Below are 57,671 nucleotides of genomic sequence, written 5' to 3'. Positions count from 1 at the left end.
GCTGGATAATTCTTGGTACTACTATCAATAACAGCATCGGGTTTACTATTAATAATCAAAAATGCTACATAGATGTTACCACCTTCTAACGTACTTTTAGAAGTCGCTGCTTGACTATTACTTACACTCAAACCTAGATTGCTTAAATCCTTATTAACCGCAGCTTGAGTATAGCCAGCTTCTCCAGGAAGAATATCAGGAGTACCATCACCATTGATATCAATCCCACCATTTTGATCAGTTACTTTATAGAAGCCGATATAGTTATCAAAGGCTGCTTCTCGGTAGACTGTAAACTCAGTATTTACCAAACCAGTAACATTCCATAAATCAATATTTTTTCCTTTAGGAGAATCTTGCAATCCTGTACCTAGAGTTAAATGATTATCTGTAGCTAGAATATTAACAACTAAATCCTATAAGTCCGAATAATTAGTAGAAGTATCCTGCCAACCAAGAGAGAAATCATCATCGCCTAAGTTGCTAATTTGGAGAGTTGAGGACTTAGAAAAAATCATGTTGGAAATAGGAGTCCTAGCAGCTGTTACAGAATGAGTTGATCTATTTTCTACTAAGTAGAATATCAAGTTAGTATTGGCATTAAATTCTAATAGCCTGTTGAGGCTGCTAGTATCAAACTGGCTGGTAATTTTAGAAATTTTAGAGAAAATAATCTCGCTTTTTTCTAAAGCTGCTCCAGTATATCCAGCTTCACCAGGGGCGATACCATCAATTGTTCCAGAAGCATCATCAACAGCAAATGCTACTAATTCATGAACATCACTAAAACTATTTTCAGCTATTGTAACTTTAAGTCTAGCCCTGCTATTTTAGCTGATTTTTTTAAGAAAATCATCACTAAGTTTGAGGATTTTAGTTGTCGAAAGTCCTCCATCTTTAGGGGTTCAATTTTCGTCAATGTCATTAATATTAATAGTTAAGTCTTTAGTAAAACAGAGTCCATCAGCATCTGTTATCTTAACATTAATGTTGTAGGTCACCTTGGTTTCAAAATTAGGAGAGGCGTTGATCTTCAGATTTTCACCATCAATGGTGAAGACAGTATTATCTGGATAATCCTCATCAGCGACTAAGTTGTATGTGAAAGTATCACCTGTATTCTGGTCAGTAGTGAGAAATATACTAATTACTGTTTCTGAGTCAACATTCTCATCAATGGACGTGATAGTTAATGTTAAATCTGTCGGTGCTATATTTGTGCCTATTTCGTCAATGTCATTGATATTGATAGTCAACTCTTTTTCATAATACAGTCCACCTTGATCTGTCGTTTTGACCAGAAGTACATAACTCGATTTGGTTTCAAAATTAGGAGAGGCGTTAATTTTCCGACTTTCACCATCAATAGTGAAGAAACTATTATTACCAGCACCAGCAACTAGGATCTAAGTAAAGTTATGTACTGTTGCTTTGTAATCGGCTCATCTTTGCAGTTAATCTCCATGAGGAAATTTCTCTGTGCTATCAGTAGCCAGAGTTGATATGAATCGCTGTGGAGGATAGATCCCACATTCCGCGATTAATCTGCGTGAGGAAGTTTGTCCAGGCTGTAGAAGTGAAGCAGCCAGAGTTGCTATAAGTACCAATAGGGATATGAGTTAATCCCACTGTTAATCTGCGTTAAAATTGCTCTCTGTACGGTGGTTAAGAAGTCAGAGTTTAATATGTATTGCAATGGGTATGAGGAAAATCCGGGTTAAAATCTATGCAAAATAAAACCTAGATTCTGATTCAAGTACCCAACTCTGATTCAATTACCCAAACTGGGATATGGTAGAAGCAAAAGCTATTTGCTACTGCAAATCATGATCATCCATGTCTGATCAGACATGGTGTTTTTCCGATGAAACCCCAACTAACCTACCAAAACAAACTTACCAAGATCCTGAAGTTTATACTGGTTTCCTGGGGTTTAATTTTTGGTTGTATTAACTAATAAGCTTTTCATTAAATAGCCAACACAATTATATGCTATATCTTGTACTATTACTTGTCAAGTCTCTAGAAAGTTTAAACAAAGAGTACTGGAGATACTGAGTTTGGTTTTTATGATTAGGACTGAGGATTCCCACAAATAGGGTGAATTTGCCAAGATTTTACTGAAATAACGATGATAATTTCTGACAGTTGAAAGCGCCTAAGTAGGATATGTTAGTGGAAAAAGCAGCACAATATTACTAGTAACATACTTAACGTCTAGTCATGAGAGAGCTAAGATTTTTATGGGAGATCAAATCAGATGTATTTGAACTTTGTTATGAGTTAAATTGTGGGGATCATAGTAGTAGTATTAGTAGCTTTTGGTGTTTTACAATGGTTTCATATAGCTGCTGGTAACTTTCTCAATTGGGTAATTGGTGGTGCTAGTTTTTGGTGGCTATTGGTAATTGTGACAGTTCCGTGGAATGTCCATTTTCAGGCTAAAGAAGTTTTAGCAGAAGCTGCTGAATCAATTAAAAAAAATATTCCTGTAGATGAGAAACAAATTAAGTATGTGAGTATTTTAGCCAAGGGAGCTCTCTGGTGGGCTATTGGTTTACACTTAATGTCAATTATAGCTTTGTATATTCTAGCAGCCACGGAAATTAGTGCTGTTAGATATATCAGTTCTGGTGCAGCTTTGTTATTAACCTTATTGCTTCCAGCAATTAGCATCTATGAATATTCATATGCGAGGTTGAGAATGATTTGTCAAGCTTTTACCTATCCTCGTGAAGGTATTTTGGAACTGCGTAACCGTTTTTATTAAATAGAACAAAAAAGGCAATCTTTAGAAGGTAAACGGAATCTAGAACAACCATATTCTTTAGCAGCTAACAACTAAAGATTTAGCGAAGAAACACGACAAGAGTTAGCTCGTATTATTGCTGGTTTAGGAGAATTAAGAGCTACAAACCAAACAGAAGATGAGCGTTTATCGAGAGAAGCCAGAAATGCGATCACACAACTCTCCAGCGATGGACAATTTCTCGATCACGTCAGCGAGATTATTGGATTTTTTAAATCGGCTTAATGGAATCAGTTATCAGTTATCACCCTTCTAAACTCCTGACTCCCGACTCCTGACTTCCCTATTTCCTGGCTTGAATTACCTGTAAACTACCACCAGCATATAAACTTGGTGCATTTACCTCAAACCCATTTTTTCGCAACAAACCAGGTAAATCAGTTTTCAAAAACTCCCAAGCAGTTTCCGTTTCAAACAACCAGAAAAAAACTGATAAACCTGGCCGAAAAATAGGGTTTGTGGGAGGATGCAAATCTACCAAAGTGAATACTCCTCCTGGCTTTAATACCCGATAAACTTCTTGAATGATTTTTCGCAATTGTTCCGGCTCCATCTCATGTAAAGCGGCGCTAGTATGTACCACATCAAATAAACTATCTGTAAAAGGCATATCTTCTGCAAAAGCTTCCACATAAGTAGCATTCGGGACATTTTGACGCGCCCGTTGTAAAGATAATGGGGAAGCATCCAGTCCTGTAACATTTTGTGATAATTTCACCAAAAATTCTGTCCCTTGTCCGCTACCACAACATAAATCTAGGATTTGTATATCTGAGTGCAGGGTTAAGCCTTGTAGGGCTAGTTGGCGGAAATGCCCTTCACCCCCCACACTCAAGGCTGCTAAACGGGAGATACCATCATATAGCCACTGATAACGGTAACTCCAGTCTCTCAAAATTGTGGCCATTGCATATTTCCTGCTAATAAAGCTTTATCTCTAATAAAGATATATTGTTAACATTAGTAAAAAATCTGCAAGGTTGGGGGAAAGTAACTGCTATGGGTCGTGTAGGCGTATTATTACTCAATCTCGGAGGACCCGATAAATTAGAGGATGTCGGTCCGTTTTTATATAACCTGTTTTCTGATCCCGAAATTATTCGCCTACCATTTCGTTGGATGCAAAAGCCATTGGCTTGGTTTGTTGCTACGCGACGAGAAAAAACATCACAGGGAAATTATAAGCACATAGGTGGTGGTTCACCACTGCGGCGCATTACAGAAGAGCAGGGGGAAGCCTTAAAAGCACAACTGGATGCGATGGGTAAAGAAACCAAGATTTATGTGGGAATGCGTTATTGGCATCCTTATACAGAAGAAGCGATCGCTCAACTGGCACAAGATAACATCGAAAAACTGGTAATTCTGCCACTTTACCCACAATTTTCCATCAGCACCAGTGGTTCTAGCTTCCGGCTGTTGGAAAGACTTTGGCAAGAAAATCCCAAACTTCAGCCCCTTGAATACACCGTTATTCCTTCCTGGTACAAACAAACAGGCTACCTGCAAGCAATGGCGGAACTGATCATTGAACAACTTAATCAATTTCCTGAACCAGATCAGGTGCATATATTCTTTAGCGCCCACGGTGTGCCAAAAAGCTATGTTGTAGAAGCAGGAGATCCTTATCAGCAAGAGATTGAGGAATGTACTCACCTAATTATGGAAACCCTCAATCGCCCTAATCCCCACATACTAGCTTATCAAAGTCGCGTTGGCCCAGTAGAGTGGCTGCAACCTTATACTGAGGAGGCCCTGAAAGAACTAGGCGCAAAAGGTGTCCAAGATTTGATAGTTGTACCGATTAGTTTTGTTTCTGAACACATCGAGACTCTGCAAGAAATTGATATTGAATATCGAGAAATAGCTGAAGAAGCAGGAATTCAAAACTTCCGTCGCGCTGCTGCACCCAACACTCATCCGGTATTTATTAAAGCATTGGCAGACTTGGTAATAGAGTCCCTAGGAAAACCTAGCCTTAAACTGTCCCAAGTCACCCAAATGAAAAAAAGGGTAAAAATGTATCCCCAAGAACGTTGGGAATGGGGATTGACAACTAGCGCCGAAGTCTGGAATGGTCGCATAGCCATGCTAGGTTTTATCGCCTTAATTATCGAGATAGTTACTGGTAGGGGTTTACTTCATGTTATAGGGATTCTCTAACACCAAAAAGAGAACGCTTAAGGGGAAAGGGGAAAATTTTCTTGCCTCACACCCTATCCCCTACCTAATACTACTCAGAAAACACAATCTAAAAGTTATTAGTTGGTTTGGGAGAAGGTTAAAAAGATTTTATTTTCGCTTTTCCCTTCTTCTTTGTCCCCATACCCTACACCCTTCTACTGACGACGATTTTGCCAGTACCACTCATACCACTATTTAGCACTACGAATTGCGAACCAGAGCAGAATTAAAGCAATCAATCCTCCTGAACGGGGAGAATCGACGGCAATGTTTCATGTATAAATTTGTATGTATATAGTTTTAATCGTTGGGTAAATAGAAGGACTATTTTAAATTTTTAATTATGGGAATTATAAAAATAAATTAGAGTATTTGTCTTAACTTGAGTATTTTTGCGTGCATAATTTATTTTTTATTAGTACTTGATTGTTAAAAACAATAGCTTTTCATTAACTGTAGATGTAGTTAATTCATGCTACTTGTTGAAGTGCTGAATGTGGGTTAGAGGATGTTTTAAAAGTCCCTCATGATGTATCAACAACTTTGCTATCCCCTTAAAGTCCCCCTTTTTAAGGGGGACTTTAAGGAATTTAGTTTTATTAAGAATGAACAACGCAGGATCAAGGGTTGGGATGTTGGTGAGCGATCGCTAAATTTCTATTCTTCCCCTGCATCCCCTGCTTACCTTCACAGATCATTTTTGGGTTGACAGACTACTACTAGAGCACGGCGTAAATAAACCAACCATTCCAAATCTCCGAAAAGCTCACGCCGTATTGATTTTGAATTTTGTTGGGGCAGCCTGCTGGAACCAATATTCTCAATTTTGTTAGCGGAGCTCTTCTGAAAGAAGCATTTTGAATTCACGGTGGTACTAGTTTGACTTCTAACTCCTGAATTTTAAATTCCCAGTCGTTGATAAACCTGATCTAAATGTCTGAGATGATGCTGTGGATCAAAACAAGCATCTATTTCTGGCGGTGACAACTTTTGAGTAACACGGGGATCTTTGCTAATCAAATCGCGGAAATTACCTTCCGGTTTGTTCCAAGCAGTGTGGGCGCTTTGTTGGACTATGGCATAAGCTTCTTCGCGGTTAAGTCCTTTGTCTATTAAAGTCAATAGGACTCGTTGACTGAAAACTACGCCACCATAACAGTTGAGATTCCGTTCCATGTTCTGGGGATACACCAGCAGATTTGTTACCAAGTCGGTGATTTCATGCAGCATAAAGTGAGTTAAAATGCAAGCATCTGGCAAAACTACCCGTTCTACAGAACTGTGAGAAATATCTCGTTCGTGCCATAAAGCGACGTTTTCTAAAACTGCACCTGCATGACTTCGTAGCAATCGCGCCATCCCCGTCAGTCGTTCGGAACGGATGGGGTTGCGTTTGTGCGGCATGGCGCTAGAGCCTTTTTGACCTTTAGCGAAGAATTCTTCAACTTCCAAAACGTCAGTTTTTTGGAGATTACGAATTTCTACCGCAAAGCGTTCAATGGATGCAGCGACTAAGGCTAATTGCTGCACATAATCGGCATGAATATCGCGGGAAATAACTTGAGTTGAGGCTGTATCAGTTTTGAGTCCTAGCTTTTGACAAGCGAGCGCTTCTACACGAGGTTCAATATTTGCATAAGTCCCTACCGCACCGGAAATCTTACCTACAGCTATGGTTTTTTGGAGAATTTGCAAGCGTTCTTGATGCCGTAACACTTCCGCTAACCACCCAGCCAACTTAAAACCAAAGGTCATCGGTTCAGCGTGAATACCATGCGAGCGCCCAATCATCACAGTATAACGGTGTTCTCTGGCTTTATGGCGAATTGCCTGAATTAAATCTTCCAAGCATTGCAACAACAGATCCAAACTAGCGATCAATTGTAGTGCTAGAGCCGTATCCAGAACATCCGAACTGGTTAAACCCAGGTGAATATAACGTCCCGTATCACCTACGAATTCATTAACATTTGTCAAAAAAGCGATCATATCATGGCGGACTTCCGCCTCAATTTCCAGCACCCGCTTAGGGTCAAAGTTCGCCTTGGCTTTAATCTCTGCAACCGCCTCTGATGGAATGTAACCTAATTCTGCCTGGGCTTCACAAACAGCAATTTCTACTTGCAGCCAGGTTTTTAGTTTATAAGCTTCGCTCCACAGATTGCCCATTTCGGGCAAAGTATAACGCTCAATCACATTCAGGCATATAATACAACTGTCATATTTTACATTTTAATTAGGGTGTAACGGATAGGAATCCTATTTGATTTGTAAACTTGAAGAGTCTTCAGTCTTTGCTGTTGGGTCCCAGCTGTGGGGAATTCTATCCAACTTAATTTAAATCAGTACATATATTTAGTAAATAATTTAAAGTCATTTTGGCTGGTTTTAGTTTGAATCCTTAACTTCTATTTAAAGACCAGATGTTAATATTTGATAAACTTTCTCACTGTCAATAGGAATTTTGCCTAATCAAAAGATTTACCAGCCAAACAAGTTTGAAGTTGGGATTTGCAATTTTTAGATTTATCCCACTGGTTCTTAGATTGAGTTTGGAGATTTTAGATTGACTGAAAACAGGGTGTAGGGGTATGGGGTGTAGGGAAATATAGTTGGTTCCAGACCCTAAAAGGTGCAAACTCCTCAATTTATTGATGGAGAAGACAAATATCTTGAACATTAAGGATTATAAAAATGCTGGCTATGCATAGCATGAAAGGTGCTTATAAGTTGAATCTAAAACTAGAGTCGACTTTGGAGGAGTTACCAGTTTGGACTGTTCAAATCGAACTAAATCAGCCAGGAAATGAACTAGCTAAACTTTTTGATCAAGAGCCTTTATTACCAGGAATTATCTTGACTAAAAATCAGAAATGTGTAGGCATGATTTCCCGACCACTATTTTTTGAGCAAATGAGCCGTCCTTATGGGTTAGGGCTATTTGCTGGTCGGCCTATTGAATATCTTTACAATGTTCTGCTACCAGAGATATGTATCCTATCTGAGGATACTCCCATTGTGGATGCAACTCAGACAGCATTAGAACGATCCGCTAAACTTGTTTATGAACCGATTGTAATTACAGATCAATCTAGTCAGTATGGATTACTCGATTTCCATCACTTACTTTTAGCTTACTCTCAAATCCATGTTTTAACACTTAATCGACTCCAGAAAGAAAAAGAACTTACTAGCATAGCAAGAGCAGACTTCCGCAACCTTCAACACAACTATACTCGACTATTACAAAATGAAAAAATGATTGCCCTGGGACAACTTGTAGCGGGTATTGCCCACGAAATCAATAATCCCATGAACTTTATCTATGGTAATCTTAACTATGCCACTAAATATGTACAAGACCTCATATACCTAGTTGAATGTTATCAAGAAGAACCTTCTTACTCTGAAGTAGTATTGCGAGCCAAAAAAAGAGGTATTGAAATTGAATTTATCATGGAAGATTTGCCAAGATTGTTATCTTCTATGAAAGTTGGTGCAACCAGAATTAATGAAATTGTCTTATCTCTACGGAATTTTTCCAGACTAGATCAAGCAGAAATAAAATCAGTTGATATTCATGAAGGGATAGAAAATACATTAACAATTCTTCAGCATAACTTGAAAGCTAAACCTGATCGTCCAGAAATTAAAGTAATTAAAGATTATGGTAATCTGCCATTAGTAGAATGCTATGCTGGTCAACTTAATCAGGTATTTATGAATATAATATCTAATGCTATTGATGCCCTTTCCGAAAGTTATCAAATATGTATTTGCGGTCATCATTTAACTTCCCATAATCAAAAAGATATGACAATTACTATTCGTAGTGAAGTCAATAAGGACAATCAGGTAATGATTGGCATTGCTGATAATGGACCAGGAGTACCAGAGAATATCCAAAAACGTGTATTTGATCCATTTTTCACTACCAAGTCTGTAGGTAAAGGAACTGGATTAGGATTATCCATCAGCCACCAAATTGTGGTACAAAAACATGGTGGTCAAATTTACTGTTTATCGCAGCCAGGACAAGGCTCTGAATTTATTATTAAAATTCCCATTATTTCGGACAAAAATAATTTAAATAATAAGTAGGTTGGCGGAAAAATTTATAACTATATCATGCATGGCGAATACAGCAAAGGGGAATCAAGCAATCCCAACGGTTTCAATTAATTTATATTTTGTTACATAGTTATGTTTATTTGTGTCTACCTACTGAGTTTTGCACTCTATATCAAAAATAATGATACCAAATTCTAGTGAAATCAACCTCCTAATTCCATCAAGTAAATTACCTCTATACGCTAAAAAAGTATTAGTAACAGCCCCCAGAAATTATGCCTGTCGTTTGTTGGAAGAAATTATAAAAAAAGGTGGTCTTCCCATTCTCATGTCTACTATCGAAACCTGCTTTTTATCAGATTACACCGATTTAGATATTACTTTGCAGAAGTTAGATAAATTTAACTGGATTATCTTTACCAGTCGCAATGGAATAATTGCCTTTTTTCAGCGTCTACATGAACTGAATATTCCCCACTCTGCGTTACATAATTGTCAATTATGTGCTTTAGGTAAAGATACTGAAAGTTTATTATCTCTTTGTGGACGAGTTGATTTAATCCCCGAAGAACCGAGTCCAGCAGGAATTGTCGCAGAACTATCTAAAATTCCCAATATTCATTATCAAACAGTGCTAGTACCTACTCCTGAAGTTGTGGGTTTACCTGAACCGAATATCATACCTAACTTGATAAATGATTTACATAAATTAGGTATGCAAGTTACTCGTTTATCTACTTATATGACCCAATGTATAGACAAAAATATTTATGCAGTAGAATTAAATTTAATACGTCAAGGAATGATAGATATTATTGCTTTTAGTAGCACAGCAGAAGTAGAAAGTTTTATCAGAATGTTTGATTCAAGAAGTGATTATGAAAACTCTATAATTGCCTGTTTTGGACCATATACAGCTACAAATGTACAAGATTTAGGTTTAAATGTTTCTATTGTATCAAATGACTATAGTTCATTTGCAGGATTTACCGCGGCAATGGCGGATTTTTTACTGAGGGCTTGCTGATAGCGTAGCGTTAAGCCATATAAAGGAAAAACCAGTTTAAGAGTTATTTAAGGTTGATAAGATGTAGGAAATAAGCCTTGATACTATGAGAAATCAAACACCTTTTTAGATTCTATAGCAATGTGGAATCATTGGTTAGAAAATACTAAATTGATTAAAGATAACATAAATAGCAAATAAATTCGTGTTTTGTGACTTAAGTAGTATATTAAGTATAATCCATAGGTTTAAATTCTAGTTTAATAACTTACAAATACAGTAACAGTATTTACTCATAATTCAGTTAGGATTGCTATAGATTATTCTAAATCCTCCTCTTCTTCCTTCTGACTCCTAATCGTCACTAACAACTTTTTTAGCAAGTCCTACTTAGTTTGGATTAATTTTGCGGTTATGCACTGGAAGTCACAAAAACATAAGACTATCTACATATTTATGGCAATTTCTTGGGTCGCTAGAGATAATTAAGTAATCCTAATTCTGCACTTCCAGGAAAAATCTAAAATAGCTATGTTAATCAGTTGGCTGTACCTCATGATAGCAATTGTTTTTGAAATTGCTAGAATAACTTGTATGAAACTGTCTGAAGAACTCACTAAATTAGTTCCTTCAATATTAATTTTTGTATTATATGGACTTTGTTTAACTTTTTTGACACTTTCTCTTAGAAAACTTGAAGTTAGTATTGTTTATGCTTTTTGGTCTGGTTTGGGTACTATTGTAGTTACTAGTATTGGTATTGTCTGGTTTCGTGAATCTTTATACACCTATAAAAGTTATGTCCATCTTTTTAAGAATTATCGGGGTAATTAGTGTAAATCTAAGTTAATACTCGCAGGGATAAAAGAATTAATGTTTACTCATGAGGTTGCAGAATGCTAAATAACAAGGACCCTGACTTCTGAGAGAAATTAGAGGATGTCTGAAAACTTTTTTGTATGGTATCTAACACTTGCAAATCCCTGTCCGCTTTAAAAAGGGGACTTTGAGTAATTTATTCCCGCTTTATAAGAGCATGTTTGAAAAGTTTTAGGAGGTATAAATTGTCATTCTGAGCGCAATAAAATGTGCGTGAATGCGAAGCGTACCCGAGGCTCTAGAATCTACATTTTGAGCATGTACTGAGATGTTTCATTCCGCTCTGCTGCATTCAATATGACACAAAGACCGATTTTTCAAACAACCTCTAAGGGGGGATCTTGATTAATGCTGATAGTTCTCAGATATCCTCTTAAGGATCTGAATCGGAGCTCAGTATTAAATTTGTAATGATCAGAAGATTTCCGGCGGCTTTTGCTCATTCGATTTTGCGGCTTCCTTCACCAATATCCTTTCTTTCCCATTGGGAATATCCCTCACATTTCTACCTGGTTATTTACCAGAATTCTCAGGTAAATTGGGAATATATTTTGCATCTATCTGGAAAATTAGAGTTGGGAAAATAGCAATTTAGCAATATATTCTGCATTTCTTTTTTCCCTCCAAATCCAATGATTATACTGACCTTTTTTTTGAATATGAAGAATTGCTTCTTCGATCACTTTGTCTAAATCATCTAAACTAGAATATAATGAACCTATAGGTACTGGCCAGGTGATTTGATGTTTGATTATGGGATAATCCGGAGCAATAATATAACATCCACAAGACCCAGCATCACTTATCACTCCACTCGCTCGATAATAATAACGCTGTTGATCAAAATTGGTGACTAAAATATCTAATTGTTGTAATGCTTGTAGATAGTCTTCGTCTTCTGTGGTGTCAATAAATATAATATCTGAGCAATTTTCCAGATATTTGGGTTTTTGATTAATGGGTGTACCAATAACGCATTGTAGTTTTTGGGAATGTTGATAAACATAGGAGCGGATTTTTTCTAAGGTCTTATTAATGGGTTTATCTTGTCGAATAATACCTACAATACCAATTGTAATTTTATTGTCTTGTTTGAGCCTTTCTCCCGGTTGTAATTTCGGGGTAACTTCACTAATAACGGGGTGGGGAATAACGATTTTAGAATATGCGTTAAATTTAAACTTATCACTGATATAATCATCATCTAATTCTAAGAGAATAACTTTAAACTTAGGATTAAATTCTATGAAATTTTTCAAATAAACAAAACCTAAATATTTAATTTTGCTTTCTTGAGCCAATAATTGATTACCATGAATACCTAAAAATACTTGTTTCCCTGTTGATACCAACATTGGTAAAAGGGTTAAAAGATGTTGGTTATAAATTTCCATGACATAAATACTATCAACATCTTTGAGGGATAAAGCTTGTAATCCCATTGAAAAATGACGATATTCACGCCGTAATTGTAATCCAACTGTATAACTAGGAATTGCTTGGGTGAATTTTATAAACCATTTAGGTATTGGTCTTTCTATGGTGACAAAGCCGATTTTATGATTAGATAAGTGCTGATTAATTTGTAAAAGCTCTCTGAGTCCCTGATGGAATAGCTGCATTTTATATTAAATATTGAAAAACTTTGACTAGTTTTTGACAAATAGCTTTTTGATTAAAATTATCTTCAACGATTTGACGACCATTTTCTCCGAAATTATGACCGAGACTACGGTTTTTGTAAAAAAAGACCAACGCCTCATACCAATCTGCAGTGCTGTTTGCACCTAGTCTAACTTCTCCTAATACGAGGACTGCTGAATTCATGCCTAGAGGAGATACTATAACGGGTATACAACAGGCCATATAAAAGCTACACTTTCCCTTTTTCCATTCATTATTAGGGAGAGGGATTAATCCTATATCCATTTACTGAACCTCTGTGACTTCTGTTTGAGAAGAGCAAGGAATAAAACGAACTCTTTCAGCTGGTAACGAGGAAAAAGAGAGGGGTTGATCGGTAATTATCAACAGTTCTGAGTCGAGAAATTGATTCATAAATTGGGCTATAGCAGGTTCTATTGCTTGTAAATACCCGAGATTTCCTACCCTTCCTGTCCAACCAATGATGAATTTATCAGAATTATCGTCAGATGAGGCTAATCTAGGACGAAAGCGTTCTGTATCAATGGCTGTCGGGATTATCCGCACCTCTGCACCATAATTGACAAACCAATCAGCTAAGTAGTTATTTCCGACAATGATAATATCAGCACATTTAGCGATTGACTGAATCAAATTTAACACTCTTTCTGCATAAGATCGTTGATTAAAATAGTTTGAGGCAGAAGCTAACCAAATGGCATCATCGACATCAAAAACTAGGGGTTTTTTCAGCAATGGTTCTAGGGTACAGCGTCCTGGTACTAATTCTCGTTGTACCCAAGTAATTTGACTACTCCAACTGCCAGCAACACCAGGAATTCTGGATATTAGTTTTGCTCCTAACATCATCATTCTTAATGATTGTCGGTATTTTGTTCCTGTGGCAAAGTCAGGAATAAGTTTATTTTTATCAATGTTAGGGATATGTTATTTTACCTGAAGTCCCAATTTTTTGAGAGGTTCAATATGCTATCAGACTCGAAAGCGAGATGATGGAGTATTACTACCGCTTGTTAGTGCTGCAACTTTAATCATTGATTTTTTTCGCCCAAATTGTCATTCTTCCTGTTTGAGCTAAAATACTAAGGGGATATGCCAGAGGATATAAACAATATTGCTTCTTTCCAGACTTTTTAGGAAAATCAATTAGTGCTTGAGTCCATTGATTTTTATAACCTCGATCTTCCAGGGGATAACCCATAGTAGCAATCAAGTCATATAGAAATCTTTGGTGTAATACACAAGTCATTTTCCACCCCCTTAGTTCTAATATTGTTCCCAGGTTTTGCGGTGTATAGTGATAGAGATGATGCGGAAGATTTAAAGAATACTAAGCATTTTTAAACAAAGGAAAGTTCCAGGAACCCACATTAGGAACACATAACACTAACCATCCATCCGGAGCAACCCAATTATGGAGTTTTTTCAATCCTAAAATTGGATAATGTTAAGTGTTATAATACCATCCACGCTACAACTAGATCATATTTCTACTCAGATTCTGGAGCGGTTTCTAATGAACCTCTATGAACTTTATAGCCTAGAGAAATAGCTACTTCTGACGCAGTTTCTGGAAATTCAATGCCTTCAACTTCCCATCCTTGATTCATTTGCCATCTCATGCAGGAATTTTCCAGAAGTACATCCTACTTCTAACATTCGAGATGGAGCTAAACTTGGCAATTTATTATAATTATTAAATTCAAACTTTAAAAACTTTTCAAATAAGCGTTTCCAGAGAAGTTTAGAATCCTCAGATAAAGATCCATTAGGAATTTTACTCTATTTATATGGTCCGTAATAATCAGGATAATAAAACCCAATTGTTTCTGGTATTGGACGCGGATTAGTTCGCATCAAGCTACAACTCCGGCATCTCACTACGGTAAACTCACCAGGAAGATTATGTAAGTGACCGCGTCCATTTAAAATTATTTGGTCATACAATTTAACACAAATGGGACAAGGGTTACTTTCTAATTGGACTTGTGTAGGTAGCATTTTTATTGTTTCCTAATTAATGTGTTTTTCCATTGATAGAAAGGACTCATAGAAATCTTTAAAAGAAGCTCCATTTCCCCAGCAGGAACTATATCGCTTGTAATAACATTTCTGTACTTCATAAAATGAACCATAACTTTGAGTCAGTCATTGATAATGTAGGCAGGTAAAACGAAAGATTTTTGCCAAGGTTCATAGGTAATCATTCTCGTGTGGTATCGACTCAAACCTACTCCCTAAAAGAACCGAATTAAATAATTCCTCTCAAAACGAAATTTGGGGATTTTATGATCAATATTCATGTCTTTATTAAAGTAAAGTTCCCACCCACGATACAAAATGTATGATAACATTTCTATATTTTCAGATTTTTTTGATAAGGACTCACCTCATACTCCTGTAATCTTTTGACGTTCAGGAACACTTTTTAACCAAGCTTGTTTGCTAATAAATATTCCTGCTCCGGGAGGAAATATTTTTTTCGGGTATGCTTGTATTTTCCATTATAGCAATAAGTTTTATTCCCTTCGACTAAGTGCAAAAAAGCGAGCAATTCTTTCAAATTCTGGAGGTGGTTCGACTTCAAATTTGCCATGAATTTGTCCCCCATAATCACCAGGTTTTACATGGGTTTGGCCAAATTTATAAGCCTCTACTACCCAGTTAGGATAGGGTAAATTATCATCATCCAGAAATCCGATTAAATCACTTTTTGCTTCGCGGCTCGCACATCTGCGTGCAAAGGCCAGTCCCTGTTCATTTTCAAAGCAATATTTGAGTGGATAAACTTCACTCCAATTAGGTATTTGCTCTTTTACTACTACAGCAGTTTTATCAGTGCTATTATTGTGAATAATCAAAATTTCCCAGGAAATTTATTCTGTCCCAATTTGCGAGCGCAATTTTCCTAGGATATCTACTATGCGGTTTTCTCCGTTGTAGGTACAGATAGCCACTGTAAAATTAACCATAAGCACTTTTTACTATCAACGTTATGAGTCAATCTTGTCTGAATGCGATCGCAAATGCATTAATTAAGTTCATGATAAAACTTCAGTGCTACGCGTAATTATTCTTAGTTATATCCAGAAAAAGGTTATTTAGCAATCAATACAGAATAAATTTGATTCCCATTCTGGGCGGGAAGTTGTGAATCAGAGTAAATTATTACAGAGGCAGTATTGACATAGGAGATCACAAACTTAACCATAGATTCAGTTAGATTTCACCTAGAATCTGCTGTTTTTAATGATTTTAGCCAGTTCAATGACTTGACTTTTTCTCTGAAAACTCGTTTTCGCTAGTTTTAGAACATCCTCTCAAATAGTCAAGTTCAAGTTTACAGAAGTTAAAAATTTAAATCACCAATAGACCTCTTGCAGAATTAATTTTATGTTATAAGAGGGGGCTGTCTTTATTTTACCCAAAAGTTACACTTACACGGTTATATTTATATATATACTTCAATTAGCGAGGGCAAGCAAAGAACACCAAAAATACATAGAATCTAAAACTCTCTATCATACCACAGAAATAATTTTGCAAGAGGTATAATATGCTAAGAGTTAAAAACTTAAATAAATCTTACCCAAATAGAAAACTTCTTGAAAAATTAACGCTACATATTAATACAGGCGAGGTTTACGGTTTGTTAGATACAAATGGAGCAGTATTATTTGTAATCTATACTCAGTGGTGCTAGTGGTTATACTACCATCAATAATCAACCAATTTCTGAATCAACAAAGAAAACAATTAGGATTCCTCCTCAAGAAAACCTGTTATATAAAACCCTTTCTTGTGCAGAGAATTTGCAATTTTTTGCTGATATTTACGGTTTGGATCGAGAAACGAAAAGTAAACAAGTCGAAGTAACTCTCAAAGCTGTTAATTTATTAGATAGAGCTAAAAGTCCTGTAGAAACTCTGACTGTGGGAATCGAAAGACGGTTAAGTATTGCTGTTGCGTTGATACATCAGCCGCAGTTAGTAACTCTAGATGAACCGACTACAGGTTTATATATTGAAGCGAGATATGAAATTTGGGAATTAATTCGCCAACTAGAAAATCAAGGCATGACCATCTTATTGACAACACATTTACTCCCTTCCCACTAAACGAATAAGGTCATAGTAATAAGGTAGAGGGATAATGCTTTTGCCTAAGGTGGAATTCCACATCCCTAATTTTATACTGGGAACGGAGTTTTAGATGAACCTGAACGACTTTGTAACCGAATTGGCATTTTGAAAAGTGGTTTAATTTTAGCTGAGGGGAGTTTATATGACCTAAAAACTCTAATTCCGGGATAGGAAGTTTTAGTGTTACAAACTATATATATAAGAACAGAAAGTGATCTCACTAGCTCAAAAATATGGTTTCATACCCATGTGTTATGGTAATCACTTAGCTTTTTTACTACCAGAAGCGCTAGACTTAAAAGAAGTCATGACCAGATTTGAAGGCATACTCATTGATTCTATTTCTCGTCAACCTGTACGCTTAGAGCATATTTATTTAGAAATCACCCAAGATCAAGAAAGCAGGTGACAGGAGGAACTATTTTGTCTTTTGAATTCTTCTATTCACTATGTTTGAATTTTGAATTGCTTATCATGGATATTGTTGAAATTCTCAAAGCCGACTATCAAAGATTTCCCGTGAATCAAACCTACAGCATTTATGCACCAGAGGTTTATTTTCAAGATGCTGTTTTTAAATTTCGTGGTTTGGAACTTTATAAATGGATGATTAAATTTATCCAGACTTTCTTCTTAAATCTGAAAATGGATTTGCATAACATTGAACAACAAGAAGACACAATTAAAAGCGACTGGACACTTAGCTGGAACTCCCCCCTCCCCTGGAAACCACGTATATCTATTTCTGGTTGGAGTGAACTACGTCTCAACTCTGAAGGTTTAATTATTTCCCATATTGATTATTGGCATTCTTCCCGATTAAATTTGCTGAAGCAACACCTATTTTCCGCAAACAAAGGATAATGTAAATAAATGTAACCGAAATTTAGGCAGGACAAAATCATCCATGCGAGTAATTTTAATGACAGGTAAGGGTGGCGTAGGTAAAACCTCTGTTGCCGCAGCCACTGGACTTCGGTCTGCAGAACTCGGCTATCGGACATTGGTTTTAAGTACAGATCCTGCTCACTCCTTAGCAGATAGTTTTGATATAGAATTGGGACATGATGCCAAACAAGTGCGCCCAAATTTGTGGGGTGCAGAACTCGATGCACTGCAAGAATTAGAAGGTAACTGGGGTGCTGTAAAGCGTTATATTACCCAAGTCTTACAGGCACGGGGTTTAGACGGGATACAAGCGGAAGAATTGGCAATTTTACCAGGCATGGATGAGATTTTCGGCTTGGTCAGAATGAAACGTCACTATGATGAAGGGGAATTTGACGTTTTGATTATTGATTCTGCCCCAACTGGTACTGCACTGCGTTTGCTAAGTTTACCAGAAGTTGGTGGCTGGTATATGCGGCGTTTTTACAAACCTTTTCAAAATATCTCAGTGGCACTCAGACCTTTAGTAGAACCGCTGTTTAGACCCATTGCTGGTTTTTCTTTACCAGATAAAGAAGTAATGGATGCGCCTTATGAGTTTTATGAACAAATAGAAGCACTGGAAAAAGTATTGACTGACAATAATCAAACATCGGTTCGACTTGTCACGAACCCAGAAAAAATGGTGATTAAAGAATCTCTTCGGGCTCATGCTTATCTGAGCTTGTATAATGTAGCGACAGATTTAGTCGTAGCTAATCGCATTATTCCTAAAGAAGTTGAAGATCCCTTTTTCCAACGTTGGAAAGAAAATCAAGAGCAATATCGCCAAGAAATTCATGAAAACTTTCACCCCTTACCTGTGAAAGAAATTCCTCTTTATTCTGAGGAAATGTGTGGTTTAGCAGCATTAGATAGACTGAAAGAAACTCTCTACTCAGATGAAGACCCAACTCAGATTTATTACAAAGAAACTACTATGAGAATTGTGACGGAAAATAACCAATACAGCTTGGAACTTTATTTACCTAATATTCCTAAAAGCCAGATTCAACTCAGTAAAACTGGTGACGAATTAAACATTACTATTGGTAATCATCGCCGTAACTTGATTTTACCCCAAGCTTTAGCCGCACTGCAACCATCAGGGGCAAAAATGGATGATGATTATCTAAAAATTCGTTTTGCTGACAATGTAAGAGTCTAGCAAGTAGGTGATAGGAGGCAGGACAATTTTAAATTGTACTACCTCCTATCACCTGTTCCCTGATGATAATTATGCGGAAATTTATGATCTATCTAATTTAATCACGATTAAGTCTATCACTTCTCCGTATACGCAGTGTTGCTTTTGTCCACAGTAAAATATTTTAATATTATTAATCTGAATAATCGACTTGTAGTAAGATAATAATTATTGTATAAAAATAATGCTTGCCATCCCACCAATAGACCTACAGACAGGTATAGCCCAAGAAACTCTACCTCGTCGGATTACAAATCGGATTCGGCATTCCTTAGAGTTAGAAGACATTATTACAGCAACTACAGCTGAGGTTCGTTCCTTACTAAGAACTTACCGAGTGATGATTTATAAATTCCATCCTGATGGTAGTGGTTAATTTATTGCTGAATCTATTTATGAAAATAGTTTACCCTCGTTGTTAGGGTTGAGTTTTCCTGCTGATGATATACCTCCCCATGCGCGAGAATTGTTTATTAAATCGCGGGTGCGTTCTGTAGTTAATGTTGATTCTGGTGAAATTGGCCAAAGTCCTGTACATGACCTCAACACAGGAGAAATTACATCTGATGAGATTCTTTACCGTCCTCTAGAACCATGTCATATAAAATATTTGACAGGTATGGGCGTAAAATCTTCAGTGGTCGCACCGATTATTTATGAAGATAAACTGTGGGGATTATTAGCATCACATCATTCTTAAGCCCGTGACGTGGTAGAATATGAACTGGAAGCAATGCAGCTGGTAGTAGAACAGTTATCTGTGGCGATAGCACACAACAATCTCCTCATCCAAGCCCGTGCCAAAGCGGAACGAGAAATTATTATTAACCGTGTTGCCACCCTGCTTTATTCACTGCCGACTATTGTCTTACAACCAGCTTTAGGAGCGATAGTTGCCGCTTTTAATGGCGTTGGAGGCATATTATGCATCAGATATAATGCCTTTAATTTTCGACATAGTAGCTTTTAAGCTCTCACAGAATATTTAATTCCTGGTAGCAACTTTTTCCAGCTTTATTTATGTGGACAACAACCTATTAATGCTGAACAGAATATATATCCCATTTGAGAGCAGTATAGCGTCTTGAGAGAACATTATAAGTCCGGTCAATATGAAATTTGGCCAATTTCTGATATCTATCAAGATGCTAATTTAAGCATTTTACAACTTGCTTTTAAACCTACAAAAATTCGCAGTATTTTAATGATTCCCCTGCACTATCGACAAGAATTAGTGGGTTATTTAAGCCTTTTTCGCAATGAAATAGACACATAAACCTTTTGGGCAGGTAAATTTGATCCAGATAATAGACAACTTTATCCCCGTATATCTTTTGATTTGTGGCGCGAATCGAAACAAGGACAAGCTCAACAATGGACAGATACAGAAATTGAACTAGCTATATAAATTAGTAAACATTTTGCCTCAGCAATTCATCAATATGAACTTTACCAACAGGTACAAAGTTTCAATTAAACTTTAGAAGAACAAGTCCATAAAAGGATATTAGAAATACAAAAAACTGCTGAAGAACAACAACCTGTGTTCGCAGTTATTAATAGAATTCGTCAATCCCTTGATACTGATAATATGTTTAAAACAACTACTAAAGAAGTCTCTCAATTAATCAAATATGATCCTCTTTCTCTATATAAATTCAATACAGATTGGTCCGGAGAACTTGTTGGAGATTTTAATGGTACTAGTACCAAGTACTTGTATGAATCTAAACTGCGAATTAATACAGTTTGCAATAATACTTATTTACGAGAAACAGAAGAAGGAAGATATCGCAATAATAAAACTTATGCAGTAGATGATATATATAAAATGGGATTTACTCCCTGTCATATTGATAACTTAAAACAGTTTCACATTTATGCTTTTGTCTTAGCTCCTATTTTTATCAGTAAAAAACTTTGTGGTTTACTTTCTAAGTATTAACACGCAGGGACTCGTCAATGGACAACCTCAGAAGTTAACTCCATCAGTCAGATTGCAGGGCAACTTGGAGTAGCAATTCAACAAGCTGAATTACTTGTCAAAACTCAAAAGCACGGGGAACAATTAACTCAAACCCTGCATGAATTGGAAACTACTCAAACCCAACTAATTCAAACTGAAAAAATGTATTCTCTGGGACAACTTATAGCGGGTGTTGCTCATGAAATTAATAACCCAGTTAATTTTATTTCTGGAAACCTTACCCATATCCATGAATATGCCAAAAACTTGCTGACCACGCTCAATCTTCATCAGCAAGAATTAAAAACCCTAGCAAAAATATTTTAGATAAATCCGAACAAATTGATTTATAATTTCTCATAGAAGATTTACCCGAAAGTTTATCTTCCATGATAATTGGGTTAGATAGAATCCGGCAAATCGTCTTATATTTGCGAAATTTTCCACGTTTTTATGAGTCAGAAATGAAGGATGTGAATATCCATGATTGTATTGATAGTACACTCTTAATTTTATAGAACTGCTTAAAAGCAAAACCTGAATCTCCTGCTATTGAACTGATCAAAGAATATGGTGATTTACCTTTGGTAGCATGTTATGCTGGACAACTAAATCAAGTCTTTATGAATATTTTGTGTAATGCTATTGATACCTTAGAAACTAGTAAAACATATACATTAGAAAATCCCAAACCAGGAAAAATTACTATTTCTGCTGCTGTGGGAGTAATCAATGACACTGTGAACAGTGCAGTCATTCGTATTGGTGACAATGGTTCAGGAATACCCTCAGCTATCAGAGACAGAATATTTGATACTGTTTTCACAACTAAGCCAGTAGGAAAAGGTACTGGTTTGGCTTTATCAATTAGTTACCAAATTGTGGTAGAAAAGCATGGTGGAATTTTAAAATTTAATTCACAACCAGATGTAGGTACAGAATTCTGGATTGGAATCCCCATTAAACATATTGTCAGGAGTTAGAAGTGAGGAGTCAGGAGTCAGGAGTAGGAGTCCAGGAAATTATTTTTCTTTTGCCTTCTTCCCTGTCACCTATCGGAAGCATCCCAAATGTGTAAGTGTCATACTGTAGTTTCCTTCCCGCAGGCTATGCAGCGCACCGTAATGTTCGCGTAGGGTGCCGGAGGGTCTAGGATCTCGGAGATTCTTCTCGTCACTCTGTTCCGTATGGCTTACGCCACGCTTCCCTAACAGAATGACAACTGACGATATTTTTGCAAAATTGGGATGCTCCCCACCTGTCACCTAGTAATGCTAATTCCTAAGTTGCACAGGCATAGCTAAATAGGTCATTTTCAAACCGCCTAAAGGTGTAAAAACTACCGGAGTTAAACTTTGATTTAAATGCATTTGAATTTCGGAAGATGGTAACTCTTTCACGCCTTCCATTAAATATTTGACGTTAAAAGCAATGTCTATATCTTCCCCAGAAATCTTTGCCGGCATTGACTCTGTACCACTACCCACATCTTGCGCTTCACAAGATAAAGTAATTTCTTGATTGGCATTATCAATACTGACTTTGACAATATTATTTTTCTGATCAGCTAACACTGCAATTCGCTCTAAGGTGCTGATAAATTGCCGCCGTTCTAGTGTGACTTGTCGCTCAAATTGACGCGGTATTAATTGCCGATAAGCGGGATATTGTCCTTCTAAAGTCCGACTGGTTAAGCGTTGATTTTGCCAAGAGAATACGACTTGACCAGGATCAAGATATAAGGCTACTGTTTCTTCTAATGAACTATGGGCTAACATCCGCTGTAATTCGCGCAAGGCTCTAGCTGGTACTGTCACTTCTAGTTGTTCATTACTATCAATAGGACGCTCGTTAGTAGTTTCCAGGACTGCAAGGCGGTGTCCATCTGTAGCGGCAAATTCTAAGGTGTCCTGTTTAACCGTTAAATGCACGCCTGTGAGGACTTGTTTGGTTTCATCTGCACTGGTAGCAAATAATGAACCCTTCAAGCCTTCAATTACTGCAGCCGTAGTGAGTTGAATTGCTTCGGAGCTTTCAATTACAGGTAATTCGGGGAATTCTTCTGCTCCCATTGCCCGGACTTGATACTTGCCGCTTTTGGGTTTGAGGGTGACAAGTATACCTTCTCCGGTGTTGTCTCCTGATTCGTCATCTAGGGTGATTTCGCCTTCTGGTAGACGGGAGGTAATATCTACAAGTAGCTTAGCAGGAAGAGCGATCGCACCGCCTTCAATTACCTCAGCACTAAAAGTGCTACGGATACCCAAGCTGAGATCAAAGGCTGTTAAGCTGACCTGGTTAGTTTCTGCATCCGCCTGTAGAAGTACGTTAGCAAGTACGGGATGAGTAGGTCTTGATGGTACTGCACGACTGACGAGTGAAAGATTGGTACTGAGGTCGCTTTGAGAGCAAACTAATTTCATGGTAGAGAGTAAACTGGTGAAGGATTATAGTAACAAATTTTAGGCTGGGGACTAGGGACTCGTAGCTGTGGAAAATCTGTGGAAAAATTAGGAATCTAGCTACCTACCATAAGCTATAATTACTTTCGTAATTCTTCAACACTATTTGCAGTTCTGATAGCTTGTTGAAATGCTTTCAACTATTGAAAATTGCTGATTTTATAAATAACAGGTATCAATTCTAAACCTGCATTACCAAACTTAATTTCTAAAGCCAATTCAATCCCCGAATATAATTCCTCCCATAGTCGGCGAATTTCGCCTTTCCGTACAACTTCTTGATACCAAGGTGATTCGTGTAATACCGCTATATCCCACCTCATGATTTCTTGAACTAACGAACTATTCAATATAAATGAAGGAAAGAAAGCGATAACTGTTTCTAATTGGTTTAATTGTCCATCATTACGTAATATTGGCAGTGCTTCTCGAATGGTTGACTCAGTTTGGCCTCATTTAAGACTTCATGGGATCAAACTCCTACTTCTGAGAACGACTAATCATATTGATTCGATAGCTCAATTGACCTAAGGTTTCACTTAAAGTCTGGTCTGCTTCTTGTAGTCCCGTAATTTTCTCACAACTATACATCAGTGTTGTATGGTCTTTACCACCAAAATCCTCCGCAATTATTGGTAAACTTAAGCCTGTATATTATTGACGTATTAAATATATAGCAATTTCTCTACCCCAGCTAATTTCTCTCCTGCGATAATTACCTTTTCAATATTCAATTGAGAGCTTAAAAAAATCTGCCTCCACATTTAAGACTACCTCTGGTGTTGCTTCCGTTTTTTTGTTAGCTGTGCCTAAAACTGTCGTGGTATTTACCACCGTCATTAGTAAACCCCAAAGAGAAATATAAGCTACTGCCCGAATTAAGGCCCCTTGCAATTACAGAATATTGGAAGTATAGTTATAAGCAATATATTCAATTACATCTCTAGGTCAACGAATATTTCCATATTCAGCTTTTTTTTTGCAAAATTGCCATGCGCGTTTCTAAATCCGGCCTTTGAATATCAGCAATGAACCCCATAGGAAACCCCGAATAAAGCCATTCTTGCAGACTAGGAATTTGCCTAGGAAGACGGTCAGAAGCAATCACAACTTGTTTCCCAGCCTCATGTAAGGTTTTAAAAGTATGAAAAAATTCTTCTTAAGTATATTCTTTCCCTTCTAGAAATTGAATATCATCAACTAACAAAATATCAGCAGCCCGGTAATGTTCCCGAAAACTTTGCATACTATCATTACAAATAGCAGTAATTAAATTATTAGTAAACTGCTGAGTCAAAAGATGAAATATTTTAGAATCAGGATAAATCTCCCAGCGATAATTACCAATAGCTTGCATTAAATGAGTTTTTCCCAAACCTACACCACCGCATAAAGATAAAGGATTAAACTCCTTACCTGGATATTCTGCTACAGCCAAAGAAGCAGCATGAGCCATAGAATTATTAGCACCAACCACAAATCTTGAGAAAACGCACTTAGAATTTAAGTCTGGACTTTCTTGTTGATTTTTAGATACATTTGGAGAAATTGGATTGACAGGAGGCAATTTTCAAGCAAGTTCTCCTTCAACTAACTGACAAACTTCATTACCCTGACCCACCGTAATGTAAACTTATACTGGATAAGCCACAATATCTTGCACGACATGAGCAATAGTATTGATGTAATACTTCTGAAGCCAATTTCGGGCAAAGAGCTTAGGTGTACATATTATCAGACAATTATTTTCTAGTTGCTTTGCACTAGCAGGTTTAATCCAAGTCTCAAAGGTGGGACGAGATAGCTCTAGCTGTAAACGCTCTAGCAGCTGACTCCACAGCTTGTCTATGGGAATTTCCATTATCTACCACGTTTGCTGCTAATACCCACAATAGAAGAGATGAGCAAGCAATAGTTTAACTTTAAACTGTAATCATTCTGGTTAAGACCAGGTAGCTAATATCCTATCACTTAGGGACTAACACGGAGAATAAGTACATGATGAAGATTTATAATCATCACCTAGCATCCAAAAATCTTAATACCAGGTTTTTGCTCCCCTGTATAAGAGCTAAAAGAAAAGGGTGGATGTTAATGACTGGGTTAGCAGCGGTGGTTCTTAGTGGCTGTTCTAACCTGAATAGCAGAACCTTAGAATCAGAACAGAGCCTTGCGGAAGTCCAAAGAACTACTGCTCCCACTTCGGTAATTATGCCTTCTGCCATCATCGCATCCTCCGGCGATCCTAACTTTGTAGTCGAAGTAGTACAAAAAGTGGGAGGTGCTGTTGTTCGCATTGACTCTGCCAGAACCGTTACATCTCAAGTACCAGATGAATTTTCCGATCCATTTTTCCGCAGATTTTTTGGTGACAGAATTTCCCAAGGAAGACAAAGAGTAGAAAGGGGTAGCGGTTCTGGATTTATTATTAATTCCTCTGGGCAAATTCTGACTAATTCTCATGTCGTAGATGGCGCAGATCAAGTTACAGTTACACTCAAAGATGGACGGACTTTTGACGGTAAAGTCTTGGGAGAAGACCCAGTTACAGATGTAGCAGTAATTCAAATTAATGCTAATAATTTACCAATTTTAGCTCTAGGGAATTCCAATACCTTGCAACCAGGAGAAGCCGTAATTGCAATTGGTAATCCCTTGGGTTTAAACAATACTGTAACTTCAGGAATTCTTAGTGCTACAGACCGTTCTAGTAGTGCTATTGGTGCTAGTGATAAGCGGGTTGATTATTTGCAAACAGATGCAGCAATTAATCCTGGAAACTCTGGTGGTCCACTGCTAAATTCTGGTGGTAAAGTGATAGGAATGAACACAGCTATTATCCAAGGCGCTCAAGGTTTAGGCTTTGCAATTCCTATTAATACAGTGCAAAAAATTTCCCAAGAATTAATTAGCAAAGGTAGGGTAGATCATCCTTACTTGGGTGTAGAAATGGTGACGCTAACACCAGAACTCAAGGAAAGAATAATTCGTAGATCTGGTAATAGAGTAAATTGGGTTGCAGATCAAGGCGTTTTGTTAGTGAGAATTGTTTCTGAGTCACCAGCCGCAATTGGTGGACTCAAACCAGGGGATGTGATGAAAACCATTAATAATCAACCTGTTACCAAGGTCGATGAAGTACAAAAACTAGTGGAAAATAGTCAGATTGGTACTCCTCTTCAAGTCCAAGTAGACCGTCAGGGCAGAACTGTTCAACTAACAGTCAGTCCTGCTCCTTTACCAGTGCCTTCTGAAAATTGATTCCTTTAAATAATTGTGGAGTTAGCGTCAATTAATACTTACATAAATGGTGTTTCTCGTGAATAAATCAGTACCAATTATTCAACTAGGTAATCCGATGTTAGTCCAAAAAGCTGCTTGGGTCGACAACATTCAAGATGAGCATATTCAAAAACTCATTGGTGACTTAATATTTACTGTTTATCAAGCTAATAGTGTGGGAATCGCTGCACCTCAGGTGGCAGAATCTCATCGTTTATTTATTGTTGCCTCCCGTCCTAATACCAGATATCCCGATGCACCAGAAATGAAACCAACAGCAATGATTAATCCAAAAATAATTGCTTATTCAACTGAAGTTATCAAAGGTTGGGAAGGTTGTTTAAGTGTGCCGGGAATTAGGGGGTTAGTTCCTAGATATCAGAAAATTGAAATTGAGTATAATGACCGAAATGGGAAGATACAAAAACAGGAGTTAACAGATTTTATTGCTCGAATTTTTCAACATGAGTATGACCATTTGGAAGGAAAGGTATTTTTAGATAGGGTAGAATCTACTGAAGAACTAATGACTGAGTCCGAATATCAACAACGGGTACTTAACAATACTTAAACCAAAGTAGCTCTCAAGACTGAGGCTCAACACCAAAGCTAGAAGTTATATTGAACTTGAATTAACCTCTAGTTTTGTGTACCTATTTTAGATCAATGAATACTGATAGAAAAGATAGCTTTGGGGAATGGAAATCTCTCGATTTTTGGAAAAAGCAATCTCTTGATTTAATTCCCTTGCTGACAGGGTTAGCTGTCACAGGGAGAATAGGAATACATGGTTTAGCTGCAATTCCAGTTTGGATCCTAACCGCAGATGCTACACGCAGGGTGATTAAGTCTTTAGAACCGGAATTTTTGTCAGCAGGAAAAATTAAAACTATCCCAGATATAGATAAAGAAGATAATACTCAAATCGCTTATAATGTAGTCCATACAATTCCAGGAAGGATTAGATTTTATGTACCCCTAATTGCTCAAAGTTCTGCCTATACACAGAGGTTAGAAACTTTACTGAAAGCCCATAATCAAATTACTAATGTGCGTGTTAATACTCATGCATCATCAATAGTGATCGCATACCAATCTCCGGAAATTAGCATAAATTGGGTGGAAATAATGAAGTTAGCTTTACAACGACATCCATGTATAGATCCTCCTATTTCAGAAATATGTATAACAGAGATTAATAACTTAGAAATTTCTCCAAAAACTTCAAATTTATGGACTAATTTAAAACCTGCATCACTGTCTTATTCCCTAAATTTAATGGCAAATCTACCTTTATAATGAAGATTTCAAGCCTTATTGATTAATGAGTAAATAAATCAAACCGAATTCCTCTACAACAGATCGCAGATTAATGAGGTATATAATCAGGTATATAATCTAAGTTGAAACCAAGACAGCAAGGGAGTTTTACTCCTGACTCCTCCTGTACGTCTCAGAACATCTACCAACAGCTAGATAATATAACAATAAAAATTAGAGTAAGCTAAAAAGCTTATGTGACCTTCTCCAATAAATTGGAGGTTGATTTAATTATGGCAAAAATTACTGATTTCATAGAAGATGCCGGCGCACCTGGAATTATAGCTGGGATAGGCACAGTTTTATTAGCTCCTGTGGTAATCCCTGTTGTCGCAGGAATTGGTAAACCGATAGCTAAATCAATCATCAAAAACGGACTTGTTGCTTATGAAAAAAGCAAGGGAGCCTTTGCTGAATTGGGTGAAACTTGGGAAGATATTGTAGCTGAAGCTAGAGCCGAAATAGCTGAAGAACAACACAGACCAGTATTTGAAGCTGCTGAAAGTCAATCTGGTAATGGTGCATAAAATGTAAGAGTTCAGGATTCAGGGGTCAGGAATCAGAACATTTGAGAAATTGGTTAATTATCAAATAGGTATTTTTGGCGTTAGCCTGAAAAAGCTGACTGCTGATGAGTGATAGGGGAATGCTTACCCTAAAATAGGGTTATATAGCAGGTGACAGGTAACAGGTGACACGTTTGAAAGTCTCTTTGTGTATACCTATACCTTTTTAGGTTATGTAGGGGTTTAGCATTGAGCTTTATCCCTACTCAATAAATATTGTCTTCGAGCCCGTTTTAATTGTCATTTAAATTTTTAATATTCAAGGTTTCAATTATGCGACAAATTACGGAAAGAATAAGTCTAAATACATCTTTTAATCCTATAGCTACAAAAATTATCAGTGATACCCCAGGAAGGCTAAGATTAAGAATTGCTCCTGGAAATCGCCAAGCTGAGAAAATACAACATATCGCCAATTTTTTAACCGCACAACCTCACATTACTCAAGTGCGAACTAATATCCATCACGGTAGTATTCTCATCAATCATGATGGTCAGACTGGCACTTTAGCAGAGATTTCAGCTACACTGCGTGATATAGGGATAATTTTTGCAGCTATTACCCAAGGGAAAACTGAAGCAGCAACAGCTATATCTAATGTAGTAATTGACTTGAACCAACGGGTTGAACGTGCTACAGATGGTACTGTGGATTTACGTTTCCTGTTACCATGTGGACTCAGTATCCTAGCTATGAGACAATTGATTGTTAAAGGTGTGCAATTGGAAGTAATTCCTTGGTATGTTATAGCTTGGTATGCTTTTGATAGTTTTCTGAAACTGAATAATGTTGTAGTAGGTGATAGGTGACAGAAAGCACGAGAGAAAAGGCAAAAGGCAAGAGTCAAGAATTGTACATTTTGTTGGCGTAGCTAATTTTGAATTTTGAATTAATTCCCTGTTTCTTCCATAAGAAAAAATGCAGAAATATGGTGCTGTGAAGGTTTATCATGAGTTTTAGAACCTTTGCAAACATAAATAATGAAAAAGCTGATTAATCAACCAGAAGACTTTGTAAAGGAAAGTCTAGCAGGAATGGCTGTGGCTCATGCTGATTTAATTCAGGTAAATTATGAGCCTAGTTTTGTGTATCGAACTGATGCACCTGTACAGGGAAAGGTAGCAATCATTTCTGGTGGTGGAAGTGGTCATGAACCTATGCATGTGGGTTTTGTGGGGATGGGAATGCTTGATGCTGCTTGTCCTGGGGAAGTTTTTACTTCACCGACTCCTGACCAAATGTTAGCCGCAGCACAGCAGGTCGATGGTGGTGCTGGTATTCTTTATATCGTTAAAAATTATAGTGGCGATTTGATGAATTTTGAAATGGCGACGGAGTTAGCCAGAAGTGAAGGTATCCGCACGTTAAATATTATTATTGATGATGATGTAGCGGTGAAAGATAGTTTATATACGCAAGGAAGAAGAGGTGTAGGAACAACTGTGCTGGCGGAAAAAATTTGTGGAGCCGCTGCGGAACAGGGTTATAATTTGCAGCAGTTAGCAAATTTGTGTAGAAAGGTAAATCTGCATGGACGCAGTCTAGGTGTGGCGTTGAGTTCTTGTACAGTCCCGGCAAAGGGTACGCCGACTTTTGCTTTGGGGGATAATGAGATAGAATTGGGAATTGGTATTCATGGAGAACCAGGAAGAGAAAGGGTTTCTATGAAATCAGGGGATGAGATTACAGAGATTTTAGTGCGTTGGCTTTGCCCGTCGCAAGCATCGCTCATTGATAATATTGACTATAGTCGCACAGTGCGAGAGTGGGATGAAGCTCAAGAGGGATGGGTTGATGTAGAACTGTTAAATAAACCCCTGCAAAAAGGCGATCAGATCTTAGCTTATGTTAACAGTATGGGAGGTACTCCCGTTTCTGAATTGTATCTTGTCTACCGCAAACTAGCAGAAATCTGTGAACAGGAAGGACTGCAAATAGTGCGAAATCTAATTGGACCCTACATGACATCATTAGAAATGCAAGGTTGCTCCATCACACTGCTGAAGTTAGATGACGAGATGCTGCGGTTATGGGATGCACCAGTAAAAACAGCAAGTTTACGCTGGGGAGTATGAAATGGTTACTCAGGTGCAGATAATTCAATGGATACAAGTATTTGCTTCTGTCATTGAACATCACAAGGAAGAGTTGACAGAATTAGATGCAGCCATAGGTGATGCTGATCATGGTATCAATATGGATAGAGGTTTTAAAAAGGTCAGCAATCTGCTACCTAGTTTTGCTGATAAAGACATCAGCACCATTTTCAGAACCGTCAGCATGACTTTAATTTCCAGCGTTGGTGGTGCTAGTGGTCCTTTGTATGGAACTTGGTTTTTAAGAGCTAGTTCCGCAACGGCTGGTAAAAAGGAATTAACTCAAGAAGATATGCTCAAGTTTCTCCAATCTGGTTTAGATGGTGTAATTGAACGTGGTAAGGCACAGTTGGGAGATAAGACAATGTTAGATGTATTGTCTCCGGCTGTGGTGGCTTTTGAGCAAGCTGTCAACGAAGGTATGGGAACGGTGGAAGCTTTGCGGGTAGCGGTTTCGGCTGCTGAACAAGGTTTACAGGAAACCATACCCATGTTAGCAAAAAAGGGAAGAGCTAGTTATTTAGGCGACCGCAGTGTGGGACATCAAGATCCAGGGGGTACCTCTGCTTATTTTATGTTGCGAAGTTTATTAAAGGTGGTAGACAGTCAGAAAAAAGGGGGTAGGGGGTAAGGTGTGGGGAGGCAGGGGAGGGAGGGGGAGAATAACCTATTACTTCCTGCCTGTTGCCTGTTGCCTTTTGCCTTTTCCCACTTAATAACTGATAACCGACCCAGAGTTATGCCGGATAAATTCTTAACCGTCGGTTTGGTTCTTCCCCAAAACTATTGGACTTGAGCCTATAATGTTCTACCAACTCATGCTGCATTCTTCTTACTTGCGGAGAACGGGGTAATAACTCCACAGGTTGACCTTTAGGAATGACAATTTGCTCAACTGCAAGTCTGGCTTCTTCCAAAGCGTCTATTTCGTCATCACTCCCACTATGGAGTAATAGTTGTAATTCTCGGTCATCACCGATTTCTGGATCATCAATATTCAGCAACCGCCGCAAACCGCGAGTAATTTGGGGTATGGTGCTAGACTTAATCACATGAATTGGTAAATGACGAGCCTTGGCTATTTGCTTTAATTTAGCGTGGTTTTTCACGTGCGATCGCAACGCCAAAATTGCATCACCACTATCTATGTCTTTTGTCAATACAACAGGCAAAGTTAACACACTAATCACCTGTTCCAGTTGGTGACGACTCACCCCATATGGGTAAATATGCAAAGGTAAATCTTCCCCGTTTGGACCGGCTGATTTAGTATGACTAAAATCAATACTGTCAGAAGAATAATTGAAAGACTCATCCAGCAAGCGGTCAAACTCACTGCGTCCTGTCACCCGTTCCCGTTCTATAGATAAAGGTGGTAGAGCCACCATCTGACCAGAACTACGCCAGCCATTAACCTGCTTCACAGCCGGTAAAGATTCTTCCTCACTAGCTAAGTTACCTCCACGACCCTGAACCACAGATAATTGTCTGGTAATCGCCACTTTGCCATTTTCATCCATACTTCGTGTTTGTGGGTTAGCTTGACGACCTCTTAACAGAGTATCCACTGTATCAGCTACGCTTTCATGCACTACCCAGCGTTGCCGTTCCATCATTTCCACAGCAATCTCAAAGGTAGGTGGAGCTTTACGTTCCAAAACGGTCTTCTGTGAACCGCGTCGTCTCGCTTCGTCATCTCCCAGCGTCACTGCTTGAATACCCCCCACCAAATCAGACAGCGTGGGATTTTTGATGAGGTTTTCAATTTGGTTTCCGTGAGCAGTACCAACTAATTGTACACCTCTCTCTGCAATTGTACGGGCTGCTAAAGCTTCCAGTTCTGTGCCGATTTCATCAATGACAATCACCTCCGGCATATGGTTTTCCACTGCCTCAATCATCACTTGATGTTGTAATTCTGGCTTTGCTACTTGCATCCGGCGAGCGCGGCCAATGGCAGAGTGAGCTATATCACCATCACCAGCGATTTCATTAGAGGTGTCAATAATTACCACTCGTTTATTTAAATCATCTGCCAATACACGGGCAATTTCCCGTAAAGCAGTGGTTTTACCCACACCAGGACAACCTAACATGAGAATGGATTTGCCGGTTTCTACCAAATCGCGGATCATGCCAATTGTGCCAAATACCGCCCGGCCGACACGACAAGTTAAACCAATAATTTTGCCTGTGCGGTTACGGATAGCACTGATGCGATGTAAAGTTTGCTCAATTCCTGCCCGATTATCTCCACCAAAGGTTCCGACTCGTTGAATGCAATCATCTATTTGTGCTTGAGTGACGGGGGTTTCGCTCAGATACTCAGCTGCATGGGGAAACCGAGCTTCTGGGCGACGACCTAAGTCCAAGACCACTTCCACTAGATAATCTCTTTTGGGATGATTTTCTAGTTCTTGCCGCAGGTCTTGGGGCAAAATGTCCAGTAACTTTTGGAGATCGTCTGTAATCGTCATGCTTTCTATGGTGAGAGATGGTGACGTTGTGAGAGATAACAAATGAGCAATGAACGCTCTTACTGTGACTTAATCTGGGAAACGAGAGAATGAGCAAGTTTCACAGCTTGCCATAGTAGTTCTGGTTCATCTTCGAGGCGTAGATTTGCTTTAACACTGGTGGTAATTACCTCTTTATTTTCTAACTGTTCAAGAATCGGTGACAGCAATACACGGGCATAGCTACCGTAAGCAACACCGGAGATAAAGGCAGGCGACTGGCGTTGGAGAGGAGAGGTATTTTCCCCCTTGTCGGCTGCTCCCTGTTGGCTACTCCCTGCCCGCTGCTCCCTACCCCCCGCTCCATGCTCCCCTGACTCTTTCAGCAATCCAATGGACTTTAATTTAGGAACAGTGTAGCTATTAGTACCCCCTGCTAACTGCACATATCCTGGTAGATTTGCTGCCAAAACTTTTTGCCCTAGTTTGATTCCTGCTATAGTAGTGCCATTGCCGATATCACCACTCATAGAGCGCCCGTCTGTTTGCCAAATTAGAATTTCGGGATGGGGGATGATCAGGTCATAAATTGCTTGGAGATAATCAATCAGCCCTTTACCATCGTTACAGCTGATAGCTATTAACTTTAATTTATCTGCCCAAGGAGCGATCGCTACCCACAAACGCTGGAATTCTGCCAAACGCCCTACTTTTGTATGAATTTCTATGGCATCTATTCCCTTTGACATGATCAATGGTGCTATAGCTTCCGGAGTTGATATATAAGATGTTGTATTTATCATCTCATAAGGACAAACTGGAATGCAACGACCGCAGCCATAACATTTTTCAGCAATAATTCCTGAAAAGCTATCTTTTATATTGTTAAACACAATAGCTTGTGCTGGACAAATTTTTTCACAGGGTCTAGGGCAATCTACCGGACAACTACTAGCATTAAATTCTGCTTTTCTAAAATGCGGATCTTCTCCGTCGTTGAGGCTGACCATGAGTAAAGGCAAATCACCTTTAAAACCAAAGCCTTGCTTTTGAGCTTCCCTAGCCAGATCCTTAGCTGCTTGTAAACCGGCTTGAGTGGCTACAACTACCGCCGGATCAGCTGCCACGTCTATGCAGTCAGCACCCGCCAAAGTGTAGGCTAAGGTTAAACTTCTAACTGCAGGTAGATGTTGGAAACTGGCTCCACAAATCAACTTGAACCAGTGACCTTGTTTTAGGGATTGTAAAGCTAACAGATTAGTCACACTTCTATTATGCGTTTATCACTATCGAAATTGCAGCCCGTAACTGGAAAGAAATATAAATTTCAGTATTCACCTTTTCCCCTTCCCCCCTCTTCTCACTACACCCTAAACCCTATCACTTTGTGCTATTGCAATCTCGTAGCCACAGTTTAACACCTTGAGAGATCGCACCGTTACTGCTATTCCTTGGTGGTGCTACAGGTTGTTTGACTGGATATGCACCTGTTTGGGTAAACATCATCACCACTTGCCAACCGATTTTAGTTTTGGTCAAAAACAACCAATGAAATTCTTGTAATTGTACTACTTTCCTACCTATATACTTGCGTCCCCAGGTAGTAAAAAAAACCTGCTCTACTCCCTCTGATTCATATTTTTTAGCGGGATCAATCCCAGGTTTCAAAGGCAAAGGCTGGAACTCAGGCTTTCCCGCTACTAAGATATAAGTGTAAATATCAACACTTCTGCTCAGACGACGAGCCCGTTGGGTCGCACGGTTGGCGTAGCCAGGTAAATCTAGCATTAACTGAGTAGTTAACATTTCTAAGCCTCGTTCCGAGCAGGAATTACTTACCTCTGATTTGACAGGTTTAGGAGTGATATTTTCGGAGAACGCACGGTAAACAAACGTAAAAGAAATCAATAACCAGCAAGGACATAGCATCACTAAGTCCCTAAAAATTAACCAGCTATTTTTTCTCCTTTGTCCTTTTGTGTTCATAAGATGAAATTTACACCCTTGACACCAATTTAATGTGAGGTCAGACAGAATCTTGACTATATCTTATTCTATGTAGCTTGATTTCAAATAATTAAAGATTGAGAAGACAATTTTGGGGTCTAGTGCTCTGGACAATAGTGGAACAGTATAAAGGCTCTTGTACGTTAGGTGTAACACCAATCTCAATACTTAAAGATACCATTTTGGGATATTTATCTAAGAGGATTTGAACTAGTTTTTTATTCAGAATTTCCCAAAAGTCTCCCTCATTTGGGTAATTGATAAAAAACTTATCAATATCTTTTCTAATTGGTACAAAATCATGGTAAGTATTTTGGGCGAGCACTTCTGGCGTCATACAGTAAGGAAATTTCACATTTAGGACTGCTACTCCCTGATCTTGAATGGGATAATTGGAAAGTTGAAATGTCAATATTTCTTGATGCTGTTCACATTTTAGGACTGTTTGAGATAAAGCAGGTGATATAGATATATTAAAGGATAGAATGAAGGCACTAAGAGAAGCCAAAAAAGTCTATATGTCATAAACACTCCTGGTATACGGAAAACTCAGCACTCAAATCACTCATAGGTAAGCTACTCAAGTAACTTTAGTTGGTTGGATTGAATCTTTCTCAACACGAGTAATTGTAACCGTCTTTTTTATGGATGGATGTACTTTTTTGAATTCAAAATTCAAAGTTCAAAATAGAAGACCCCACAGATAAATTCGGGGGCTAATAAGTGAATCAGAAAATCTACTCAAATCTACTCATTAAATCAATTGAGGGACTTGTATCCTTAAACCTTATTTTAAAAGTTTTTGATACATCACTAAGGACTTTTCAAACATCCTCTTAGACTTGGTTTACTGACTTATCGGAATGTAATTCCTCACTAATCTTCTGCCAAGCTAATTCAGGGTCAGATGCAGCAGTAATAGGACGACCAATCACGAGATAATCTGCACCGGCTTCGATAGCTTGGGAAGGGGTGAGCGAGCGCTTTTGATCTCCTTTATCAGCCCAAAGGGGACGGACTCCTGGACAAACGAATAAAAAGTCATTGCCACAAGTTTCCCGCAGTTGTGTCACCTCTTGGGGAGAACACACAGCCCCATCTAATCCTGATTCTTGAGCTAAAAGCGCCATTTGTAAAGCAAATTCTGGTAATTCCAGGGTAATTTTTAAATCAAACACCAACTGTCTAGCATAAATGCTGGTTAACAGGGTGATAGCAATTAACTTGGGTGGTTCTGTACCTGCTTTTTCTGCTCCTACTTGTACTGCTTCAGTGGCTGCTTTGAGGGCATCTTTCCCGTTAGTAGCATGAACGGTTAACAAATCCACTCCATAACCAGCAGCAGCACGACAAGCACCTGCAACAGTGTTGGGGATATCGTGAAACTTCAAATCGAGAAATATCTGCTTTTGTCGGGATTTGAGAATTTCCAGAATCTGTGGACCAGTGCTGGTAAACAACTCCAAACCAACCTTCCAGAAAGTGACTTGGGGAAGTTTGTCCACAAGAGTGATCGCACTTTCTAAATCTGGTACATCTAAAGCAACGATAATTTTTTCAGTAGTCATTGGTGATTGGTGATTGGTGATTGGTGATTGGTGATTGGTGACTGGTAATTGGTAATTGGTAATTGGTGATTGGTGACTGGTAATTGGTAATTGGTAATTGGTAATTGGTAATTGGTAATTGGTAATTGATAATTGGTAATTGGTAATTGGTGATTGATAATGGGTGATTGGTGATTGATAATGGGTAATTGGTAATGGGTAATGGGTAATGGGTGATTGATAATGGGTGATTAAGAAAATTACTTCCCCATCGCCCTCATCCCCCTCATCCTTCTCATCTCGCCCAGTCCCCAGTCACTCTACTAAACGCACAAAATTCTTTTTACCAACTTGTAAAACCTTAAAGTATAAATCCCCGGGTGCGGCAAAAGTTGTATCTGCATCAGTTACCTTTTCTCCATCTAACCGCACACCACCCTCTTGAATTTTCCGTTTGCCTTCTGCGGTACTTTTACATAAACCAGTAGCACCAAGAATAAAAGCTAATTTAACCGGAAATTGAACAATAGCAGCCAGAGAAAACTCCAGTAATGTTCCTTCCTTCCCACCACTTTTTGCTGCTTCCTTGGCTTCAGTTGCTGCTACTTCCCCGTGATACTGACGGACAATTTCCCAGGCTAAAAATTCTTGGCGAGCGCGTGGATTTTCTGGTAAACTGTCCAAGGGTAAATCCGTCAATAATTCAAAATATTGTGACAGTAGATTATCTGGCACAGCTTGGATTTTTTGATACTTTTGGGAAGGGTGTTCAGATAACCCCACATAATTATTTAAAGACTTAGACATTTTTCGTACACCGTCTGTACCAATCAAAATTGGCAACAATAGCCCAAATTGAGGCTTCAGACCAAAATGGCGCTGTAAATCTCTTCCTACCGCAATATTAAACTTTTGATCAGTACCTCCCAACTCCACATCAGCCTCAGTCGCTACCGAATCATAAGCCTGCATTAATGGATAGAGGAACTCATGGAGGAAAATTGGATTCTCTTTTTTATAACGTTCCGCAAAACCTTCCTTAGCCAACATTTGCCCCACCGTCATAGTAGAAAGTAACTGCAAAACCTTCCCTAAATCTAGACGGGAAAGCCATTCCGAGTTATAACGTACCTCTAAGCTACCAGGTGTATCAAAATCTAAAATAGGACGTACTTGATCAAGATAAGTTTGGGCATTTTGTGCCACATCGCCCTCTGTCAGTTGACAACGTACATGAGACTTACCAGTAGGATCACCGATGCGAGCAGTAAAATCACCAATAATTAAAACAGCCGTATGACCAGCATCTTGAAACGCTCGCAGTTTTCTTACTGGTATACTATGACCCAAATGAATATCCGCGCCCGTCGGATCAATGCCCAATTTAACCCTTAAAGGACGATTCGCATTGACTAAACGCTTTTCTAAACTTTCAGTTTCATGATCATCATCATGGGGTTGAGGAAAAATTTCTGCCACACCGCGATGTAGCCAAGAGAAATTTTGAGTCATACTAGAGGATTCGTTATTAACCACACTTTGCACTTGAGAAGTTAAGTTTATTATGTTCACCAAAAAATTATCCGTTTTCTGTTCTGACAAACTACTATAATTGCAAAAAATTAACCGTCTTTTTTCATTTAATGAATTACATTTAAATTTACTAGTGAGGAAGTGAGATCGCCGTGTCGTGTAGGACTTTTGAAGACAAACAACCACAACAACAGACTTCATCTGGATTTGAGTTTTTTAAAGGAGTAGGTCAGGTAACTGGCGGTACTCTGCTATCTATCACGCTGCTAACAAGCTCTATTGTAGCCGGAGGACTAGTTGGCCTAGCTATTAGTTTCCGCAATTTACCAGATGTGAGACAACTACGTAACTTTTTTCCCTCAGAAACTACTTACATATACGACATTAAAGGTAAATTATTAACAAGTGTCCATGGTGAAGCCAATCGGGAAGTTGTACCCCTAGATAAAATTTCCCCAAATCTGAAACGGGCAGTATTAGCCAGTGAAGACGGTCACTTTTATTCTCACCACGGGATTAATCCTAGTGGTGTTGGTCGGGCTGTCGTAGTAAACTTGGTGGCAGGTGGTGTGAAGGAAGGTGGTTCTACCATCACCATGCAGTTAGTAAAGAACCTGTTTTTATCTCATAAGCGTGCTTTTACTCGGAAGTTAGCCGAAGCAGTTTTAGCAATTCGCTTAGAACAAATTCTTACCAAAGACGAAATTTTAGAAATGTACCTCAATCAAGTGTATTGGGGTCATAATAACTACGGTGCCCAAACAGCGGCTCGCAGTTACTTTAATAAATCATCAGAATTTTTAACGTTGGGTGAGTCAGCAATGATGGCGGGTTTAATCCAAGCCCCAGAAGAATTCAGCCCCTTTTCTAGTATGAAGCTGGCAAAACAGAAACAAAAAGAAGTGCTGGGGCGGATGCTGGACTTGAAGTGGATCACCCAGAAAGAATACGATGATGCCCTCAAGCAAGAAATCAAACTGGGCAGAATTAGGTCATTTCAAGGCAGCGCCCTACCTTACATCACCAATACCGTAGCCCAAGAATTAGCGAAAAAGTTTGGACGTGATGCACTGCTAAAAGGCGGGATGCGGGTACAAACCACTGTTGATGCCAAATTCCAAATGATGGCAGAGGAAACGGTGATCAAGTGGCATAATACTTTACTGGGTCAAGGGTTATACAAAAATCAACTTGCTCTAGTAGCGATTGACCCACGCACACATTTTGTAAAAGCCCTAGTCGGTGGTGTAGATCCTAAAGCCAGTGAGTTTAACCGCGCTACCCAAGCCCAACGTCAACCCGGATCTTCTTTTAAACCTTTTGTTTACTATACTGCTTTTGCTACTGGCAAATATGCTCCTGATAGCACGGTGGTAGATGCCCCAGTCAGCTACCGAGATGGTAATGGTTGGTATTTTCCCAGAAACTATGATGGTGGTTTTAGTGGTACAATTTCCATTCGGACTGCTCTGTCTCAGTCTCGTAATATCCCTGTAATTAAGATTGGTAAAGCTATAGGGATGAATAAGGTCATTGAAACTTGTCGGACTTTGGGGATTATGAGTCCGATGGAGCCTGTGACTTCCCTGCCTTTGGGTGCTATTGGTGTAACTCCGCTAGAAATGGCTAGTGCTTACGCTACCTTTGCTAATTATGGCTGGCAATCGTCGGCAACTGTAATTGTACGAGTTACTGATAGCACGGGGAATGTGTTACTCGATAACACACCTAAACCCCAGCGAGTTCTTGATTCTTGGGCTTCAGCAGCAATTATAGATGTTATGCAATCTGTGGTTACTAGTGGTACTGGTAAAGGCGCAGCTTTAGACCGACCAGTAGCTGGTAAGACGGGAACAACTTCTTCAGAAAAAGATATTTGGTTTGTGGGTACTGTACCACAACTCACTACTGCTGTTTGGGTAGGAAGGGATGATAACAGACAATTATCCAGCGGTGCGACTGGTGGGGGTATGGTTGCTCCCATTTGGCGTGATTTTATGGTCAAAGCCCTAAAAGACGTACCTGTTGAGAAGTTTAAGTCACCTTCTCAGTTCCCTCGTCCCAAGTCAAATTAATAACGGTGGGGTAGGAGTCAGTGAACAGTGAAGAGCTTCATCTAATACTCCCTTCCCAGTAAGAAATTAGGGCTGTGGGATTCTAACTTACGCAGAAGCATTATCCCTCTACCCTATTACTATGACCTTATTCTTTTAGTGGGAAGGGAGTAACTTATCACTGATAACTGAGCCAGTCCCCAGTCATGACTGTTTTTCTAATTCTGCTTTCATTCTTTGCAGAGTGATATTCATTTGCTCAAACATTTGTTGGGGGGTGACACCAAACTGATCCAACTGAGTTTTGAGTTGCTGGATGGTCATTTGTGCCATGAAGTCTTCTGATAGCTCGAAACGCTTCATAAAGATGCGATATCGATCCATCATGGCTTCCATTTGCTCAATAAACAGCTTTTTGCCCTCGCGGTCAAATTTGCCGTAGTTATTGCCAAGTTGAATCAGCGATTGATAATCTTCAAATAGCTGCTTGGCTTCGTGCTGAACTATCTCAGAGTCGAAGAATCCCATTTTGCTTTTATTCAACTGAGTTCTATGACTCAGTAACTTAAAATTTTTCCTGTATTTATATTTTAGTCTAGGGAACTCATCTGGGGAATAAGGTTCGGTTTAAGTAGGGTTTTTTACCGAAATTCGAATACTTAACTTATGTAGGAGGCAGTTATCAGTTAACACTTATCCCTCTTCTGTCAGAGTAGGGAAGATTTAATAGAAGTAAAGAGCCAGCCAGAAGAATCTAGCTGGATATACATCCAATCAGACATTTGAGCCAACCTCCGGCAAGCGCACATTTGCCATTGGTAGTTCATAGTACACGAGCTTTGTTTTGGTGTCACAATTAAATAGACCTGTCAGGAAAATTAACTTGGTGTGAAAAAAATGGTAGAAGGGAATTCTGAGGGTGTACCAAAAAGAAAAATCCACTAAATTAACTATATTCAAGAATATCCACATCGTAAAAAACAAATACTGGGAATAACTAACCATCAGTTTCAAGACTTGTTAGCCCAAGGTGAAATGCAGCATAAAAAACTTCAAGGTGACATAGAAAGTAAAAACATAGGTATAAATCAGAAAGGAGGAGGGGGGAAAGGGAAACTAGAGATAAAAGAACAGGTATGTCTATGCTTGTTCTATTGGAGGACAATGCCAACATTTGAGGTTTTAGGTTTGCATTTCGGTATATGGAAAACGGAAGCAACGGACACATTTCATTACTGGCTAGAGATATTACGAGATGTTTTCCCTCCTAGTCTCCTTGAATAGGTAGAAAAACATGATAGTGATTATGCCATGGCGACTCAGAACAAAAGGCAGGAAACCAAGAGTTTTCCACCAAGGGTATTTTTGTTGAACAGGTCATTAGACTTGTAAAAATATTCCGGGTACCTCAACAAAGATTTCCCCTGAATTTCCCAATTTACTCACAAGTAATTCTTACTATTTGTGGTTGAGTCAAATTAGGAATTGTTTCATTAGTTTTGCCCATTTCATAAATGTTATGGATATGAGGTCAGGTATGAATTTGTCATCAATACTTTCATGGATAAGAACTATCATTGACTATTCCCAACCCTGATTCTTTCCTTATCTTAACACTATGGAAAGACAGACACAGACTCCTTTGTAAATTTTCGGCCCTGTCTATTGGAGTTTAGCCATCAAAACGCCCCGTTGCTCAATTTTCAAATGATTGGATTTAAGAAAGATAGTGTTGGAGATTTGTTGGAACAGGGACTGATTGATATTGCACTAGCTAGGCGTCTTCCCGAAGCCACCTCGGCAAACCCAATGGGAACCCATTTTTGAACAACGATTTATGGGAATTGGCCGTCAAGGACGTCCAGGGATCAGGGATGGAAAAATGAGTTTAGAAGCATTCATGGCCTTTTCCCATGCCCTCACCACCTTGCGACGAGATACCATTGGAAAAATTGATAAAGCGTTAAATAAGCAGAATTTAGAACGTTGCATTGCACTAACCACGCCGTATATGCTGGTCTTACCTTTTGCGATTACATCCAGTGACTTAGTAGCAGCACTTCCTTACCGCATTGCTCTCCGCTCTGCAATGATCTGCAATTTGACTATCTTTGAACTACCAATTCCCACAAAACTGTGGGTGATTTCGATGTTGTGGAGTGTATTGAGCGATCAAGATGAAGCAAATTGTTGGTTACGCAATTCAATCAAACAAAACAATTTTCCAAAAGATGGAAGCAAGATGAACTAAAAAGAGTTCCCTGTTTCCTTGCCGAAATCTATAATGTATTTTACAGGAGTATTTATACTTATTTTATCACCTGCCATATTTTAACAGTTTTATCAGCACTACCACTAGCTAGAAACTTACCATCTGCACTTAGAGAAAGAGAAGTTACCACACCAGAATGTCCAGTGAGAGTTTGTAAAACTTCACCTGTACTCAAATGCCATATTTTAATAGTCTTATCCACACTACCACTAAATATAAATTCCCCATTTGGACTCACAGCGATAGATTTTACCTTATCTGTATGTCCATTCAAAGTCTTTAGCAACTTACCTGTACTCAAATGCCATATTTTAACAGTTTTATCAGCACTACCACTAAATAAAACTTCTCCATCTCCACTGATAGCTATAGAAGTTACTTCACCTAAATGACCTATCATACTACGTAAAGGATCACCCGTGAATGGATTCCACAATCTGATTTTATAATCAGAACTGCCACTAGCAAGAATTGTCCCATCTGCAGTGGTAGCAATAGCTTCCACTGCTGAAGAATGCCATAAAGTGCAAATTCTTTCTCCTCTTTGTAAATTCCAAATTTTGATTTTATTACTACCACTAGCCAGAATTGTCCCATCCGAACTAATAGCCACCACATTAACTGGTTTTTGATGTCCCAAAAGAGTATGGATAAGTTTACCAGTTTTCAAATTCCACACCTTAACATTACCTTGTGGATGTTCACAACTACCAACAGCGAGAAAATGACCATTAGGACTCATAGCCACAGAAGAAATTGCACCTAAATTTCCAGTTAGAGTGCGGATTAATTTACCAGTTTGCAGATTCCAAATATTGATAGTCTTGTCTGCACATCCACTCACTAAAACCTCACCATTTGGACTTATAGCCACAGAAGAAACCTTACCAGAATGTCCAGTTAGAGTATACTGAAGATGAATTTTCTCCAAATTACATTTAGCTTTAAGACTTGATATTTCTTCTAGAATACTTTCCACATAAATAAGATTTTCACCATCACCAACAGCAGTAAAATATTCTTTTAGTTTAGTAATATAAGTCTCATCCTCTATTTTCACTGCTAATTGCATAGCCTTTAAAGGATGAGTTACTTCTCTTATTGAAACTTGCCTTATTTCTAACCAAGTATCAATAGAATAATCTACTTGTTCTCGTGACCAATGAGAACTAGAAAAATGAGATAAACCTTGAGCTAATTGCAAAGCTAATTCTGGAATTTTAGCAATTTGCTCGTTTCTCAAAGCTTGGTAAACTTGTTTATAACTATCAGTAATTACCTGTAATGATTGTAAATTTATAGCCTCACTTATTAAACTTGGTAATAATTCTGGCAGCAAAGGATGTACACCATGATTAACCAAGTAATAAGCATCAGTCACCCAAGCAGTAACTAAACAGTGACAAGTAATTAAGACTTGATAAAGATGCTGCCAATCTTGACTACCAATTTGATATTCCAAGGATAACTTATTAACATCAACTCGTTGAGATTGCCATTTTTCTACCTTTTCTAAAAGTTCTAAATTGAAATTTCTCTCTCTACCTAAATTGTTAACTACTTCTAAATCTTCACCCAGCGATGAAAGTTGATTTTTAATATTTTTCCATTCCCAAGCCCGATTTTTAGCAGACTCTTGTAAAATTTGTCGATAAGGTAGTCGAGAAATAGTTTTATAGTAATAATTTTCCTGTCCTAATCCCCAGTAGGCGATCCGAAAATTAAAATAATCTCCATCTTTTTCCGATTCTAAAATTAAAGTCGGCTGGTTTTTCAAACCACTAAATAAAGCCTTGATGCTAGATTCACTATGAAAACGCTTACTATCCCAAGCACCGGCTAAAAATTCTATTGGTCTTTCTGGATGATTTAGAGAATAATGATTGTTGATAAACTCTCGCAAACCCTCAGCCAATTTCAACTCAATTTCATCAGTAATTTGTGAATTTTGTAAATCAAATTTATCAAACTGAATTTGCGGTGCTGCAATAAACAATTTTAATGGAGTACGTTTATAGTTGGGAAAAGATTCTAAAAGTTGGGAAGGATACAACCGCAAAGGCCAACTATCCAGAATCTTATGCACTTCCGGCAGCTTAATAGCTGTTTCTCTTTCTTGATTAGCTATTTTTAGTTGTGTTGCGTGGTGGTAAATAGCTAATTGCTGTTGCTGAGTAAATTCACTCTCAGTAATATCTATTTGTGTAATCTTATCTACAGTTTTAATAAAGTCTTGAGTTACTTTAGGGATTGGAGAAGTATTGTTTTTTAAATTACCTTGTGTTTGGTTTTGGATGATGTTTACCATCACAGGTGCAAACTCTAATACTAGTTGAATTAGTAAATTTAAACCCGGTTGCATAAGTATTTTTCTGTCAAGTAACTTATATTAACAGCCTAATAAGAAGTTGAGTAATATTCTTTACTAACCTCTATTAGTAATAGATAAATTAAGTAGATAACAACTATACTACTATCTTAAGCCATAGTTTCTGTTTATAGAAATAATAATAATACCAGAAAGGTAGGTTGGGTAGAAGGCAGAGAAACCCAACCTACCTCTAACAAAGAATGGGACACATAGGTAGGTTGAGTAAAATCTCGAAAAACCTAACAAATCCCTGATTCTTCACCATCTCTTTCAGAGACGCTTGGCCAACGTTCAGAATGACACTTTTAAAACGTTGTTAGTATAGTTGAAAACTAGAATTTGATTCCTAGCTGTCCATTGAAACCAGCCACAGAATTATAACCAGCACCAAGGAAAATGTGTTCAGTTGCATTTGCTTGGACACCACCAGAAAAAGCAACACCCTTATCTTCTGAATAGTAGCCAACTCCAACATAAGGATAAATTACAGCTAATTTGATAAATTTTAAGACATCTACACCTGTCGCAGCATCAGCACCAATTCCCACTTGCACACCTAAACTTAAAGCTTTAGGACCCATAGCATAAGTAACATCACCATCTTTAGCACCCACGGAAACCCGAAGTGATAAGAGTTTTAATAATAACGGCTGATTTTATTTTTTCCTCCCCACTATTTGCCATAATTAATAATCATTACCTATTCCACCTAAAATGAGTGCCTCACAGCAAAAAAGACGCAAAGCTACAAAATACTCTGCGTCTCTCCGCTTGACTCTGCGTTAAGAACTCTTCCCTCTACATCCTCTCCAATACCTTAATCCCCAACAAATCTAATCCCAACTTCAGGGTTTTAGCTGTCAAATCACATAACATCAACCGCGATGTTCTAGTCGGTTCTTCAGATTTCAACACCGGACAATTTTCATAGAATTTATTAAACTTATCGCTGAGATTATATAAATAATCACATAAACGATTTGGTAATAAATCCTGTTCAACTTCGCTAATCACTTCATCCAGTTGTAACAAATCCTTGGCTAGAGTTAGTTCTGCATCTTCTTTCAGAAGAATTTTGGTATCTGTGCCCAAATTTTCAAAATCAATATTTCCTTCTCGACTAATGCCTTGAGTCCTCACATAAGCATATAGCATATAAGGTGCTGTATTTCCCTTTAAGGCAAGCATCTTATCATAACTAAAAACATAATTACTAGTGCGATTTTGGCTTAAGTCGGCATATTTTACTGCACTAATACCAACCACTTCAGCAACATTTTTAATAAATTCTTCAGTCTCTTCTCTACCTTCTTCTATTAATCTCGCTTCTAAGTCTGCACGAGTTCGAGAAACTGCTTCGTCTAATAAGTCTCTTAGCCGGACTGTATCCCCGGAACGAGTTTTGAATTTCTTCCTGTTATCTCCTAAAACTAAACCAAAGGGAACGTGAACTAATTCCACATCATCAGGTATCCAATTCGCTTTCTTTGCTAGTTGCATAAATTGAGTAAAATGGTTTGCTTGTCCTGCGTCAGTTACATAAATTATCCGCTTGGCTTGATCTTTCTCAATGCGGTAACGGAGGCAAGCTAAATCTGTGGTGGCGTAGTTATATCCACCATCGGATTTTTGGATAATTAAGGGTAAAGGTTCACCTTCTCTATTTGTAAAACCATCCAAAAATACACATTTTGCACCTTGATTTTCTTCTAGTAATCCAGTTTTTTCCAAGTCTTCTACAACTGCTGGCAGAAATGGGTTATAGAAAGATTCTCCCCGTTCAATTAAGTTGACATTCAGTAAATCATAAATTACCTGAAATTCACGCCGTGATTGTTCACAAAGTAACTTCCAAGCATGAAGTGTATCTTCTACACCTGCTTGTAATCTGACAACTTCTTGACGTGCAGTTTCTTGAAATGTTTCATCTGCATCAAACCGTTGTTTAGCTTGACGATAAAAAGTAACTAAATCTCCAATATCTAAAGCGTTAGCGGTTGTCAGTGCTTCTGGATAAACTTCCCTCAAATAGGTAATTAACATCCCAAATTGCGTACCCCAATCACCGACATGATTTAAACGCAATACCTCATGTCCATGAAATTCTAAAATCCTTGCAATACAATCACCAATAATTGTCGAACGTAAGTGTCCAACGTGCATTTCTTTGGCGATATTTGGACTGGAAAAATCGACAATTTCTTTTTGTGAATTTTTCGTTTTTGGCACACCTAACCGAGAATCTGTTTTAATGGCGTTGAGTTGTGATTCTAGGTAAGATGTTTGCAATCTTAAATTAATAAAACCAGGACCAGCGATTTCTGGTGGTTTGCAAATATCAGATACATCTAGTTTTTCTACAATAGCAGATGCGATCACTCTTGCTTGCATTCCCAATTTTTTACTTAGTGATAAAGCCACATTGGCTTGAAAATCACCGAATTTAGGATTACTCGCAGTCACCAAAATCGGGTCTACTCCGGTGTATTCAGCACCAAATGCAGCCACCAAAGCCTGTGCTAATTTCAGTTTCAATTTTTCTTGTGTAGCGTTCATATTGAAATATTGTCTGTGTCAAAAATGCTATGGGCCGCTTAAAGTTGGCATATTCCCAAACACTTGATTATTCTACCTTCATAACTGATAAATGATAACTGTTAACTGATTTGACAACTGTCATATTCTGAATTCGCCAAGAATTTTCTTTGCGAATCAAATCATAACGAACCCGTAACCGATCCTCATTAGACCTTTTATTCACACCATTTTCATAAAACTGGGTAATTTCCCTCACTGTAGCTTCGACCACGGCGTTATCTGCAACCGTCTCTTTTTGATTGATAAATTCCACCTTCACATCATGTTCGTATTTGCGATAACTGCTTTCTGTTACCTGTTGCTTGATAATTGCTCGCCATTGTGATAGTGCAGAACCAGTTAAAATTTCATCTAAACTATTCATTTCATGATCAGGTCCGAAAGCTGCAGCTTTGGTAGATAACCAATTTTCAATCACTTGTTTTGCGATCGCAGTTGTCACCATCCCGTCATACACTTCTGGTTTGCTGTTCGGGTCAGGAATGCTAACTACTGGTTGATTCAGTTCTATAGCCAACAGTGTTCCCAGCAAAGATGGTCTAGGGAAAAACGCATTGCTTACCCATCCCCAAGCTGTAGAAAGCAACAACCAAAAAACGCATAAACCTCCCATAGATAAAAACACCAGCCAAACTAACCGGGTTTTTGCATCTAAGTTGCCAGCAAAACCGCGTTGTCGTCTAGGTAAATAAGGATGATGTTTTGAACCACTGTCTCGACTGTTAGCAGGAGTAGGCTTGCGTTGCCTACGTCTTTGCGTTTGTTTTGGCGCATCTATCTGAGTTCTGACAGGCATCTGCTGGTTATGTCCAGACGCTGCCACATTTCCCCCAGCAGACTGTTCTCCAGCCATTTCCGGTATTTGACCACCACTGTATCCCAGTGAAGCATTCCATCGAGGTGGAGAAACATGGCTAGAATCATGTATTTCACCAATTACTGCTGATGGTAACTCAGTTTCAAAATTGTGGTGATGATTAACTTGCCTACTAGTTCCATGATCAGGAGTACGATAGCGGGGACTATTTACTTGTGAACCAGGAAAAGCTTGATGATTAACTGCATTCCATTCATTAGAGGCTTCAGTATCCGTAGGTAGATCTTCTAAATAAGCTTGTACCTGTCTATCAGCAAAATATTCTTTTAAAGAAGCTTGTTTTCTGCCTAAATCTCGAAAATGAGGAAAAACCTCTTGTTGTAACCACTGTTCACAGTACAAACAAAGTCCTGGTAACAAATCTGGAGAATCTTGAGATTTTTCCCGAATAATAGCTAAAGCTTCATATTCCTGACTTAATTCCAAAACACGGGTTGCTTCTTCCGTTTGTCCGAGTAACAAAGCACATAAAGATTGTTCTAAATGTACATCTTGGCGTTTACCTAGATGCATCAACATGTGCTTAGCTTGACGAATTAAAGCTGATTGACGTTGGGAAAAACCCCTGGCTATTAAGGCATAAACTGCTAAATATGTAGCCACAGCAGAAGGACGCTTGCTTTCAGCTTCAAATAATTTGTGCTGTTCTGCAACAGTTAAGTGGTTGCGTAACTGTTGAATAAATCGTAGAAAATCGTCTATATTTAAACCTGATTGATCATTACCAGCACCATCAATACCTCCACGCTCTTCTAAAATATTCTGTAATAATTCCAACCCTTGACGGCGTTCATTAGTCTTGTCTTGAGGAAGTGCCAATAATTCTAGGATTCTATATGGTCGCAGCTTACAAAGATCCGCAGCAATTTCCGCTTGCACACTGGGAAATAAACCTTCACGCATGAGTAATTCTTCGCCAGTTGCTAGAGATATAGCTGCATTTTCATAGTGAGCTTGCTGCCATTGTTCCCGCCCCAATTCTAAACAGGCTAAAGCCACTGTAAGAATAATATCAGGTAATTCAGGACTGGAGGAGAATTCCTCACTGGCCAGATAACTACCTACTCTCACCCCAACCTTCCTATTTCTATTTACCAAGTATGGACGGCCTAGTTTCAGTACCAATTCGTATTCTCCCAACTCTTGTAGGAGTAATAAAGCACCTACTAACTGCTCTTGGGCAATTTCGATGCTGAGACTTTGGACATCGTGATTGCGGTTGTTATTTTCGACACGGTTTTCCAACAGCGATTTCGTCCCTGCCCGGTCAGGATCATAGGCGTGGGAGAGATAAAGCTGATCATATATAGCGCGTTCTTTGGAATCTGATAAAACCACGTAAGCTTCTTCTATGAGTTGTTTACGAGAAGAGATAGCTGCAATCGAATATTCCCGTCTGGGCAACTGAACAATGCGATCGCTATAAGCCTGCCGCAATTGTTCCTCGCTTGCCGCCAACGGTAGTCCTAAAATTCGGTAGTAATCTAGCGGAATTCGCACAGCCTACTTCCCCTGCAACGTGTTTACGTAGCGTCTCATAGAGATCGGCATAATTCACCTAGACTATTCCAGGTATGTAAAACCGTGCCATAATCATAGCTTTAATAATACCGTGTCCATTATATAATTCAAGTGTATATTTTAACAGTTCTTTTTATTTCTTTCCAGCACTTAAGCAATCAGTTATCAGTTATCAGTTATCAGGAGCCACGAGCAATATTTTAATTCTCTCCCTCATCCTCCCCATCTTCCCCATCCCCCTCATCACCCCAGTTTACCTAAATTGTTAATGGCTATGCAGAAATGCAGCCATCCTGATTGCTAAATTAAGAAACGAACACCAAAGGTAGCGATTTTGAAACTGATCACGCACCAACAATCCATAAACATAAAACATGGAGAAATTACAACTTACCAATTTCCTACAGAGCTTTTTAGTGCATAAATAAGATTTAACTGCGGACTCTTGTCAACACTGGCCTATTTGTAGCTAACGTTATATAAGAGCAACTTAATTTTAAGACCGTAACTTTAACTTGTACTACAGGGATATTTCACAAGCATGGTTCAAGAACGCACATTACCCACATTCAACTCTGCCACCGTCCAAATTACCAAAGTAGAAGGGTTGCGGTTATACGAAGATATGACATTAGGGCGGTTTTTTGAAGACAAATGCGCCGAAATGTACTACAGAGGCAAAATGTTTGGTTTTGTCCACCTGTACAACGGTCAAGAAGCCGTTTCCACAGGTATTATTCAAGGAGCAATGCGCCCAGGGGAAGACTTCGTTTCCAGTACCTACCGTGACCATGTTCATGCTTTGAGTTCAGGTGTACCAGCCAGAGAAGTCATGGCAGAACTATTTGGTAAAGCCACAGGTTGCAGCAAAGGGCGCGGTGGTTCCATGCATATGTTTTCAGCCGAACACCGTTTATTAGGTGGTTATGCTTTCGTAGCTGAAGGTATTCCTGTTGCGGCTGGTGCAGCATTTCAAAGCAAATATCGCCGGGAAGTATTAGGAGACAAAAACGCCGACCAAGTAACCGCTTGTTTCTTTGGTGACGGCGCTGCTAACAACGGTCAATTTTTCGAGACATTAAATATGGCAGCGTTATGGAAATTACCAATCTTATTTGTGGTAGAAAATAATAAATGGGCGATCGGCATGGCACACGATCGCGCCACATCAGATCCCGAAATTCACAAAAAAGCCAGCGTGTTTAACATGGTAGGGGTAGAAGTAGATGGAATGGACGTTTTAGCAGTTCGGCAAGTCGCCCAAGAAGCTGTAGCCCGCGCTCGTGCAGGAGAAGGACCCACCCTCATCGAAGCCATGACCTATCGCTTCCGTGGTCACTCCCTAGCTGACCCAGATGAACTCCGCAGTAAAGAAGAAAAAGAATATTGGTTTTCTCGTGACCCAATTAAAAAATTAGCCACTTATTTAGTAGAACAAAACCTCGCTACAGGAGAAGAACTCAAAGCTATTGAGAAGAAAATTCAGGAAGTTATCGACGAAGCAGTCAAATTCGCCGAAAGCAGCCCTGAACCAGATGCCAGCGAATTATATCGCTTCATCTTTGCAGAAGACGAGTAAGTTGAGAACTAGGGACTGGGGACTGGGGACTAGGGACTGGGGGTGATGAGGGAAATAGGGGAGACAGGGAAGTAATTTTCCTAATGCCCAATGCCCAATCACCAATCACTAATCACCAATCACGAAATATTGTGTTTACTATTACGCAACAACAACAACAATACAAAACCTATATCCTCACAGATAATACCGCTAACTCCCAACTGGAAGTAGTACCAGAAAGAGGTGGCATTATTACCCGTTGGCGGATGCAGGGAGAGGAAATTCTCTATTTAGATGTGGAAAGGTTTGCTAACCCGGAATTAAGCGTTCGTGGTGGTGTACCAATTTTGTTTCCTATCTGTGGTAACTTGCTAGATAATTCTTACACCTACAACGGACAACAATATACTCTCAAACAACATGGTTTTGGGCGAGATCTACCCTGGGAAGTGACTGAACAAAACACAGAAGGCAAGGTAAGTTTAAGCGTAGTTCTTAAAAGCAATGAATCAACACGCGCTGTTTATCCTTTTGATTTTCAAGTAACTTTTACCTACACCCTCCAAGGTAATACTTTAGTGATTCACCAAGTTTATCAAAACCTGTCATCCACACCAATGCCCTTTTCGGCTGGGTTTCATCCCTATTTCCAGTGTGGTAATAAGTCACAATTAGAGTTTGAAATTCCCTCTGGACAGTATCTAGACCAGAGAACCAAGGAAATGCACCCCTTTAGCGGCAATTTCGACTTTAACCGCGATGAAATAGATTTTGCTTTTGGATATTTGCAGAGTCTGTCGGCTACGGTGACAGATAATAGCCGTAAATTGAAATTAACTCTTAATTATGATCATATCTATGCTATGCTTGTTTTCTGGACTCTCAAGGGCAAAGATTTCTATTGTCTTGAACCTTGGATGGCTGGGCGTAATTCGCTCAATACTGGTGAAAACCTGATTATGTTGGAGCCAGGAGCAAGCAAAAGTACCTCTGTGAGATTAAGGGTGAATTATTTCTAAAAAACCCTTGACAATTCTAGAGATAGTTTGCAAAACTTAGAAAGTTACGAAATGCAAAAGGGTCGCTAACTCAACGGTAGAGTACTCGGCTTTTAACCGATTAGTTCCGGGTTCGAATCCCGGGCGACCCATTTTTTGGGAAAGCTCGCTAATACAGAAGCGGGAATCTTTGTTGGGAAGTTGTGGAAACTATCGCACCGTTCAACTAGCTACCCTGTACACACAGTAAGAAATCTACTACTGTGCTTTCTGTTGGGCAGGAAGCTATTAGGGCAGTGTGGGTCGTTCACCTTAATTTTGCTCATCTCTGGTCGGGGGATGTCTCGTTTTTAGACCGTGATTCACGATGCAGTTCTCTGACGAAAAAGCTTACATACTTGCTCAGTGGTAGAGCGATAATCTGAAATGATAAGTGCAGGTTCAATTCCTGGGGTGTTACCACAGCTTTTTCAACTTACACGAGGTGTGAGTGCAACTCTCACAGGGAGAGTATCGGTTCAGTCCCTATCAGATCCATTAATAAGATACTTGTTAATAAATCTGGATTAATGGAGGATGTTATCCCAGTTGGTAAGCAACTCACTGCTTTAATCTCTGGTATCACTCAGGCAGAACTGTTTGTCTATCCGTTCGATACTATTCTGTCTTCTATGACGGCAAAGGGTAAGGAGTTGACTGACTGGGAGCATGCTTTTCATTACATAAATGCAGGTAGTGGCACTAGTATCGGTTGTGCATTGCAAGCCATGGGGAAGAAGAAGCAGGTTGTTGACCAGATTATTTTGATGACGGATGAAGGTGAAAATACTGATCCTTACTTTGTTGATTGTTACAATACTTACTTCCGTGAGTTTGCGGTCATGCCTAATGTGGTGATTGTCCGTGTTGGTTCTCATTACAACTGAGTGGCAAGTCAACTGAAGCAGCAACAAGCACCTGTAGATACCTTTACCTTTGCGGGGGACTACTACAGTTTGCCGAAACTTGTCCCACTCTTGACGCCCCCCTCTCGTCTGGATTTGCTGATGGAGATTCTGGATATGCCTTTGCCTGTAAGGGCAGATAAATAAGGTTATAATCTAGTATTGCTTGCCAGTAAAAATGTTGAGCAATGTTTATTCAGTAGGTAACTCTTCATATTAGAAAAGAGAGATTTATGAAGATTCATAAACAGTTTATTTTTGTTGTTGGAACTTTAAAGAAACTGCATGAGAATGACGAATAGCAAAGTGAGAATTTTAGTTCTAAGTATTTTTTGTTATAGAAATGGCAATATTTTCATTGAAATTGGTTCGGTAAAAAAAGTAGCCATCTTTTAAAGAGTGTGTAACAACTCACCAGGGGAGTCCCTCTAGTAACTGAGAACACGTAATGCTCCACCAACTTACACGCAGGAAACTATATTCGTTCGTGATTAAGGCAGTTAGATTTCATTCCGGTTTCTAGGTTGCATCTGTAGCTTATTTTGAATAAAAAGTATTATTTATTACTGATATATCTAAGCTAATCAACCAAATTGTGATCGCAGAAGCACAGTTATCTGCAACCCAATTCCTTGCGCCTTGTCTCAAGGGTGGACGAGTCCGCACAGGAGTACCCGGGATGGTTTATACCTTCATGCCAAAGCCTAGTAATAAATTTGAAGGTTTGGGCATCTTTCAGGCTGTGGATGAAAAGACAGCAAAGCTGGTAGAAGAACCAGACTTACCCCAAGTTGGCGAATAGCTGCAAAACTTTTCCAAATTAGACTGCGGTTAGCACATAACCTGCAACGACTAACTTGGTTAGCATACGGTGTGAATGAAGCAGATATGCATCAACGGTTGAAGGGTTGAAGGTGGTTAACATGATCGCAGTACATTTAGTAAATTAAGGTGTTGCCTTTGAGCAAATCACTGCTGGTTAGTATGGACAATCCTCCTGGTTCGAGGAAGTTGATCGCCATACCTATCCGACAATGGTGGAAACTCTGCAATCTGCAATTAAACAACTCATTCCTACAAAGGAATTGCAGTTGAAAGGCATTACTCCAGAAATCCGCACGGTGTATGAATTAGCAAGTCAGCGGATTGAGGGCTTTGCTCAACCCCAACAGGATGAAAGGCGCCTTAGAAAGGCGTTGCAGATGGGGGGTGGTGAATTACGCCAATTCCATGATTGCGGTGATTATTGGACAGTTGATTGGACAACTGCAGATGGTGTTCGTCACAGTAGTGCGATAACTAAAATTGACTTGACTGTTGTCAGTTCTGGTATTTGTCTAAGTGGAGGCGATCGTGATTTTGACTTGCAATCCTTAGTGGGTGTAATGGAACAACAATAATACTCTACTAGCAGTATGTCTTAATTACCAATAGAGAGGGCCGAAAATTTACAAATGAGTCTGTGTCTGGCTTTCCATAGTGTTAAGATTAGGAAAGAGCCAAGGAAAGAAGCAGGGTTGGGAATAGTAACTGATAGGAACTATCCATGACGATGTTGATGACTAATTTATAACTGACCTCATATCCATAACATTTATGAAATGGGCAAAACTAATGAACCAATTCCTAATTTGACTAAACCACAAATAGTAAGAATTACTTGTGAGTAAATTTGGGAATTCAGGGGAAATCTTTCTTGAGGTACCCGGAATATTTTTACAAGTCTAATGACCTATTCAACAACAATACCCTTGGTGGACAACTCTTTGTTTCCTGCCTTTTGTTCTGAGTCGCCATGGCATAATCACTATCATGTTTTTCTAGCTATTCAAGGAGACTAGGAGGGAAAACATCTCGTAATATCTCTAGCCAGTAATGAAATGTGTCCGTTGCTTCCGTTTTCCATATACCGAAATGCAAACCTAAAACCTCAAATGTTGGCATTTGCCTCCAATAGAACAAGCATAGACATACCTGTTCTTTTATCTCTAGTTTCCCTTTCCCCCCTCCTCCTTTCTGATTTATACCTATGTTTTTAGTTTCTATGTCACCTTGAATTTTTCTATGCTACATTTCACCTTGGGCTAATAAGTCTTGAAACTGATAGTTAGTTATTCCCAGTATTTGTTTTCTACAATGTGGATATTCTTGAATATAGTTAATTTATTGGATTTTTCCTTTTGGTACACCCTCAAAATTCCCTTCTAGCATTTTTTTCACACCAAGTTCATTTTCCTGACAGGTCTAATAATCATATTAGCAACTTTATCACCTTCACTAGCAGCTTGATCAACAATTGTAGCTAAAGCTGCTATCTCTTTCACACCCTATCCTCGTCGATATATTACTTCTATTAGGTTTTCAGTTTTCACAAATAACATTGATTCCGGTAACTCTTGAAAATTGAAGGTTTTGTTTAATCATCATATTTATATTTCTAACGCATGGAAATTAGTTTTTGCTATTGCAATAATATAGTCTAAACTACCTCAGTAAATGGAAGTATCACATTATTTAAACAGAATATTTGTGGAAATCAGATGGACAGTTTATACCCTACAACATTAATTCACTTGGCGATTATTTTCCGGTTTTAAAGGAATAAAAAATATAGTTAAGATACCGGGAGTAGTTAGCAAACATACCAATATAAAGAATAATGGATATTCTAATGCTTGTTGAATTGCACCACTAATTGCTCCTGGTATCATCAGACCCAAAGCCATTAATCCAGTAGATATGGGAAAATGAGAAGTTTTATATTCCCCTTTACAAACATACATTGAGTATACTGTGAAGGCTCTAGATCACAGGGTCTACTTCTTCACCAGGTATATCAACAACTTTAGTACCAGTAATATTTGAGTAGGTGGGATATTGGGTAATTTTGTCTGTATCTTCTAAATAACTGGTAATTTCTTGGTATACAGAATAGAATCTTCTCGGTAAAAATTCACCACTTCAGCAACTTGCGAGGGACGGCTTTCACTGGTGAATTTTCTCGATGCTAGTTTGAGAGAACGCGCTACCAAACCAATGTGGTCTTAGGACGAATCATCTAAACACTCATCAAATACTCGTCACACCAACCTGAATGACAAATACTGATATTACTAAATTGTCTAGTATCTCAGTCAATATACTGTGAAGTAGTTACATAAGTATTATTATACCCACCTAAAATCAATGATTACAACCAAGTCATTAACCACTTTCAACTCCTGGGTAACTTGTCCTAAACCCAACCCTCAAGCTAAATTACGCTTATTCTGCTTACCCTACGCAGGTGGTAGTGCCATGATATTTCTTACTTGCCCTAATGATTTACCTCCAACTATTGAAGTTGGAGTGTGTCCTATAGCACTTCCTGGAAGGGGAAGACAAATGAAGTTACCCCTCTACACAGAAATGTACCCTTTGGTGAGGGGAATAGCTCAAAATATCATTCCCTATCTGGATAAACCTTTTGCTATTTTTGGTCATAGTATGGGTGGACTGGTCAGCTTTGAATTAGCTCGCTTATTGCGCTCAGATTGTAATTTAACTCCATAATATCTATTTATATCTGCTCGCAATGGTCCACAATTTAGTCGTACAAAAAACCAATTTACGTAAGGATTCAGGTCTAAGGTAGAGGGATTAAATAAGGTGTATGGAAAGCAGAGTGAACCATGGCTTTCATAGGTTGGTCAAAAAACTCAATTAGAGAAAGTGCTTGAGGACGAAAAGTTTGTATAACCGTCAATAAATTGGCAGTATGTTGGAATAGCTCTAGAGAAAGAGAAGCACCACAGACTTTTCGTTGTGTCAGTGCTAAACCTAACCTTGGTTCAGCTAAATTATGATCAAGGTCTATTGCCTAAGGAAGGTAACAGTTTACCAGGTTCCCCTGCGTCTTTATCAATCAATGAATAGACCTCTTGCAAAATTGTTTATATTGATAGATATTTTTAGATTTTATGTATTTTTGGTGTTCTTTGGGCTCCCTAATTCCAACATAACCGTGTAACTATAAATTTTAGCTAAACCAAAGATAACGCCTCATTTTAAAATAAAATTAATTCTGCAATAGGTCTAATGAATGGAAGATTCAACTTTTTGTTGAAATTAGGATGGCCAAGTCAAGAATTCATGAAGGTTTTGGGTTTATTAGAATAAAGGGTAGTTTTTAAAACCTTCATCTATGAGGTCGATGAATCTTGTGTCAATTTCTTGGTGATTGAAGCCAGGAATCTTGATTAGTGTCTTGAAGTGACGTGGTAGGGTAGATGTGCATGACATTTCTGTTGAGCTGTGACCGGATAACCCTTATAGGCAGTAAAGTGATCAGAACTGAGTACACCAGAGTA

Annotated in this window: 46 protein-coding genes, 1 tRNA gene and 11 pseudogenes (2 of these 58 running past the window's edge); 27 read left to right on the top strand and 31 right to left on the bottom strand. The window is 38.6% G+C overall.

The window, feature by feature from the left end:
- Positions 1 to 362, bottom strand: partial view of a DUF4114 domain-containing protein gene (locus AAZO_RS26395; RefSeq protein ID WP_049790652.1) — the 5' portion only. It extends 106 nt beyond the left edge of the window; only the first 362 of its 468 coding nucleotides appear in the window; its start codon is at positions 360 to 362; the stop codon falls past the left edge of the window.
- A 256-nt stretch (positions 363 to 618) separates the two neighbouring features.
- Between AAZO_RS26395 and AAZO_RS37705 the strand changes: the two genes are divergently transcribed.
- A complete protein-coding gene (locus AAZO_RS37705) occupies positions 619 to 777 on the top strand; it encodes a hypothetical protein (RefSeq protein ID WP_228371593.1) in 159 nt (52 codons plus the stop codon).
- 128 nt (positions 778 to 905) lie between these two features.
- Here the strand turns inward: AAZO_RS37705 and AAZO_RS26385 are convergent, their stop codons facing one another.
- Positions 906 to 1,256, bottom strand: coding sequence for a cadherin repeat domain-containing protein (locus AAZO_RS26385; protein ID WP_049790650.1), 351 nt, complete (start codon positions 1,254 to 1,256; stop codon positions 906 to 908).
- Positions 1,257 to 2,287: 1,031 nt separating this feature from the next.
- Here AAZO_RS26385 and AAZO_RS09945 point away from each other — a divergent pair.
- Positions 2,288 to 3,034, top strand: a pseudogene (locus tag AAZO_RS09945) (hypothetical protein).
- A 58-nt stretch (positions 3,035 to 3,092) separates the two neighbouring features.
- On the opposite strand, the gene AAZO_RS09940 reads toward AAZO_RS09945, so the two are convergent.
- On the bottom strand, positions 3,093 to 3,716 hold the full coding sequence (locus AAZO_RS09940; RefSeq protein ID WP_013191154.1) for a class I SAM-dependent methyltransferase: 624 nt from the start codon (positions 3,714 to 3,716) through the stop codon (positions 3,093 to 3,095).
- Between the two features lie 92 nt (positions 3,717 to 3,808).
- On the opposite strand from AAZO_RS09940, the gene hemH reads away from it, so the two are divergent.
- Positions 3,809 to 4,972: a ferrochelatase gene (gene hemH, locus AAZO_RS09935; protein WP_013191153.1), complete on the top strand. Its 1,164-nt coding sequence runs from the start codon at positions 3,809 to 3,811 to the stop codon at positions 4,970 to 4,972.
- A gap of 212 nt (positions 4,973 to 5,184) precedes the next feature.
- On the opposite strand, the pseudogene AAZO_RS37700 reads toward hemH, so the two are convergent.
- Together AAZO_RS37700 and purB are read right to left on the bottom strand one after the other, a co-directional pair.
- Positions 5,185 to 5,259: pseudogene (locus tag AAZO_RS37700) on the bottom strand (DUF4126 domain-containing protein); the annotation flags it as partial.
- A gap of 634 nt (positions 5,260 to 5,893) precedes the next feature.
- A complete protein-coding gene (gene purB, locus AAZO_RS09930; RefSeq protein WP_013191152.1) occupies positions 5,894 to 7,189 on the bottom strand; it encodes an adenylosuccinate lyase in 1,296 nt (431 codons plus the stop codon).
- A 498-nt stretch (positions 7,190 to 7,687) separates the two neighbouring features.
- Here purB and AAZO_RS09925 point away from each other — a divergent pair, with 498 nt between their 5' ends.
- The 3 genes from AAZO_RS09925 (at position 7,688) to AAZO_RS09915 (ending at position 10,904) form a co-directional block, all read left to right on the top strand.
- Positions 7,688 to 9,094, top strand: a complete 1,407-nt coding sequence (locus AAZO_RS09925; protein WP_013191151.1) for a sensor histidine kinase — start codon at positions 7,688 to 7,690, stop codon at positions 9,092 to 9,094.
- A gap of 151 nt (positions 9,095 to 9,245) precedes the next feature.
- A complete protein-coding gene (locus AAZO_RS09920) occupies positions 9,246 to 10,091 on the top strand; it encodes a uroporphyrinogen-III synthase (RefSeq protein WP_013191150.1) in 846 nt (281 codons plus the stop codon).
- Between the two features lie 573 nt (positions 10,092 to 10,664).
- Positions 10,665 to 10,904 carry a DMT family transporter gene (locus AAZO_RS09915; RefSeq protein ID WP_338027113.1) on the top strand — a complete coding sequence of 80 codons (240 nt, stop codon included), beginning with the start codon at positions 10,665 to 10,667 and terminating at the stop codon, positions 10,902 to 10,904.
- A 614-nt stretch (positions 10,905 to 11,518) separates the two neighbouring features.
- Here AAZO_RS09915 and AAZO_RS09910 read toward each other — a convergent pair.
- The 7 genes from AAZO_RS09910 to AAZO_RS37685 all read right to left on the bottom strand — a co-directional run bounded on the left by AAZO_RS09910 (position 11,519) and on the right by AAZO_RS37685 (position 15,475).
- The gene (locus AAZO_RS09910) at positions 11,519 to 12,571 is read right to left on the bottom strand and encodes a glycosyltransferase (RefSeq protein WP_013191148.1); all 1,053 of its coding nucleotides are present in this window, start codon (positions 12,569 to 12,571) and stop codon (positions 11,519 to 11,521) included.
- 1 nt (position 12,572) lies between these two features.
- Entirely contained in the window at positions 12,573 to 12,878 is a 306-nt protein-coding gene (locus tag AAZO_RS09905) for a glycosyltransferase (protein WP_041639820.1), read from the bottom strand.
- On the bottom strand, positions 12,879 to 13,466 hold the full coding sequence (locus AAZO_RS09900) for a glycosyltransferase family protein (protein ID WP_144031272.1): 588 nt from the start codon (positions 13,464 to 13,466) through the stop codon (positions 12,879 to 12,881). It abuts the gene before it with no gap.
- Positions 13,467 to 13,641: 175 nt separating this feature from the next.
- Entirely contained in the window at positions 13,642 to 13,863 is a 222-nt protein-coding gene (locus tag AAZO_RS37695; RefSeq protein WP_049790649.1) for a hypothetical protein, read from the bottom strand.
- A 241-nt stretch (positions 13,864 to 14,104) separates the two neighbouring features.
- Entirely contained in the window at positions 14,105 to 14,236 is a 132-nt protein-coding gene (locus AAZO_RS41200) for a hypothetical protein (protein WP_266888933.1), read from the bottom strand.
- Positions 14,237 to 14,396: 160 nt separating this feature from the next.
- On the bottom strand, positions 14,397 to 14,615 hold the full coding sequence (locus AAZO_RS37690) for a hypothetical protein (protein ID WP_049790648.1): 219 nt from the start codon (positions 14,613 to 14,615) through the stop codon (positions 14,397 to 14,399).
- 518 nt (positions 14,616 to 15,133) lie between these two features.
- Positions 15,134 to 15,475, bottom strand: a complete 342-nt coding sequence (locus AAZO_RS37685; RefSeq protein WP_228371591.1) for a glycosyltransferase — start codon at positions 15,473 to 15,475, stop codon at positions 15,134 to 15,136.
- Positions 15,476 to 16,170: 695 nt separating this feature from the next.
- Between AAZO_RS37685 and AAZO_RS43620 the strand changes: the two are divergent.
- The 4 genes and pseudogenes from AAZO_RS43620 to AAZO_RS09865 all read left to right on the top strand — a co-directional run bounded on the left by AAZO_RS43620 (position 16,171) and on the right by AAZO_RS09865 (position 21,839).
- A pseudogene (locus AAZO_RS43620) lies at positions 16,171 to 17,165 on the top strand (ABC transporter ATP-binding protein).
- Between the two features lie 65 nt (positions 17,166 to 17,230).
- A complete protein-coding gene (locus AAZO_RS09875) occupies positions 17,231 to 17,620 on the top strand; it encodes a C6orf136 family protein (protein ID WP_013191147.1) in 390 nt (129 codons plus the stop codon).
- A gap of 43 nt (positions 17,621 to 17,663) precedes the next feature.
- The gene (locus AAZO_RS09870; protein ID WP_013191146.1) at positions 17,664 to 18,851 is read left to right on the top strand and encodes a TRC40/GET3/ArsA family transport-energizing ATPase; all 1,188 of its coding nucleotides are present in this window, start codon (positions 17,664 to 17,666) and stop codon (positions 18,849 to 18,851) included.
- Between the two features lie 223 nt (positions 18,852 to 19,074).
- Positions 19,075 to 21,839: pseudogene (locus AAZO_RS09865) on the top strand (GAF domain-containing protein).
- A 291-nt stretch (positions 21,840 to 22,130) separates the two neighbouring features.
- Here the strand turns inward: AAZO_RS09865 and dnaN are convergent.
- The 4 genes and pseudogenes from dnaN to AAZO_RS43615 all read right to left on the bottom strand — a co-directional run.
- Entirely contained in the window at positions 22,131 to 23,279 is a 1,149-nt protein-coding gene (gene dnaN / locus AAZO_RS09860; protein WP_013191145.1) for a DNA polymerase III subunit beta, read from the bottom strand.
- A 179-nt stretch (positions 23,280 to 23,458) separates the two neighbouring features.
- Positions 23,459 to 23,641 carry a hypothetical protein gene (locus AAZO_RS26360; protein ID WP_049790645.1) on the bottom strand — a complete coding sequence of 61 codons (183 nt, stop codon included), beginning with the start codon at positions 23,639 to 23,641 and terminating at the stop codon, positions 23,459 to 23,461.
- A gap of 157 nt (positions 23,642 to 23,798) precedes the next feature.
- Positions 23,799 to 24,828, bottom strand: a pseudogene (gene dnaA / locus AAZO_RS09850) (chromosomal replication initiator protein DnaA); the annotation flags it as partial.
- Between the two features lie 126 nt (positions 24,829 to 24,954).
- Positions 24,955 to 25,179 (bottom strand): annotated as a pseudogene (locus AAZO_RS43615) (DnaA N-terminal domain-containing protein); the annotation flags it as partial.
- A 140-nt stretch (positions 25,180 to 25,319) separates the two neighbouring features.
- Here AAZO_RS43615 and AAZO_RS09845 point away from each other — a divergent pair.
- The 7 genes from AAZO_RS09845 (at position 25,320) to dhaL (ending at position 31,214) form a co-directional block, all read left to right on the top strand.
- On the top strand, positions 25,320 to 26,579 hold the full coding sequence (locus AAZO_RS09845) for an HhoA/HhoB/HtrA family serine endopeptidase (protein WP_144031392.1): 1,260 nt from the start codon (positions 25,320 to 25,322) through the stop codon (positions 26,577 to 26,579).
- Positions 26,580 to 26,625: 46 nt separating this feature from the next.
- Entirely contained in the window at positions 26,626 to 27,171 is a 546-nt protein-coding gene (gene def / locus AAZO_RS09840; RefSeq protein ID WP_013191143.1) for a peptide deformylase, read from the top strand.
- Positions 27,172 to 27,266: 95 nt separating this feature from the next.
- Complete coding sequence (locus AAZO_RS09835) at positions 27,267 to 27,899, top strand: HMA2 domain-containing protein (protein ID WP_013191142.1); 633 nt, start codon at positions 27,267 to 27,269, stop codon at positions 27,897 to 27,899.
- A gap of 254 nt (positions 27,900 to 28,153) precedes the next feature.
- Complete coding sequence (locus AAZO_RS09830; RefSeq protein ID WP_013191141.1) at positions 28,154 to 28,447, top strand: DUF5132 domain-containing protein; 294 nt, start codon at positions 28,154 to 28,156, stop codon at positions 28,445 to 28,447.
- 312 nt (positions 28,448 to 28,759) lie between these two features.
- On the top strand, positions 28,760 to 29,296 hold the full coding sequence (locus tag AAZO_RS09825) for an HMA2 domain-containing protein (protein ID WP_013191140.1): 537 nt from the start codon (positions 28,760 to 28,762) through the stop codon (positions 29,294 to 29,296).
- A gap of 171 nt (positions 29,297 to 29,467) precedes the next feature.
- Positions 29,468 to 30,562: a dihydroxyacetone kinase subunit DhaK gene (gene dhaK, locus AAZO_RS09820; protein ID WP_013191139.1), complete on the top strand. Its 1,095-nt coding sequence runs from the start codon at positions 29,468 to 29,470 to the stop codon at positions 30,560 to 30,562.
- Between the two features lies 1 nt (position 30,563).
- Positions 30,564 to 31,214 carry a dihydroxyacetone kinase subunit DhaL gene (gene dhaL / locus AAZO_RS09815; RefSeq protein ID WP_013191138.1) on the top strand — a complete coding sequence of 217 codons (651 nt, stop codon included), beginning with the start codon at positions 30,564 to 30,566 and terminating at the stop codon, positions 31,212 to 31,214.
- Between the two features lie 106 nt (positions 31,215 to 31,320).
- Here dhaL and AAZO_RS09810 read toward each other — a convergent pair whose 3' ends face one another.
- From AAZO_RS09810 to tyrS, 6 genes are all read right to left on the bottom strand, one after another.
- Positions 31,321 to 33,060 carry a R3H domain-containing nucleic acid-binding protein gene (locus AAZO_RS09810; protein WP_013191137.1) on the bottom strand — a complete coding sequence of 580 codons (1,740 nt, stop codon included), beginning with the start codon at positions 33,058 to 33,060 and terminating at the stop codon, positions 31,321 to 31,323.
- Between the two features lie 59 nt (positions 33,061 to 33,119).
- A complete protein-coding gene (ldpA, locus tag AAZO_RS09805) occupies positions 33,120 to 34,304 on the bottom strand; it encodes a circadian clock protein LdpA (protein WP_013191136.1) in 1,185 nt (394 codons plus the stop codon).
- A 115-nt stretch (positions 34,305 to 34,419) separates the two neighbouring features.
- Positions 34,420 to 35,025 (bottom strand): hypothetical protein, encoded by a 606-nt coding sequence (locus AAZO_RS09800; RefSeq protein WP_013191135.1) that lies wholly within the window; start codon positions 35,023 to 35,025, stop codon positions 34,420 to 34,422.
- An 857-nt stretch (positions 35,026 to 35,882) separates the two neighbouring features.
- Complete coding sequence (gene pyrF, locus AAZO_RS09790) at positions 35,883 to 36,614, bottom strand: orotidine-5'-phosphate decarboxylase (RefSeq protein WP_013191133.1); 732 nt, start codon at positions 36,612 to 36,614, stop codon at positions 35,883 to 35,885.
- Positions 36,604 to 36,768, bottom strand: a complete 165-nt coding sequence (locus tag AAZO_RS43610) for a hypothetical protein (protein ID WP_420807061.1) — start codon at positions 36,766 to 36,768, stop codon at positions 36,604 to 36,606. The genes pyrF and AAZO_RS43610 overlap by 11 nt, the downstream gene beginning before the upstream one ends.
- A gap of 140 nt (positions 36,769 to 36,908) precedes the next feature.
- Complete coding sequence (gene tyrS / locus AAZO_RS09785; RefSeq protein ID WP_041639816.1) at positions 36,909 to 38,105, bottom strand: tyrosine--tRNA ligase; 1,197 nt, start codon at positions 38,103 to 38,105, stop codon at positions 36,909 to 36,911.
- A gap of 173 nt (positions 38,106 to 38,278) precedes the next feature.
- On the opposite strand from tyrS, the gene AAZO_RS09780 reads away from it, so the two are divergent.
- Positions 38,279 to 40,201, top strand: coding sequence for a transglycosylase domain-containing protein (locus AAZO_RS09780; RefSeq protein ID WP_013191131.1), 1,923 nt, complete (start codon positions 38,279 to 38,281; stop codon positions 40,199 to 40,201).
- 183 nt (positions 40,202 to 40,384) lie between these two features.
- Here the strand turns inward: AAZO_RS09780 and AAZO_RS09775 are convergent, their stop codons facing one another.
- Positions 40,385 to 40,708, bottom strand: a complete 324-nt coding sequence (locus tag AAZO_RS09775) for a DUF1825 family protein (protein ID WP_013191130.1) — start codon at positions 40,706 to 40,708, stop codon at positions 40,385 to 40,387.
- 507 nt (positions 40,709 to 41,215) lie between these two features.
- Here AAZO_RS09775 and AAZO_RS43605 point away from each other — a divergent pair.
- The 3 genes from AAZO_RS43605 (at position 41,216) to AAZO_RS26355 (ending at position 42,431) form a co-directional block, all read left to right on the top strand.
- Positions 41,216 to 41,464 (top strand): helix-turn-helix domain-containing protein, encoded by a 249-nt coding sequence (locus AAZO_RS43605; RefSeq protein ID WP_228371590.1) that lies wholly within the window; start codon positions 41,216 to 41,218, stop codon positions 41,462 to 41,464.
- A gap of 77 nt (positions 41,465 to 41,541) precedes the next feature.
- Positions 41,542 to 41,652 carry a hypothetical protein gene (locus tag AAZO_RS37675; RefSeq protein WP_228371691.1) on the top strand — a complete coding sequence of 37 codons (111 nt, stop codon included), beginning with the start codon at positions 41,542 to 41,544 and terminating at the stop codon, positions 41,650 to 41,652.
- 365 nt (positions 41,653 to 42,017) lie between these two features.
- Positions 42,018 to 42,431 (top strand): LysR substrate-binding domain-containing protein, encoded by a 414-nt coding sequence (locus AAZO_RS26355; RefSeq protein WP_049790643.1) that lies wholly within the window; start codon positions 42,018 to 42,020, stop codon positions 42,429 to 42,431.
- A gap of 58 nt (positions 42,432 to 42,489) precedes the next feature.
- On the opposite strand, the gene AAZO_RS09760 is transcribed toward AAZO_RS26355, so the two are convergent.
- From AAZO_RS09760 to AAZO_RS09745, 4 genes and pseudogenes are all read right to left on the bottom strand, one after another.
- A complete protein-coding gene (locus AAZO_RS09760) occupies positions 42,490 to 44,814 on the bottom strand; it encodes a WD40 repeat domain-containing protein (RefSeq protein WP_013191129.1) in 2,325 nt (774 codons plus the stop codon).
- 341 nt (positions 44,815 to 45,155) lie between these two features.
- Positions 45,156 to 45,443, bottom strand: a pseudogene (locus AAZO_RS09755) (hypothetical protein); the annotation flags it as partial.
- Positions 45,444 to 45,621: 178 nt separating this feature from the next.
- The gene (gene argS, locus AAZO_RS09750) at positions 45,622 to 47,379 is read right to left on the bottom strand and encodes an arginine--tRNA ligase (RefSeq protein WP_013191127.1); all 1,758 of its coding nucleotides are present in this window, start codon (positions 47,377 to 47,379) and stop codon (positions 45,622 to 45,624) included.
- A gap of 67 nt (positions 47,380 to 47,446) precedes the next feature.
- The gene (locus AAZO_RS09745) at positions 47,447 to 49,798 is read right to left on the bottom strand and encodes an IMS domain-containing protein (RefSeq protein ID WP_013191126.1); all 2,352 of its coding nucleotides are present in this window, start codon (positions 49,796 to 49,798) and stop codon (positions 47,447 to 47,449) included.
- A 562-nt stretch (positions 49,799 to 50,360) separates the two neighbouring features.
- Between AAZO_RS09745 and pdhA the strand changes: the two genes are divergently transcribed.
- From pdhA to AAZO_RS09720, 5 genes and pseudogenes are all read left to right on the top strand, one after another.
- The gene (pdhA, locus tag AAZO_RS09740; RefSeq protein ID WP_013191125.1) at positions 50,361 to 51,398 is read left to right on the top strand and encodes a pyruvate dehydrogenase (acetyl-transferring) E1 component subunit alpha; all 1,038 of its coding nucleotides are present in this window, start codon (positions 50,361 to 50,363) and stop codon (positions 51,396 to 51,398) included.
- 131 nt (positions 51,399 to 51,529) lie between these two features.
- Positions 51,530 to 52,399 (top strand): aldose epimerase family protein, encoded by an 870-nt coding sequence (locus AAZO_RS09735; protein ID WP_041642879.1) that lies wholly within the window; start codon positions 51,530 to 51,532, stop codon positions 52,397 to 52,399.
- 59 nt (positions 52,400 to 52,458) lie between these two features.
- Positions 52,459 to 52,530, top strand: a tRNA-Lys gene (locus AAZO_RS09730).
- 393 nt (positions 52,531 to 52,923) lie between these two features.
- Positions 52,924 to 53,469: pseudogene (locus tag AAZO_RS09725) on the top strand (hypothetical protein); the annotation flags it as partial.
- Between the two features lie 415 nt (positions 53,470 to 53,884).
- A pseudogene (locus AAZO_RS09720) lies at positions 53,885 to 54,722 on the top strand (hypothetical protein).
- Between the two features lie 424 nt (positions 54,723 to 55,146).
- Here the strand turns inward: AAZO_RS09720 and AAZO_RS37670 are convergent.
- The 3 genes and pseudogenes from AAZO_RS37670 to AAZO_RS41190 all read right to left on the bottom strand — a co-directional run bounded on the left by AAZO_RS37670 (position 55,147) and on the right by AAZO_RS41190 (position 56,354).
- On the bottom strand, positions 55,147 to 55,266 hold the full coding sequence (locus AAZO_RS37670; RefSeq protein ID WP_013191123.1) for a transposase family protein: 120 nt from the start codon (positions 55,264 to 55,266) through the stop codon (positions 55,147 to 55,149).
- A 620-nt stretch (positions 55,267 to 55,886) separates the two neighbouring features.
- Positions 55,887 to 56,123: pseudogene (locus AAZO_RS09715) on the bottom strand (MFS transporter); the annotation flags it as partial.
- A 99-nt stretch (positions 56,124 to 56,222) separates the two neighbouring features.
- Complete coding sequence (locus AAZO_RS41190) at positions 56,223 to 56,354, bottom strand: hypothetical protein (RefSeq protein WP_266888919.1); 132 nt, start codon at positions 56,352 to 56,354, stop codon at positions 56,223 to 56,225.
- Positions 56,355 to 56,508: 154 nt separating this feature from the next.
- Here AAZO_RS41190 and AAZO_RS09710 point away from each other — a divergent pair.
- Positions 56,509 to 56,871: pseudogene (locus AAZO_RS09710) on the top strand (thioesterase II family protein); the annotation flags it as partial.
- Positions 56,872 to 57,560: 689 nt separating this feature from the next.
- Here AAZO_RS09710 and AAZO_RS41185 read toward each other — a convergent pair.
- Positions 57,561 to 57,671 carry the 3' portion of a hypothetical protein gene (locus tag AAZO_RS41185; RefSeq protein WP_266888917.1) on the bottom strand. The gene runs 12 nt beyond the window's last position, so 111 of the gene's 123 nt are visible here — the last part of the coding sequence; the start codon falls outside the window, past its right edge; it ends in the stop codon at positions 57,561 to 57,563.

The organism is 'Nostoc azollae' 0708 (assembly GCF_000196515.1).
In the GTDB taxonomy this organism is placed as follows: domain Bacteria; phylum Cyanobacteriota; class Cyanobacteriia; order Cyanobacteriales; family Nostocaceae; genus Trichormus_B; species Trichormus_B azollae.
Note: the sequence above shows the minus strand (reverse complement) of the source record. Positions and strands in the feature narration are given on the sequence as shown.

Coding starts and splice junctions, on each gene's coding strand:
- AAZO_RS09940 (WP_013191154.1), bottom strand. CDS start 3,716: ATGGCCACAATTTTGAGAGACTGGAGTTACCGTTATCAGTGGCTATAT.
- hemH (WP_013191153.1), top strand. CDS start 3,809: ATGGGTCGTGTAGGCGTATTATTACTCAATCTCGGAGGACCCGATAAA.
- AAZO_RS09925 (WP_013191151.1), top strand. CDS start 7,688: ATGCTGGCTATGCATAGCATGAAAGGTGCTTATAAGTTGAATCTAAAA.
- AAZO_RS09920 (WP_013191150.1), top strand. CDS start 9,246: ATGATACCAAATTCTAGTGAAATCAACCTCCTAATTCCATCAAGTAAA.
- AAZO_RS09915 (WP_338027113.1), top strand. CDS start 10,665: ATGAAACTGTCTGAAGAACTCACTAAATTAGTTCCTTCAATATTAATT.
- AAZO_RS09910 (WP_013191148.1), bottom strand. CDS start 12,571: ATGCAGCTATTCCATCAGGGACTCAGAGAGCTTTTACAAATTAATCAG.
- AAZO_RS09905 (WP_041639820.1), bottom strand. CDS start 12,878: ATGGATATAGGATTAATCCCTCTCCCTAATAATGAATGGAAAAAGGGA.
- AAZO_RS09900 (WP_144031272.1), bottom strand. CDS start 13,466: ATGATGATGTTAGGAGCAAAACTAATATCCAGAATTCCTGGTGTTGCT.
- AAZO_RS37695 (WP_049790649.1), bottom strand. CDS start 13,863: ATGACTTGTGTATTACACCAAAGATTTCTATATGACTTGATTGCTACT.
- AAZO_RS41200 (WP_266888933.1), bottom strand. CDS start 14,236: ATGAGATGGCAAATGAATCAAGGATGGGAAGTTGAAGGCATTGAATTT.
- AAZO_RS37690 (WP_049790648.1), bottom strand. CDS start 14,615: ATGCTACCTACACAAGTCCAATTAGAAAGTAACCCTTGTCCCATTTGT.
- AAZO_RS09875 (WP_013191147.1), top strand. CDS start 17,231: ATGGATATTGTTGAAATTCTCAAAGCCGACTATCAAAGATTTCCCGTG.
- AAZO_RS09870 (WP_013191146.1), top strand. CDS start 17,664: ATGCGAGTAATTTTAATGACAGGTAAGGGTGGCGTAGGTAAAACCTCT.
- dnaN (WP_013191145.1), bottom strand. CDS start 23,279: ATGAAATTAGTTTGCTCTCAAAGCGACCTCAGTACCAATCTTTCACTC.
- AAZO_RS26360 (WP_049790645.1), bottom strand. CDS start 23,641: ATGAGGTGGGATATAGCGGTATTACACGAATCACCTTGGTATCAAGAA.
- AAZO_RS09845 (WP_144031392.1), top strand. CDS start 25,320: ATGAAGATTTATAATCATCACCTAGCATCCAAAAATCTTAATACCAGG.
- def (WP_013191143.1), top strand. CDS start 26,626: ATGGTGTTTCTCGTGAATAAATCAGTACCAATTATTCAACTAGGTAAT.
- AAZO_RS09835 (WP_013191142.1), top strand. CDS start 27,267: ATGAATACTGATAGAAAAGATAGCTTTGGGGAATGGAAATCTCTCGAT.
- AAZO_RS09830 (WP_013191141.1), top strand. CDS start 28,154: ATGGCAAAAATTACTGATTTCATAGAAGATGCCGGCGCACCTGGAATT.
- AAZO_RS09825 (WP_013191140.1), top strand. CDS start 28,760: ATGCGACAAATTACGGAAAGAATAAGTCTAAATACATCTTTTAATCCT.
- dhaK (WP_013191139.1), top strand. CDS start 29,468: ATGAAAAAGCTGATTAATCAACCAGAAGACTTTGTAAAGGAAAGTCTA.
- dhaL (WP_013191138.1), top strand. CDS start 30,564: ATGGTTACTCAGGTGCAGATAATTCAATGGATACAAGTATTTGCTTCT.
- AAZO_RS09810 (WP_013191137.1), bottom strand. CDS start 33,060: ATGACGATTACAGACGATCTCCAAAAGTTACTGGACATTTTGCCCCAA.
- AAZO_RS09800 (WP_013191135.1), bottom strand. CDS start 35,025: ATGAACACAAAAGGACAAAGGAGAAAAAATAGCTGGTTAATTTTTAGG.
- pyrF (WP_013191133.1), bottom strand. CDS start 36,614: ATGACTACTGAAAAAATTATCGTTGCTTTAGATGTACCAGATTTAGAA.
- tyrS (WP_041639816.1), bottom strand. CDS start 38,105: ATGACTCAAAATTTCTCTTGGCTACATCGCGGTGTGGCAGAAATTTTT.
- AAZO_RS09775 (WP_013191130.1), bottom strand. CDS start 40,708: ATGGGATTCTTCGACTCTGAGATAGTTCAGCACGAAGCCAAGCAGCTA.
- AAZO_RS43605 (WP_228371590.1), top strand. CDS start 41,216: ATGCAGCATAAAAAACTTCAAGGTGACATAGAAAGTAAAAACATAGGT.
- AAZO_RS26355 (WP_049790643.1), top strand. CDS start 42,018: ATGGGAATTGGCCGTCAAGGACGTCCAGGGATCAGGGATGGAAAAATG.
- AAZO_RS09760 (WP_013191129.1), bottom strand. CDS start 44,814: ATGCAACCGGGTTTAAATTTACTAATTCAACTAGTATTAGAGTTTGCA.
- argS (WP_013191127.1), bottom strand. CDS start 47,379: ATGAACGCTACACAAGAAAAATTGAAACTGAAATTAGCACAGGCTTTG.
- pdhA (WP_013191125.1), top strand. CDS start 50,361: ATGGTTCAAGAACGCACATTACCCACATTCAACTCTGCCACCGTCCAA.
- AAZO_RS37670 (WP_013191123.1), bottom strand. CDS start 55,266: ATGCCAACATTTGAGGTTTTAGGTTTGCATTTCGGTATATGGAAAACG.